The organism is Pseudokordiimonas caeni, from assembly GCF_026719705.1.
Taxonomy (GTDB): Bacteria; Pseudomonadota; Alphaproteobacteria; order Sphingomonadales; family Kordiimonadaceae; genus Gimibacter; species Gimibacter caeni.
Genome location: NZ_JAPPRR010000001.1, coordinates 659,255 through 714,222 on the forward strand (window position 1 = coordinate 659,255; position 54,968 = coordinate 714,222).

The window sequence follows — 54,968 nt, forward strand, 5'->3', positions numbered from 1 at the left end:
TTCTGCGCGGTGTCCTTGATACGCAAGGCGTGTCGGCCCGTCGTCAGGGCCGTTCGAAATACGGCGCGAAGCGTCCGAAATAAGGTCGAGAGAGGAATACCGCAATGTCTCGTCGTCATAGTGCAGAAAAGCGCCAGGTTCTTCCCGATCCCAAGTTCGGTGATATCGTCCTGGTGAAATTCATGAACAGCCTCATGCTGGATGGTAAGAAATCCACCGCTGAACGCATCGTCTATGGTGCCCTCGAGAAAGTCGAGAGCCGTGCCAAGAGCGATCCGCTGGTGCTGTTCCACGAAGCTCTCGATAACGTAAAGCCGGCCATCGAGGTCCGTTCCCGCCGTGTTGGTGGTGCGACGTACCAGGTTCCGGTCGAAGTGCGTTCGGACCGCAGCCAGGCGCTGGCCATTCGCTGGCTCATCGCTGCTGCTCGCAAGCGCAACGAAACCACGATGGTTGACCGCCTGTCGGGCGAGCTTCTGGATGCCGCCAACAACCGTGGCGCTGCCGTGAAGAAGCGTGAAGACACGCACCGCATGGCAGAGGCCAACAAGGCCTTCTCGCATTATCGCTGGTAATCAGTAAGATCGTTCAAGGAAATCCAATCCATGGCACGCAAATCCCCCCTGGATCGTTACCGTAACATCGGTATCATGGCGCACATCGACGCCGGCAAAACCACCACGACCGAGCGTATTCTCTATTACACCGGCCGTAGCCACAAAATCGGCGAAGTGCACGATGGTGCTGCTACCATGGACTGGATGGAGCAGGAGCAAGAGCGCGGTATCACCATTACCTCGGCTGCTACCACCTGCTTCTGGAAAGATCACCGCATCAACATCATCGACACCCCCGGCCACGTTGACTTCACGATTGAAGTAGAGCGTAGCCTGCGGGTGCTCGATGGTGCTGTTGCCGTATTTGACTCGGTTGCCGGCGTTGAGCCGCAGTCCGAGACCGTATGGCGTCAGGCTGACAAATACCACGTTCCGCGCATGTGCTTCGTCAACAAGATGGACCGTATGGGCGCGAACTTCGAGCGTTGCGTCGACATGATCGTCAAGCGCCTCGGCGCCAAGCCGCTCGTCATCCAGCTGCCGATCGGCGCTGAAAGCGAGTATGAAGGCCTGATCGACCTCATCAAGATGAAAGAGGTTATCTGGAAGGGCGAAGACCTCGGTGCGTCGTTCGAATATATCGATATTCGCGACAGCCTGAAGGACAAAGCTGCCCAGGCGCGTCAGGACATGATCGAGCTTGCAGTCGAAGCCGACGAAGCCCTGATGGAAAAATACCTCGAAGGCGAGGAAATCTCGGAAGAAGAACTGCTTGCTGTTATCCGCAAGGGTACCTGCGACCTGCTGTTCGTTCCGGTCCTCAACGGTACCGCGTTCAAGAACAAGGGCGTTCAGCCGCTCCTCGACGCCGTTATCGCCTTCATGCCGAGCCCGGTTGACGTTCCTGCCATCCGCGGTATCGACCCCAAAGACGACAGCGAGATCAAGCGCAAGTCGTCGGACGACGAGCCCTTCTCGGCTCTCGCCTTCAAGATCATGAACGACCCCTTCGTGGGCTCGCTCACCTTCGCCCGCATCTATTCCGGCGTTCTCGAAGCTGGCACCCAGGTGACCAACTCGGTGAAAGGCCACAAGGAAAAGATCGGCCGTATGCTTGAAATGCATGCGAACAACCGTGAAGACGTGAAAGAAGCCCGCGCAGGTGACATCGTTGCTCTCGCCGGCCTCAAGAACACCACCACCGGTGACACCCTCTGTGCCAACAACTCGATCGTTGTTCTCGAGCGCATGGAATTCCCGGATCCGGTTATCGAAGTGGCCGTTGAGCCGAAGTCGAAAGCCGATCAGGAAAAGATGGGCCTCGCCCTCAACCGTCTGGCTCAGGAAGATCCGTCGTTCCGCGTGAAGTCGGACGAAGAATCGGGCCAGACCGTGATCGCCGGCATGGGCGAACTGCACCTCGAGATCATCGTTGACCGCATGCGTCGCGAATTCAAGGTCGAGTGCAACGTGGGCGCCCCGCAGGTTGCCTACCGCGAAACCTTCGCCAAGGAAGTCGAGCTCGACTACACCCACAAGAAACAGTCGGGTGGTTCGGGTCAGTTCGGCCGCGTGAAGATCGTTGTTGCACCGGGCGAGCGTGGTTCGGGCTTCATCTTCAAGGACGAAATCAAGGGCGGTTCGATCCCTCGCGAATATATCCCGGCTGTTGAATCGGGCATCAAGGACGTTGCCGAAAGCGGCGCGCTCATTGGCTTCCCGATCATCGACTTCTCGGTCCGCCTGATCGACGGTGCCTACCACGACGTTGACTCGAGCGCTCTCGCGTTCGAAATCGCCGGTCGCGGTGCAGCCCGTGAAGCGGCCCAGAAAGCCGGCATCAAGCTTCTCGAGCCGATGATGAAAGTTGAAGTCGTGACCCCCGACGAATATGTCGGCGACGTCATCGGCGACCTCAACCGCCGTCGCGGCCAGATCCAGGGCTCGGAAACCCGTGGTCCTGCAACGGTTGTCAACGCGATGGTTCCCCTCGCGAACATGTTCGGTTATGTGAACGACCTGCGTTCGTTCAGCCAGGGCCGCGCTCAGTTCTCGATGGTGTTCGATCACTATGCTGACGTACCGGCTCACGTTGCTGACGAACTGAAAACGAAGCTCGCGGGCTAAGAACAACAATAACCGGAACTAATTATGGATCCCCGACAAGGGGCCGATAGAAAGGGTTTAAAATGGCTAAGGCTAAATTTGAGCGGACCAAACCGCACTGCAACATTGGTACGATTGGTCACGTTGACCATGGCAAGACGACGCTGACGGCTGCGATCACGAAAGTGCTTGCAGAGACCGGCGGCGCGGCGTTCATGGACTATGCGAACATCGACAAGGCTCCGGAAGAGCGCGAGCGTGGCATCACGATCTCGACGGCTCACGTTGAGTATGAGACGCCTGCGCGTCACTATGCGCACGTAGATTGCCCGGGCCACGCTGACTATGTGAAGAACATGATCACCGGTGCGGCGCAGATGGACGGCGCGATCCTCGTTGTGAACGCTGCTGACGGCCCGATGCCGCAGACCCGCGAGCACATCCTGCTTGCCCGTCAGGTTGGTGTACCGGCGCTTGTTGTTTACATGAACAAGGTCGACCAGGTTGACGACGAAGAGCTCCTGGAGCTCGTCGAGATGGAAATCCGTGAGCTTCTGTCGGCTTACGACTTCCCGGGCGACGACATTCCGGTTGTCAAGGGTTCGGCGCTTGCCGCTCTCGAAGGCCGTGACGACAATATCGGTAAAGACTCGATCAAGGCTCTGATGGACGCTGTTGACAGCTACATCCCGCAGCCCGAGCGCGCCATCGACGGTGCCTTCCTGATGCCGGTTGAGGACGTGTTCTCGATCTCGGGTCGTGGTACGGTTGTGACCGGCCGCGTCGAGCGTGGCATCGTGAAGGTCGGCGAAGAGATCGAAATCGTCGGTATCCGCGACACCCAGAAGTCGGTTGTGACCGGCGTCGAAATGTTCCGCAAGCTGCTCGACCAGGGCCAGGCTGGCGACAACATCGGTGCACTGCTGCGTGGTATCGGCCGTGAAGACGTCGAGCGTGGCCAGGTTCTGGCACACCCCGGCACGATCAAGCCGCACACCCAGTTCACGGCAGAGACCTATATCCTGTCGAAAGAAGAAGGTGGCCGTCACACGCCGTTCTTCGCCAACTATCGTCCGCAGTTCTACTTCCGTACGACGGACGTGACCGGCACCATCGCCCTGCCTGAAGGCACCGAGATGGTGATGCCGGGTGACAACATCACCCTGACGGTCGAACTGATCGCGCCGATCGCCATGGACGAAGGCCTCCGCTTCGCTATCCGCGAAGGCGGCCGTACCGTCGGTGCAGGCGTTGTCGCGAAGATCCTGAAGTAAGTAAGGGTCGTCCCTAAACAAAAAAGCCAATGGTGGCATGTAATGGCGCCGGCCTGAAAACCGGCGCCCTCTTATAGGAAAGAAAAATGGACGCGCAAAACATTCGCATCCGCCTTAAAGCTTTCGATCACCGTGTCCTGGACCAGGCCACGGGTGAGATCGCTGCAACGGCGAAGCGCACCGGCGCCCTGGTACGTGGGCCGATCCCGCTGCCGACCAAGATCGAGAAGTTCACGGTTCTCCGTGGGCCGCACATCGATAAGAAGTCGCGCGAGCAGTTCGAAATGCGTACGCACAAGCGCCTTCTGGATATTGTTGACCCGACTCCGCAGACCGTGGACGCGCTGATGAAGCTCGACCTCGCGGCTGGCGTTGACGTCGAGATCAAGCTTCAGGGGTAAGCCACATGCGTACTGGTCTGATTGCCAAAAAACTGGGCATGACCCGTATCTTCGACGAAGCGGGCATGCATGTGCCGGTCACCGTCCTCCAGATCGAGAATCTGCAGGTCGTTGCCCAGCGCACCAATGAAAAAGACGGCTACACGGCACTGCAACTCGGTGTCGGTACCCGTAAAGTGAAAAACGTCTCGAAAGCCATGCGCGGTCACTTCGCGAAGGCCGAAGTTGACGCCAAGATGAAAGTTGCAGAATTCCGCGTGAGCGAAGACTGCCTCGTGGACGTCGGTGCCGAAATCACCGCCGAACACTTCATCAAGGGCCAACTCGTCGATGTTGTCGGTACCTCGAAAGGTAAAGGCTTCGCCGGCGTTATGAAGCGTCACAACTTCGGTGGTCTGCGTGCGTCGCACGGCGTGTCGGTCTCGCACCGCTCGCATGGTTCGACTGGTCAGTGCCAGGACCCGGGTCGGGTCTTCAAAGGCAAGAAAATGGCCGGTCACCTCGGTGACGTCCGTACCACTGTGCAGAACCTGACGGTTGTTGAAGCCCGCGCTGAGGAAGGTCTCCTCCTCGTGAAGGGCGGCGTGCCGGGTGCGAAGGGTAACTGGGTGTTCATTTCGGACGCCGTTAAAGTTGCTCTGCCCGAGGGCGTGCCGACGCCGGCAGCAGTTCGTGTCGCTGCAGTGGCTGAAGCTGAAGTTCCGGCAAGCGAAGCTGTTGAAGCTCCTGCTGCCGAAAGCAATGAGGAATAAGGGTCATGAAGACGAATGTTCTGACTCTTGACGCCAAAAAAGCTGGCGACGTCGATCTGAACGACGCCATCTTCGGCGTAGACCCGCGTGCAGACATCCTGCACCGTGTCGTCACCTGGCAGCTCGCGAAGCGCCGTGCGGGGACCCATGCGGTTCTCTTCCGCTCGGAAATCTCGCGCACGACCAAGAAATTCGGCAAGCAAAAAGGCGGTGGCGGTGCTCGTCACGGCTCGCGCAAGTCGAACATCTGGGTGGGCGGTGCCCGCGCGTTTGGCCCGATCCCCCGCGATCATGGCTTCGACCTGCCGAAAAAGATCCGCAAGCTTGGCCTGAAGTGCGCTCTGAGCGCGAAACAGGCTGCTGGCAAACTCATCGTTGTCGACAGCGTTGAGATGACCGAAGGCAAAACCAAGGCTCTCGTCGAGAAACTCGGCAAACTGAACCTTGCAAACGCCCTCTTCATCGACGGTGCCGAGGTGAATGCCAACTTCAAGCTCGCTGCTTCGAACATCCCCAACATCGACGTGCTGCCGAGCCAGGGCGCGAACGTATACGACATCCTTCGTCGTGACACGCTCGTCCTCACGAAAGCAGCTGTTGCTAACCTCGAGGAGCGTCTGAAATGAGCGATATCAATCATTACGACGTAATCGTCAGCCCGGTTATCACCGAGAAGGCGACCTTGGGCGCAGAGAACAACCAGGTGACCTTCAAGGTTGCCATCGACGCCACCAAGCCGCAAATCAAGGCGGCCGTAGAGGCGCTCTTTGGCAAGAAGGTCGAAAAGGTCAACACGCTTCGCCAGGAAGGCAAAGTGAAACGTTTCCGCGGTGTAACCGGCAAACGCGCCGAGTACAAAAAAGCGATCGTTACACTTGCTGCCGGCGAAAGCCTTGATGTGACGGCGGGGATCTAACGATGGCACTTAAATCATATCGTCCAGTGACCCCGTCCCAGCGTGGGCTTGTCCTCGTCAGCCGTGAAGGCCTGCACAAGGGCAAGCCGGTCAAGGCGCTGACCGAGGGTCTCACCAAGTCGGGTGGTCGCAACAACACCGGCCGCATCACCGCGTTCACCCGCGGCGGTGGCCACAAGCGTACCTACCGCATGATCGACTTCAAACGCACGAAGTGGGACATGACCGCTACCGTGGAACGGCTCGAATACGATCCGAACCGCACTGCGTTCATCGCACTCGTGAAGTATGAAGACGGTGAACTGTCCTACATCCTGGCGCCGCAGCGCCTGGCTCCGGGCGACGTTATTGTCGCCGGCGAGAAAGTGGACGTGAAGCCGGGCAACTGCATGCCGCTCATGAACATGCCCGTTGGCACCATCATCCACAATGTGGAGATGAAGCCGGGCAAGGGTGGCCAGATCGCTCGTTCCGCTGGCACTTATGCCCAGCTGATCGGTCGTGACCGCGGTTATGCCCAGATTCGCCTGTCGTCGGGTGAGGTTCGCCTCGTTCGCGGTGAGTGCGTCGCCACCATCGGCGCCGTATCGAACCCGGACAACCAGAACCAGACCCTGGCAAAAGCCGGTCGCAGCCGTTGGCTGGGCCGTCGTCCGAGCGTCCGTGGCGTTGCCATGAACCCGATCGATCACCCGCATGGTGGTGGTGAGGGTCGTACCTCGGGTGGTCGTCACCCTGTCACTCCGTGGGGCAAACCCACGAAGGGCAAGAAGACCCGCTCGAACAAGGCTTCGGACAAGTACATTCTCCGCTCGCGCCACGAGCGCAAAGCCAAGCGCTAAGGAGTCATCGATATGGCACGTTCTGTTTGGAAAGGTCCGTTCGTTGATCTTCACCTGATGAAAAAGGTGGAAGGCGCTCAGGCCGGCGGCAAAGGCGGGGTGATCAACACCTGGTCGCGTCGTTCTACCATTCTGCCGAACTTCGTCGGTCTGACGTTCAACGTCTACAACGGCCAGAAGTTCATTCCGGTCTATGTCACTGAAGACATGGTCGGTCACAAGCTGGGTGAATTCGCTCCGACGCGGACCTACTATGGTCACGCTGCGGACAAGAAAGCCAAGAGGAAGTAACCGTGGGTAAAGAAGCAGCAAAACGCCGTCTGGCGGATAACGAAGCTGTAGCTACCGCTACCATGCTTCGCGGCTCGCCCCAGAAACTGAATCTGGTGGCTGCCAGCATTCGCGGCATGAAAGTGGAAAAGGCTCTGGCGACGCTTACGTTCAGCCCGCGCCGTTCCGCGATCGACGTGAAGAAATGTCTGCAATCGGCAATCGCCAATGCAGAGAACAACCATAACCTGGATGTGGATAGCCTCGTGGTGGCGGAAGCCACTGTCGGTAAAGCCCTGGTCATGAAGCGCTTCCGCGCCCGTGCCCGTGGTCGCGTCGGCAAGATCATGAAGCCGTTCAGCCGTCTGCGCATTGTTGTGCGTGAAGTTGAGGAGCAAGCATAATGGGTCAGAAGGTAAGCCCCGTAGGTCTGCGCCTCGGCGTTAACCGCACCTGGGATTCGCGCTGGTTTGCAGATCGCGGCGAATATGCCGGTCTGCTGCACGAAGACCTGAAAATTCGCGCGTTCGTCTTCAAGGAACTGTCGCAAGCTGGCATTTCCAAAGTTGTCATCGAACGTCCGGCCAAGAAGTGCCGCGTGACCATCTACTCGGCTCGTCCGGGTGTGATCATCGGCAAGAAGGGCGCCGACATCGAGAAGCTGCGTCAGAAGATCGCCAAGTTCACGGCATCTGACGTCAGCCTCAACATTGTCGAAGTCCGCAAGCCGGAAATCGATGCGAAGCTGATCGCCGACAACATCGCCCAGCAGCTGGAACGCCGTGTGGCTTTCCGTCGCGCCATGAAACGTTCGGTCCAGAGCGCGATGCGCCTTGGCGCCGGCGGGATCCGGATCAATTGCGGTGGTCGCCTTGGCGGCGCCGAGATTGCCCGGACCGAATGGTACCGCGAAGGCCGCGTGCCGTTGCACACCCTGCGTGCCGATATCGACTATGGCACTGCCGAAGCCAAGACTGCCTATGGCATCTCGGGCATCAAGGTTTGGGTGTTCAAAGGCGAGATCATGGAACACGACCCGATGGCGCATGAGCGCCGGGCTAACGAAGCCCAACAGTCGGGCGGTCCGTCGCGCCGCTAAGGCCGACGGGATCAGGAATAGGAAGCACACACCATGTTGCAACCGAAACGTACAAAGTTCCGGAAAGCCCACAAGGGCCGCATCCACGGCAATGCCAAGGGCGGAACTGCACTCAACTTCGGTGAATTCGGCCTCAAGGCAACTGCCCCCGGCCGCGTCACCGCCCGTCAAATCGAAGCCGCCCGCCGTGCTCTGACCCGTCACATGAAGCGTCAGGGCAAGGTCTGGATCCGTATCTTCCCGGATGTGCCCGTGTCGTCGAAACCGACCGAGGTCCGGATGGGTAAAGGTAAGGGTTCGCCCGAATACTGGGCCTGCCGTGTGAAACCCGGCCGGGTCATGTTCGAGGTGGACGGTGTATCTGAAGAGATCGCGCGTGGCGGTTTCGAACGTGCAGCTGCCAAGCTGCCGATCGGTACCCGCATCGTGACTCGCATGCTGTAATCCGAACGGAGTGAATCGAAATGAAGGCAACTGATCTTCGGTCCAAGTCGCAAAGCGAGCTCCGTGAGGAGCTTGCAGGCCTGAAAAAAGAGCAGCTCAACCTGCGCTTCCAGGCTGCGGCCGGCCAACTTGAAAACACGGCCCGTGTCCGTGAAGTCCGTCGCGATATCGCGCGGATTCGCACGGTTCTCGGCCAGACTGAGGCGTAAGGAGAAACCCATGCCTAAGCGTATCCTGCAAGGGACCGTGGTCTCCAACAAAGGCGACAAAACTGTCGTCGTGAGCGTTGAACGTCGTTTCCGTCATCCTTTGCTTGACAAAATTGTTCGCCGCTCTAAGAAGTACCACGCTCATGATGAGGGCAACCTGGTTCAGGTTGGTGACGTCGTTCGCATCGAAGAATGCCGTCCGATCTCAAAATTGAAGTGCTGGAAAGTGATCGGCGGTGAGGCGTAAGCCTCACCGTCCACTTATTTTGCTGTAACGAAGAAGGGTTAACCCCATGATTCAAATGCAAACGAACCTCGACGTGGCCGATAACTCCGGGGCCAAGAGGGTGCAGTGCATTAAGGTCCTTGGTGGATCTAAACGCAAGACGGCCGGGGTAGGCGACATCATCGTCGTCTCCGTTAAGGAAGCGATCCCGCGGGGTCGTGTGAAGAAGGGTGACGTGCACCGCGCCGTCATCGTTCGCACTGCGAAAGAAGTGCGTCGCCCGGATGGCACCACCATCCGTTTCGACCGCAATGCCGCAGTGATCGTAGACAAGAAACACGAGCCGGTCGGCACCCGTATCTTCGGGCCGGTGGTTCGTGAGCTGCGTGCGAAGCAGCACATGAAGATCATCTCGCTTGCTCCGGAGGTGTTGTAATGGCCGCGAAACTTAAAACTGGCGACAAAGTCGTCGTCATGGCCGGCAAGGACAAGGGCAAGCGCGGCGAAATCACCAGCGTGAACCCGAAAGAGGGCCGTGCTGTTGTTCAGGGTGTCAACCTTGTGAAGCGTCACCAGCGCCCGACCCAGGTCGCAGCTGGCGGCATCATCACCAAGGAAGCGCCGATCGCTCTGTCGAACCTCATGATCGAGGATCCGAAGGACGGCGCCCCGACCCGTGTTGGTTTCAAAGTTCTCGAGGACGGCCGCAAGGTCCGCTTTGCGAAAAAGTCCGGGGAGATGATCGATGGCTAAGGCTATGCCGCGTCTTCGCAAACAGTATGAAGACACCGTCCGTGCTTCGCTCGTAGAGCAGTTCGGCTACAAAAACCCGATGCAGGTTCCGAAACTGGACAAGATCGTCATCAACGTTGGTGTTGGTGAAGCTGTCCAGGACAAGAAGAAGGTCGAGAAGGTCGCCGAGGAAATCGGTCTGATCGCCGGTCAGAAGCCTGTCATCACCAAAGCTCGCAAATCGATCGCAGGCTTCAAGCTTCGCGAAGAGATGCCGATTGGTGTGAAGGTCACTCTGCGTGCCGAGCGCATGTATGAGTTCCTCGATCGTCTCATCACCATCGCACTGCCCCGCGTTCGTGACTTCCAGGGCGTAAACCCGAAGTCGTTCGACGGCCGTGGCAACTATGCGATGGGCCTGAAGGAACAACTGGTGTTCCCCGAGATCTCGTACGACAAGGTCGACGACGTTCGCGGTATGGACATCATCATCTGCACCACGGCCGAGACCGATGACGAAGCGCGTGCGCTTCTCAAAGGTTTCCAGATGCCGTTCAAGGCATAACGGCCGTCAGGAGGTTTTTGATATGGCTAAGAAAAGCGCCATCAACAAGAACGCCCACCGGGCGAAACTTGTGGCGAAATACGCTGCCAAGCGCGCTGCGCTGAAGGCCCAGGTCTATGACAAGACCACGGGTGAAGACGAACGCTGGATGGCCGCGCTGAAACTCGCTGCCCTGCCGCGTAACGGCGCTCGTACCCGCCTTCGCAACCGTTGCGAAGTGACCGGTCGTCCGCGTGGTGTCTATCGTAAATTCAAGATGTCCCGTATCTCGCTGCGTGAGCTTGGCTCCGCAGGCAAGATCCCGGGCATCGTGAAGTCCAGCTGGTAAGGAGGGCTCAACATGTCGATGACTGATCCTATCGGCGATATGCTGACCCGTATCCGTAACGGTCTGCAAGCTCGCAAGAACGTCGTCAAGACGCCGGCTTCGAAAACTCGTGAGCGCATCCTCGATGTGCTGACGCGCGAAGGTTATATCCGTGGCTACAGCCGCACCGATCTCGACAATAACAAGGCCGAGATCGTGATCGAGCTGAAGTATTTCGAAGGCGAACCGGTGATCCGTACGATCAACCGCGTCTCGAAGCCCGGCCGCCGCGTGTACAGCTCGGTGGGTGATCTGCCGCGCGTTCACAATGGTCTCGGTATTTCGATCGTTTCCACGCCGAAAGGCGTGCTCTCCGACGCAGAAGCGCGTGAGCACAATGTGGGCGGCGAAGTACTCTGCACCGTGTTCTAAGTCGACAAGGAAGGGAAAGAACGATGTCCCGTATCGGTAAAAAGCCTGTGGAGATCCCGTCGGGCGTGACCGTTTCCTTGAACGGCACGGACCTGACGGTGAAGGGCCCGAAGGGCGAGCTCGCGATGAGCTTCGTTCCTGAAGTCTCCGTTACCAAAGAAGACAACTCGATCACCGTACTGCCGGTGAACGACACGAAACGTGCTCGCTCCATGTGGGGTATGCAGCGCACGATGGTTTCGAACCTGATGACCGGTGTGACCCAGGGTTACAGCCGCAAGCTCGAAATCACCGGCGTTGGTTACCGCGCGGCGATGAAAGGCGCGAACCTCAATCTGCAACTCGGCTTCAGCCATGACGTCGAGTTCCCGGTGCCCCAGGGCATCAAGATCGAGACGCCCGATCAGACCACGATCATTGTGTCGGGGATCGACAAGCAGCTGGTTGGTGAGACCGCTGCGAAGATCCGTGAATACCGGAAACCCGAGCCCTACAAAGGCAAGGGGATCAAGTATGAAGGTGAATATATCTTCCGCAAGGAAGGTAAGAAGAAATAATAGGTGGCATGAATGGCTTCTAAAGATAAACTCTTTGAAAAGCGCCGTCAGCGTAACCGGACTCAACTTCGCAAGAAGAGTGCCGGGCGGCCGCGCCTTTCTGTCCACCGTACCAACCAGCATATCTATGCTCAGGTCATCGACGATGTGAAGGGTGCAACGCTTGCCGCTGCCTCGACCATCGAAGCGGATCTGCGCGCAGGTAGCACCTCGAACAAAGAGGCTGCCACCAAGGTTGGTCAACTGATTGCCGAGCGTGCCAAAGCTGCTGGCGTCTCCTCCGTCGTGTTCGACCGCGGCGCTTTCCTGTACCACGGCCGTATTCAGGCCTTGGCGGAAGCGGCGCGCGAAGGCGGCCTGGATTTCTAAGGCTCGATGAAGGAAAGGATGTCCAATGGCACGCCCTGAACGCAATCGCGAAGAAAGCGAACTCGTTGAAAAGCTGGTCCACATCAACCGTGTGGCCAAAGTGGTTAAAGGTGGCCGTCGTTTCGGCTTCGCAGCCCTCGTTGTCGTCGGTGACGGCCGTGGCCGCGTAGGCTTCGGCAACGGCAAGGCTCGCGAGGTTCCCGAAGCGATCCGCAAAGCTACCGAAGCTGCTAAAAAGAACATGATCCGTGTTCCGCTCCGGGATGCACGCACGCTCCATCACGACATTCATGGTCGTCATGGCGCAGGCAAAGTGCTCCTTCGTACCGCCGCAGCTGGTACCGGCATCATCGCCGGTGGCCCGATGCGCGCCGTGTTCGAAGCCCTCGGGGTGCAGGACGTTGTGACCAAGTCGCAAGGTTCGACGAACCCCTACAACATGGTGCGGGCTACGATCGATGCTCTCGGTCGTCAGAACTCCCCCCGTCAGATCGCTGCGAAGCGTGGCAAGAAAGTTGCCGAGATCGTAGCGCGTCGCGAGGGTGTTAAAGCCGGTGCCGACGAAGCTGCGCTCGCTGACGGCGACGCTAACGCGGAGTAATGTTCGATGGCTGCTAAGAAAAAGACCGTCAAGGTAACGCAGATCGCCAGCGCGATCCGCCGCACCGACGACCAGCTGGCCACCCTCAAGGGGCTCGGCCTCAACAAGATGCATCGTACGCGTGAGCTGGAAGATACCCCGGCTGTTCGCGGGATGATCAACAAGGTGCACCACCTGGTGCGCGTTGAAGACTAACCCGAAACGCGTGGAGAGACAGAGATGAAACTCAATGAACTGCGCGATAACGACGGCGCCCGCACCTCGCGGTTCCGTGTCGGTCGCGGTATCGGTTCCGGCAAGGGCAAGACCTCCGGTTCCGGTGTGAAGGGTCAGAAATCACGTTCCGGCGTGGCGATCAACGGTTTCGAGGGCGGTCAGATGCCCATCTACCGTCGTCTGCCGAAGCGTGGCTTCACCTCGCTGAACAAAGTGGTCTACGAAGTTGTCAACATCGGCCGTCTGCAAAAGGCGATCGATGCAGGCAAAGTCGATGCCAAGGCCCCGATTACTGCTGACGTACTGGCCCAGGCCGGCGTCATCAGCCGCATCGGCAATGGCGTTCGTCTGCTCGCCAAGGGCGAACTGAAAGCCAAAGTCGACATCACGGTCACCGGTGCTTCCAAAGCAGCCGTTGAAGCCGTGGAAAAAGCCGGCGGCAAGGTTACCGTTGCCTGATCTCAGGCAACGGTTTTTCTTCCCCTTTCTCCTGGCCTGGAGTTCGTGATTTATGGCATCCGCTGCTGAACAACTGGCGGCCAATCTTAGCTTGTCCTCGTTCGGCAAGGCCGAAGAGCTGAAAAAGCGGATCTGGTTCGCTCTCGGTGCACTCATTGTGTACCGTCTCTGCACCTATGTACCCCTCCCGGGGATCGACGGCGAGGCGCTTGCGCGCATGTTCGCCAGTCTGTCGGGTGGGTTCCTCGACATGGTCAACACCTTCTCGGGCGGTGCAGTGCAGCGGATGTCGATCATCACGCTCGGGATCATGCCGTATATTTCGGCATCGATCATCGTGCAGCTCCTGACCACGATGAGCCCGTCGCTTGCTGCCCTCAAAAAGGAAGGCGAGCAGGGCCGGAAGAAGATCAACCAGTATACCCGTATGGGCACGGTGGCGCTGACGCTCGTTCAGGGTTACGCCGTGGCCACGGGTCTTGAAGGTCAGGCCGGTGTCGTTGTCGATCCGGGCTGGTTCTTCCGTATCACGACCGTGATCACGCTCCTTGGCGGCACCATGTTCCTCATGTGGCTTGGCGAGCAGATCACCCAGCGCGGTATCGGCAACGGTATCTCGCTCATCATCTTCGCCGGTATCATTGCCGAACTGCCGGGCACGCTTGCCCAGGCCTTCGAGCTGAACCGTGCGGGCTCGATGTCCCTTGCCGTGCTGCTGGCGCTCCTTGTCGGTGCTGCCGCGCTCATCTGGTTCATCGTGCTTTGCGAACGCGCCCAGCGCCGTGTCATCATCCAGTATCCCAAGCGCCAGCACGGCAACCGCGTGATCCAGGGCGACAAGTCGCACCTGCCGATCAAGCTGAACGTGTCGGGCGTCATTCCGCCGATCTTTGCAAGCTCGCTTCTGATCATGCCGCTGACTGTTGCCGGCTTCTATCAGTCGAGCGGTGCCGAGTGGCTGACCACGATGACCTCGCTCCTGGGTGTCGGTCGTCCGCTGCACGTCGCGCTTTATGTGCTGCTGATCGTCTTCTTCTGCTTCTTCTACACGACCGTCCAGTTCAACCCTGAAGATACGGCCGAGAATCTGAAGAAGCACGGCGGCTTCATTCCGGGCATCCGTCCGGGCAAGCGCACCGCCGAATATCTCGATTATGTACTGACCCGCCTCACCGTGATCGGCTCGGCCTATCTGTCGCTCGTCTGCGTTATTCCTGAAATCCTGATGAGCCAGGCCGCTGTTCCCTTCTATCTCGGCGGTACGAGCCTTCTGATTGTTGTCAACGTGACCATGGATACTGTAAGCCAGATCCACAGCCATCTGATGGCACAACAGTATGAGGGCCTTCTGAAGAAAGCCCGGCTCAAGGGAGGCCGTCGTTGATTATCATTCTTTTCGGTCCGCCGGGCGCGGGCAAGGGGACCCAGGCGCAGCGCATCGAAAAGGAACGCGGCCTCGTGCAGCTCTCCACCGGTGACATGCTGCGCGCCGCTGTGGGCGCCGGCACCGAGATGGGCAAGCGCGCCAAGGAAAAGATGGACGCCGGCCAGCTCGTCTCTGACGATATCGTGATCGGCATCATCCGCGACCGTATCCGCGAAGACGATTGCAAGAATGGTTTCATCCTCGATGGCTTCCCGCGCACCGTGGCGCAGGCCGAAGCGCTGGATGTGATGCTGAAAGAGCAGGGGCTGAAGCTCGATCATGTGGTCGAGATGCGCGTGGACGACAAGGTCCTCGCCGACCGGATCGCCGGCCGCTATTCCTGCGCGAAATGCAATGAAGGTTACCACGACACCGCCAAGAAGCCGAAGGTGGAAGGCGTGTGTGATGTGTGTGGCGGTACCGAGTTTACCCGCCGCAAGGACGACAATCGTGAGACGGTGGCCAAGCGCCTGGAGGCATATTATGCCGACACCGCACCGGTCCTGCCTTACTACGAAAAATCGGGCATCCTTTCGGTGGTGGACGGCATGGCCGCCATCAGCGAAGTGGCCGCTCAGATCGACGCGGTTTTGGCCGCGTAAAAAACTGTCGGCAGGCGGTTGACGTTTGGGGGTTTCTACCTATAATCCCCGGCTTCAACACGTCTGGCGATTCGTAGCTAGAACGTGAACTGAATTAATGGAGAAAAGGTCGTGGCGCGTATTGCAGGCGTTAACATTCCGACCAACAAACGGGTCGAGATCGCACTGACCTACATTCACGGTATTGGTGATAACTTCGCCAAGGAAATCTGCGCGAAGCTGAATTTCCCCCGTGAGCGTCGGGTTGCTGAACTGACGGATGCTGAAGTCATTCAGATCCGTGAACTGATCGACGAAAACTACACCGTGGAAGGTGACCTTCGTCGTGAAGTTGCGATGAACATCAAGCGGCTGATGGACCTGAAGACCTACCGTGGTCTCCGTCACCGTAACAAACTGCCGGTACGTGGTCAGCGTACCCATACGAACGCTCGCACCCGCAAGGGCAAGGCGGTCGCTATTGCCGGCAAGAAGAAATAATCACTGAAGTTTTAGGGTATCGCCGTTTAGGGCTCCCCGAATATAGGGCTTGATTGAGATGGCTAAAGAACCGAACCGCATTAAACGCCGCGAACGTAAGAATATTACGAACGGCGTTGCGCACGTGAACGCATCGTTCAACAACACCATGATCACCATCAGCGACGTACAGGGTAATGCGATCTCCTGGTCGTCCGCTGGGATGATGGGTTTCAAAGGCTCCCGTAAGTCTACTCCGTACGCTGCCCAGATGGCTGCGGAAGACGCCGGCCGCAAGGCGCAGGAACACGGTGTGAAGTCGCTTGAAGTAGAAGTCAAAGGCCCCGGCGCTGGCCGCGAGTCCGCTCTGCGCGCGCTGCAGACCATTGGCTTCGTTATCACTTCGATCCGCGACGTTACGCCGATCCCGCACAACGGCTGCCGCCCGCCGAAGCGTCGCCGCGTCTGACGACTGGCGTACGTTCTAGAGAGTATTGGCACGAATCCTTTGGCGCCATCCGGCGCCAATCACTCGCGAGGTCATATCGTGATCCAGAAAAACTGGCAGGAACTGATTAAACCCAACGGCTTGTCCATCGAATCGGGTGCAGACCCGCTTCGCAAGGCGAAGCTCGTTGTCGAACCGCTCGAGCGTGGCTACGGCATGACGCTCGGCAACGCACTGCGTCGTGTGCTGCTGTCGTCGCTGCAAGGCGGTGCGGTCACCAGCGTCCAGATCGAAGGCGTGCTCCATGAGTTCTCGTCGGTTCCGGGTGTGCGTGAAGACGTCACGGACATTGTGCTCAACATCAAGCAGATGCCGGTGCGTGTCCTTTCGGACGGCGTGAAGCGCCTGCACCTCACCGCGTCGGGCCCGGGCGAAGTTCGCGCCGGCCAGATCAGCGAAGTTGCCGATGTCGAGATCCTCGACAAGGACCTCGTGATCTGCCACCTCGACGACGGCGCGACCCTCAACATGGAACTGGCAGTTTCGAGCGGCAAGGGCTATGTCCCGGCCGACCGCAACCGTCCGGAAGACGCTCCGATCGGTCTTATCCCGGTTGACGCGCTCTACAGCCCTGTGAAGAAGGTCAGCTACAAGGTCGAGAATACCCGGGAGGGCCAGATTCTCGATTATGACAAGCTTTCGATGGAAATCGAAACGGACGGCACGATCACTCCTGAAGATGCACTGGCTTTCGCCGCTCGCATCCTGCAGGACCAGCTGCATGTCTTCATCAATTTCGACGAGCCGGAAGAAAGCGTTGCAACGGACGAGGATTCGGAACCCGAAATCAATCGTCAGCTGCTGCGCAAGGTCGACGAACTGGAACTCAGCGTCCGTTCGGCAAACTGCCTGAAGAACGACAATATCGTCTATATCGGCGATCTCGTTCAGAAGACCGAAGCCGAAATGCTGCGTACCCCGAACTTCGGCCGCAAGTCGCTCAACGAAATCAAGGAAGTTCTCGCCTCGATGGGCCTCCGTCTCGGCATGGAACTCCCGGCCTGGCCGCCTGAGAATATCGAAGAGCTGGCCAAGAAACTCGAACAAGAGTACTGAAACCCTCCCCTCGTGTAGGGGACGCCTCCCGGTACTATGCCCTGGCTTGACCTGCCAGGGCGCAAGGCCGGAAAGGTTAATCAAGGAGACGCACCATGCGCCACAATATGTCCGGTCGTAAACTCAATCGTACCTCGAGCCACCGTAAAGCCCTGTTCATGAACCTGGCCCAGGCGCTCGTGAAGCACGAACAGATCATCACCACGCTGCCGAAAGCCAAGGATCTCGCTCCCATCGTCGAGAAACTCATCAGCCTCGGCAAAAAAGGTGGTCTTGCCAACCGTCGTCTGGCGATCGCTCGCCTGCAGGACGAAGTGCTTGTTTCGAAGCTGTTCGGTGAAATCGCCGACCGCTACAAAGAGCGCAACGGCGGCTACACCCGTGTTCTGAAAGCCGGTTTCCGTCATGGCGACAACGCCCCGATGGCTGTGATCGAGCTCGTTGACCGCAACGTGGAAGCCAAGGGTGCCGAAGACCGCGCCCGCGCTGAAGCGGCTGCAGTGGAAGAAGCTGCAGAATAAGCTGCACTGCGGCATTGATCTGAAGTTCAAAACGGCGCACCTTGCAGGCTGCGCCGTTTTCCTTTTGTGGGGCGGCGTTCCGTGTCCCTTGTAAAGTCAGTATTGGTCTCGAAGAATGATAGGTGCCTGGGTAATCGTTGTAACGGCGGGTGTGACATGCCTGATCATGGCGGCTGTCTTCGCCATCTTCCACCAGTCGGACCCGCACAAGAGCGACGCCTCCGCCTTCTGGGGCTGGGGCTATCTGGTAGGCGCAATCGCCTGGTCGCTTAATGTGATGCGCGATGGCACTCATGGCTCTGTCTTCATCTGGCTCAATAACGCTACCTTCCTCGGCTGTGCCATTCTGCTCAGTTGCGGCATCCATGCCTTCTTCGGGAAGCGGTTGCCGCAAAGGCTTTATATCGCCGCCGCCTTGTTGTGGATGCCGCTTTATACATACGGCCTGATCGACACTGACGCCTATCAAAGCTTTCTCCTGCGGTCGGTGGCCACCGGTGTGTTTGCCGGCATTGTGTTGGCGCAGGCCACCTTCATGGCATTCCGGATGGCGCAGGCACATGGTGACAAGGTTGAATTCGTCACCGCCTGTTTCTATGGCACGCTGGCGCTCATGTGTTTTGCCCTCATCCCGCCCGCCGTGATCGGCATCGGGGGCGGGGACTATTTCAGTTCCGCCAATTTCATCATCCTTTATGTGATCGAACCACCGCTCGTGGTCGGTATCGGCATGTGCTGCGCGCTCATGCTGATGCGCCGGGTGGTGGAGGAACTGAGAAGCCTCGCCGACTGCGACCCGCTGACCGGCCTTCTCAATCGCCGCGGCTTCATGAGCCGCTTCGATACCATTTTCGAAAATGCAGTGGCGCGTGGCGGCGATCTGGCGCTTGTCATCCTTGATATCGACCGTTTCAAGGAAGTGAACAACCGGTTCGGCCACACGGGGGGCGACCGCGTGCTTGTCGAGTTTGCGGATATCCTGCGCGAGCATCTGAAGCCCGGCCAGATTTGCGGCCGTCAGGGCGGGGAAGAGTTCGCGATCCTGTTGCCCGATTGCGGCAACGAGGACGTGCGCGAATTTGTGGAAGCCCTGCGCGCCGATCTGGCAAGCGGGCGTATCGTGATGGATGGCCGTACGGTCAACCTGACCTTCACGACCGGTCACACCACCTATCTTGGCGAGACCACGGCGTTTGAAATGCTGCGGCGAGCTGACGGGCACCTCAACCGTACCCGGCTGGTGGATGAAGCGCGGCGCAGCACCGCCCAGTCGCGTTCCGCCAAGCTGATGGCCTGACTTTCACGCAGTCATCCCTTGAAGCGGCGCCGTCCAGTTGCCATAACATCCTTTGACTTCTTCAGGAACACGCACAAGGACGGATACATGATCGGAAAGATTGGCGCAGGCTTTCTGGCCGCAGGCCTCATGCTGACGGGCACCCCGCTTGCCGCGCAAATGACGGACGAGGCGGAGGCCCCTGCGCCGGCGGCATCTGCTGCGGATGCCGTGCGCGCGGTTCCCCAGTCCCAGATGGAAGTGCAGCTTTCCTACGCCCCGCTTGTGAAAACGGCGGCGCCGGCTGTTGTGAATATCTACACCAAAACAATCGTGAAGGCGCAGCGCCCGGCACTGCTCGATGATCCGCTGTTCCAGCGCTTCTTTGGCGACAAGTTCTCGTTCGGCATGCCGCGCGACAGGGTGCGCGGGTCGCTCGGTTCCGGCGTCATCGTGCGCGCGACCGGCGTGATCGTGACGAACAACCATGTGATCGAAGGCGCCGATGAAATCCAGGTCGTGCTCGCTGACCGCCGCGAATATCCGGCAAAAGTAGTGCTCGCCGACCCCAAGACCGACCTTGCCATCCTGCAGATCGACACGAAGGGCGAAAACCTTCCGGTGCTGCCCATCGCGGATTCGGATGACGTGCAGGTCGGCGATATCGTGCTCGCCATCGGTAACCCCTTCGGGATCGGCCAGACGGTGACAAGCGGCATCGTATCGGCCAACGCGCGCACCCAGCAGGGCATCAGCGATTTCGGCTTCTTCATCCAGACGGACGCCGCCATCAACCCCGGCAACTCGGGCGGTGCGCTCATCGGCATGCACGGCGAACTTCTGGGGATCAACTCGGCGATCTACAGCCGCACCGGCGCCTCGAACGGCATCGGCTTCGCCGTTCCCGCCAATATGGTGAAATCGGTGATCAATGCGGCCCTCAATGAAGGCCAGCTTGCCCGGCCGTGGCTTGGCATCAAGGGCCAGCCGGTGACGGCGGCACTCGCTGAAACGCTGGGGCTGGAGCGCCCGGGCGGCGTGCTTGTCGATTCTGTCTTCCCCGGCGGCCCCGCTGCAAACGGCGGCCTTGTGCCCGGTGACGTGATCCTGGATGTGAACGGCCGTGAAGTGCTGGATGAAGCCGCACTCAATTTCCGCATCGCCACGCTCGAGGACGGTGATACTGCCACGCTCACCGTGCGTCGGGGTGAGGTGGACGAGGCACTGGATGTGAGCCTTTCCCTGCCGCCCGAGGAACCGGCCCGGAATGTGACGCGGCTGACGGGCGGACATCCCTTCCTTGGTGTTACGGTCGGCAACCTGTCGCCACGCTTCAACGAGGAGCTTGGCGTTGATCCGATGGCCAAGGGCGTGATCGTGCTGCAACTGGAGCCGCGCACGGCGGCAGCCCGCTTCCAGTTCCTGGCACCTGGCGACCTGATCCTGTCGATCAATGGCCGTGAGGTCGGCACCGTTTCGGATATCGAACCCGCGCTCGAGGCCGTGGACGAGGCTTACCGGTATCAGGTGCAGCGGCAGGGCCGCGTGCAGGAATGCGAGATTGTGCCCAACCGCAGCTTCCGCTGCGCCATCGTCGGCTGACAGGAGCATTTGATGGGCGACCTGTTCGGTACTGCGGAAGGTGCGGACGCTGCGGCTTCCGCCCATCGCCCGCTTGCCGACAGGCTGCGTCCGACGAAGCTTGAAGACGTTGTGGGGCAGGGGCACCTTGTGGGCCCCGACGGCCCCTTGGGGCGGATGGTGGCCACCGGCCGCATCGGGTCGGTCCTCCTCTGGGGGCCGCCAGGCACCGGCAAAACGACCATCGCGCGGCTCCTTGCCGGCCACGGCGACATGGCGTTCGAGCAGATATCGGCGATCTTTTCGGGCGTTGCCGACCTCAAGAAAGCGTTCGAGGCTGCCCGCATCCGCCGTGCCAACGGGCGCAGCACACTGCTGTTTGTGGACGAGATCCACCGCTTCAACCGGTCGCAGCAGGATGGTTTTCTGCCCTATGTGGAAGACGGCACCGTCACCCTGATCGGCGCGACGACCGAGAACCCGTCGTTCGAGATCAACGGCGCGCTCCTGTCGCGGATGCAGGTGCTGGTGCTGAACCGGCTGGATGATGCGTCCCTCGAAGCGCTTCTGGAGCGCGCTGAAGCCGATCTTGGCAAGCCGCTGCCGGTGGACGCTGACGCGCGAGCCTCCCTGAAGGCGATGGCGGACGGCGACGGGCGGTATCTCCTGAACTGCGTTGAGCGGCTTTATGATCTGGCGGGCGATGCGCCTATCGATACCGCCGGCCTCGCGCGACTCCTCCAGAAGCGGGCGCCAGCCTACGACAAGGACCGCGAAGGCCATTACAATCTGATCTCGGCGCTTCACAAGTCGCTTCGCGGGTCGGACCCCGACGCGGCACTTTACTGGCTAGCCCGGATGTTAACGGGCGGGGAAGACCCCCTTTATATCACCCGCCGCCTGGTGCGTTTCGCGAGCGAGGATGTGGGATTGGCCGATCCCGAGGCGATCCATCAGGCGCTTGCCGCGAAAGACGCCTACGAATTTCTGGGGAGCCCCGAGGGCGAGCTTGCCATCGCGCAGGCGACCCTCTATCTCGCGACCGCCCCGAAGTCTAACGCCGCCTACAAGGCCACCAAAGCCGCCATGCGCTCGGCGCGGGAAACCGGCAGCCTGATGCCGCCCGCCCATATCCTGAATGCGCCGACGAAGCTGATGAAGGATCTGGGCTACGGCAAGGATTACGCCTACGACCACGACACGGCGGCAGGTGTTTCCGGGCAGGATTATTTCCCCGATGACATGGACCGCGAAAGCTTCTACCAGCCCGTGGAACGCGGCTTCGAGCGCGATATACAGAAGCGCCTCGAATATTTCGCCAAGGTCCGCGCCGACTATGCAGCGAAGACAAAGGGATGAGCGGTTTTGCGCGCTTCGTCGGGATCGACTGGTCCGGTGCGAAGGGCGCGCGGTTGAAGGGGCTGGCGGTCGCGGAAGCCGCCTCCGGTTTCGCCGCTCCCGCCCTTGTGAGGGCAGCAGGCGGCAACAACTGGAGCCGCGAGGCGATTGCCGACTTTATCAGCGAGGATCTGACGGCCCGCGAAGGCCGCAGCATCGTCGGTATCGATTCCGCCTTCTCGCTGCCGTTTGTTGATAAGGGACTGTATCTGCCGGGCACCGATCTGCCTGAAATTGCCCTCGACCTTTGGGCAGCGATTGAGGAAGCGTCGCCAGACCCACACTTTTACGGCGGCGGCTTCGTGGATGCGCGCCGGGATCACTATCACCGCGCGTCGGGCAAAGGGGCTGCTTATGAGCGTCGTTTGCGCGTGCCCGAGGTACTTTCGATCAAGGCGGGCCATGGCCCCTGCGAGAGCGTGTTTCACCTGATCGGGCCAAGCCAGGTAGGGATGTCGGGCCTGTCGACCATTCGCATGCTGCACCGGCTGCGCGGTGTGCCGGGGATCGCCATCTGGCCGTTTGACGGGCCTGCCACCATCGCCGAAGCCAAGGTCGTGATTGTCGAGATTTACTGTGGTGCTTTCGCGCGCATGGGCGGGCACAAGGGCAAGTTCCGCACCCGCGAGCAAATCGATTCCGCGCTTCTCACGCTGAACAGTTATCCGCTTGTGGGCGACCAGCCGCCCATGGATGACAATGCGGCGGACGCCCTTGTTACAGCGGCTGGCCTCCGTCATATCGCCCATCAGCCGAAATACTGGAATCCGCCGGGGCTTTCGGATAGGGTGCGCGCCACCGAAGGCTGGATATTCGGCGTAGTTTGAAGGAATGGGTATGCAATCGGTTCTGGCAATTGCAGCAGGGGGAGCGCTTGGCGCCGTTGCTCGGCATTATGTCGGCGGCTATGTGATGCGCCTGACCGGCATGGGCTTTCCCTTCGGCACGATGACTGTGAATATCCTTGGCTCCTTCCTCATGGGCGTGCTCATCGAACTGTTGGCTGTCAAACTGAATGCGAGCCCCGTATTTCGTGCCTTCTTTGCCGTCGGGGTGCTTGGCGGCTTCACCACCTTTTCAACCTTTTCGCTGGAGACGGCGCTCCTGATCGAGCGCGGCGCCATGATGCAGGCCGCCCTTTATGTGGGTGGCTCGGTCATTCTGGGCGTCGGTGCGCTGTTTGCCGGTCTCGCGCTTGTACGGGGGCTTGCTTGAACGCTGTCCAGAATATTTCCGTCGCCCAAGAGGACGACGGCATCCGCATTGACCGCTGGTTCCAGCGGCATTTCCCCGATATCGGCTTCGGCGCGCTGAACAAGATGATGCGCAAGGGCGAAGTGCGCCTCGATGGCAAGCGGGTGAAGGGCAACGAGCGCGTGGCCGCGGGCCAGACCGTCCGTGTGCCGCCTTATCAGGCTGCCGTGGCCGACGACAAACCCGCCAAACCGCAAGGCCTGCGCCTGAGCGACGACGAGATCCGCGAGATCCAGTCGTGGGTCATTTACAAGGATTCCGACGTTATCGTGATCAACAAGCCAGCCGGCTTGCCGACGCAGGGCGGCACCGGTGTGACGCGACATCTGGATGGCATGCTGGATGCCCTGATGTTCGAGAAGGAATCCCGGCCGAAACTCGTTCACCGGCTGGACAAGGATACGTCCGGCGCACTGCTCCTCGCCCGTTCCACGTCCGTTGCCGCGTCGCTCGCCGAAGCCTTCGCAAGCCGGGTGACGGACAAGCGCTACTGGGCGCTGGTGGTGGGTACGCCAAGGCAGTATCAGGGCCGCATCAAGCTGATGATGGACAAGGGGCCGGGTAGGGCCGGGGCTGGCGAACGCATGATTGTCACGCCGGATGGCAAAAGGTCGGTCACCGATTATCAGGTGGTGGACAAGGCCGCCGGTCGGGCCTCATGGCTGACGCTGAAGCCGTTGACCGGCCGCACCCACCAGCTGCGCCTGCATTGCTCTGAAATGGGCCATCCTATTGTGGGAGACGGCAAATATGGCGGCACCGAAGCCTATCTTTCGGGCGCCATTTCCCGGAAGCTGCATCTGCACAGCTATATGATCCGCTTCCCGCACCCGAGGGGCGGGATGGTGGAAGTGACAGCCCCGCTGCCGCCCCATATGGACGAAAGCTTCCGCATGCTGGGCTTCGACCCCGCGACCTACGAAGACCCCGAATTTGAGGATTGATCCTGTGAGCGGCGCGAACCGGCTGGTGATTTTTGATTGCGACGGCACGCTCGCTGACGGCGAGCATCTGATTGCCGAAGCAATGACCCTGATGTTCGACCGCGAAGGCCTCGTGGCCCCAACGCGCGCCGCCGTGCAGCGGGTCATCGGCCTGTCGCTGGCTGACGCTATGGCGGTGCTGGTGCCGGAAGCGGAAGCACGCGAGCATGAGCGGCTGGCGCAGTCCTACAAGGAGGCATTCCTTGCCATGCGGAAGGCGCGTGGCAATCCGGTGGAGCCCTTGTATCCGGGCGTGATTGAAGCGCTCGAAGCTCTGAGTGACGCCAACTTCCTGCTGGCGGTTGCCACTGGCAAATCCTTGCGCGGGCTGCAGCGCGTGCTGGCGGCCCACGATATCGGGCACCATTTCATCAGCCTGCAGACAGCAGATCATCATCCCTCCAAACCGCATCCTTCGATGATCCAGACAGCGATGGTGGATGCGGGTGCGGTGCCCGAGACCACGCTGATGATCGGCGACACCAGCTATGACATGGCGATGGCGCGGTCTGCCGGGGCTTTTGGCATTGGCGTTACCTGGGGCTATCATGGAGCGGATGAGCTGACCGCCGCCGGGGCGCAGCACCTGATCGACGATTTTTCGGCGCTTGTGCCGCTGGCGCACCGCCTGACGGAGATGACCCATGACCAACCCGCAGCATGACGACATGAAGAACGATGCCCTGCGCCCGCGCGCGGGCTTCCTCGTTTGCGCTGCTGTTGCCGCAGGCGGGGCCGTTGCCACCTATCTGAACGAAGACGCGATCATCGAGAAAAGCGGTGACATGGCGTTTGTCGTACTGCTGGCGATCCTTGTGATGATCAGCCTGGTGTTCGTCCTTTTCTACCGCGTGCCGTCGCTTGGAAACCGGCTGCTGGGCCAGTCGGCGGTACTGGATGCGGGGCAGAAGGAAAAGAAGGGGGCGATGTCCACCTTCACCAGTCCCTTCAATGTGGAAACCGGCGTGCATGAAAAGCGGCAGGCCACGGCCCGCAAGTCGGCGCGCGCCACCCGCAAGTCGGTGGCTGCCACTACCCGCGCCATGCAGGCCGAGCGCAAGGCGAAAGATCAGGATAAAGAGGGCGGCGCATGAAGCGTTTCTACAAGGCAGTCGCGGTTGAGGCAGGCGAAGGCGGTTTCACGATTGCGCTTGATGGCCACATCGTGAAGACCCCGGCGAAGGCAACGCTCGTGATGCCCACGGAGACCCTCGCCGAGGCCGTTGCGGCCGAATGGGCCGCGCAGGAAGAAACGGTGAAGCCGGATGCGATGCCGCTGACCCGCCTTGCCAACACCGCGCTCGACCGTGTGGCGCTGCGGATGGAGGAAGTGGCGGCAGAGGTGGTCGCCTTCGGGGGATCCGACCTTCTGTGCTACCGCGCTGACGAGCCCGAAGAGCTGGTGGCGCGGCAGGCCGCCGTTTGGACACCCTATCTGGATTGGGCACGGGATGCGCTCGGCGCCCCTCTGATTGTGACAAGCGGCATCATGCCGGTGCTGCAGCCCGAGGCGAGCCTTGTGGCCCTGCGGGCTGAGGTCGCGGCCCTTGACGCCCACCGGTTGACCGCGCTTCACGGCCTGACGAACGGTTTCGGCTCGCTTGTCCTCGCCCTTGCCCGTATCAAGGGCTTCGCGGGCGTTGATGCGCTGTGGGAAGCCGCCCGGCTTGATGAGACCTATCAGGAAGAACAATGGGGCGTTGACGAAGAGGCCGCCAGGTTCGTGGCCCTTAAAAAAGCCGATGTTGATGCAGCTGACCGGCTGCTTGCATGCCTTTGAGGTGAAGAATACCATTGCCACGCTTTGGGCTGGCGCCACTGGCGATAAGCCGATATGAATTTCATCGCTTGTTGAAGATACTGTTCAGCAGATTGGCGGGAAACCGCACGAGGGGAGTGAAGGGTCCATGAAGCATATTCTGGAGAAACTGGAAGCCAAGCGTCAGGAGGCCCGGCTCGGCGGCGGCGCTGTGCGGATCGAAGCGCAGCATGCGCGCGGCAAGCTGACGGCGCGCGAGCGGATCGACGTGCTTCTCGATCAGGGCAGCTTCGAAGAATATGACATGTTCGTCGAGCACCGCTCCACGGACTTCGGCATGGCCGAACAGAAATTCGCGGGCGACGGCGTGGTCACGGGCTCCGGCACCATCAATGGCCGCCTTGTGTTCGTGTTCAGCCAGGATTTCACCGTTTTCGGCGGCTCTCTTTCCGAAACCCATGCCCAGAAGATCTGCAAGGTCATGGACATGGCCATGAAGGTGGGGGCACCTGTCATTGGCCTCAACGATTCCGGCGGTGCGCGCATTCAGGAAGGCGTGGCTGCCCTTGGCGGCTATGCCGACGTGTTCCAGAAAAATGTTCTGGCCTCGGGTGTGGTGCCGCAAATCTCGATGATCATGGGGCCGTGCGCAGGCGGGGCGGTTTATAGCCCGGCAATGACCGACTTCATCTTCATGGTACGGGATACGAGCTATATGTTCGTCACCGGCCCCGATGTGGTGAAAACCGTGACGAACGAGATCGTCACACAGGAAGAACTGGGTGGGGCTTCAACCCACACGACGAAATCGTCGGTCGCCGACAAGGCGTTCGACAATGATGTCGAGGCGCTTGTCCAGCTCCGTCGCTTCTTCGATTTCCTGCCGCTCAACAACCGCGAAAAGCCGCCGGTGCGTCCGTCGTTTGATAACGCGCTTCGGATTGAAAAGTCGCTTGATAACATCATCCCGTCGAACCCGAACAAGCCTTATGACATGCATGAGGTGATCGAGAAGATCGTCGACGAGGGCGACTTTTTTGAACTGCAGCCGAAGCATGCGGGCAATATCCTGATTGGTCTCGCGCGGATCGATGGCGAAACCGTGGGTATCGTTGCGAACCAGCCGATGGTGCTGGCGGGCTGTCTTGATATCGACAGTTCCAAGAAAGCCGCGCGCTTTGTGCGCTTCTGCGACTGTTTCAATATCCCGATCATCACGCTTGTTGATGTGCCCGGCTTCCTGCCCGGCACGGCGCAGGAATATGGCGGCATCATCAAGCACGGCGCCAAGCTGCTGTTCGCTTACGGCGAAGCGACCGTGCCGAAAATCACCGTCATCACACGCAAGGCCTATGGCGGTGCCTATGACGTGATGGCGTCAAAGCACCTGCGCGGCGACCTCAACTACGCCTGGCCGACCGCCGAGATTGCCGTGATGGGCGCCAAGGGCGCTGTGGAAATCCTGTACCGTAAGGACAAGGACGACCCGGCCAAGATCGCCGAGCATACCAAGAATTACGAGGATCTGTTCGCCAACCCGTTCGTGGCGGCCCAGCGCGGCTTCATTGACGAGGTGATCATGCCGCATTCGACCCGCAAGCGGATCGCGATGGGGCTGAAGAAGCTGGCGAACAAGCAGCTCGAAAACCCGTGGAAGAAGCACGATAACATCCCGCTTTGAGGAGGGGCCGATGGCTTCGCCGCTGCCGAAGGACGTTGAACAGTCGATTGCGGGCAATGCCCTGCGCGCCGAGGTGCGCTCGGTGGCCTTCATGGCTTTTGTCCTTGGCATTGCGGTCGGTTTCGGCATCGGGGCAGCTGTCTTTGCAGATAGTGGCGCCCGTTATTATTTCGTGGCCGGGGCTTTGGTCATCGGCCTCCTGTGGTTTCTCGCCGCCCGCGCCCGGCGCGGCAAACCGAATTGATTGAGGGTTAGGGGTTTCACGCATGTTCAAGAAGATACTGATCGCCAACCGTGGGGAAATCGCCTGCCGGGTCATCAAGACGGCCCGCCGCATGGGCATCAAGACGGTGGCTGTTTATTCGGAAGCCGACCGTGACGCGCTGCATGTGGAAATGGCGGATGAGGCCGTGTTCATCGGCGCGCCTGCTGCCGCTGAAAGTTATCTCGTGGCCGAGAAAATCCTGAAGGCCGCCAAGGATACGGGTGCTGAGGCGATCCATCCGGGCTACGGCTTCCTTTCCGAGCGTGCGGGCTTCGTGAAAGCGGTGCAGGAGGCGGGTCTCGCCTTCATCGGGCCGGACCCCAAGGCCATTGATGCCATGGGCGACAAGATCACGTCCAAAAAGCTCGCCGCTGAGGCTGGTGTCTCCACCGTGCCCGGTCACATGGGAATCATCAAGGACGCCGACGAAGCCGCGAAGATTTCGGCCGGGATCGGCTTCCCCGTCATGCTGAAGGCCTCGGCTGGCGGCGGCGGCAAGGGCATGCGGATCGCCTATAGCGAGACCGAGGCCCGCGAAGGCTTTATCTCGGCGCAGAACGAGGCGCGCTCGTCCTTCGGCGACGACCGCGTTTTCATCGAGAAATTCGTTGAAGAGCCGCGCCATATTGAAATCCAGGTGCTGGGCGACAAGCATGGCAATGTGATTTATCTGGGCGAGCGGGAATGTTCGATCCAGCGCCGCCACCAGAAAGTGGTGGAGGAAGCCCCTTCGCCCTTCCTTGACGAAGCAACCCGCAAGGCGATGGGCGAGCAGGCCGTGGCACTGTCGAAAGCCGTGGACTATTGCAGCGCCGGCACGGTCGAATTCATCGTCGACAAGAACCGCAATTTCTATTTCCTGGAAATGAACACCCGCCTGCAGGTGGAGCATCCGGTGACCGAAGAAATCACCGGGATCGACCTTGTGGAGCAAATGATACGCGTGGCGAACGGCGAAAAGCTGAAGCTCACTCAGGCCGATGTGAAACTCAAGGGCTGGGCCATCGAGACGCGCGTTTACGCCGAAGATCCGCTCCGGGGCTTCCTGCCCTCGATCGGGCGCCTGACCCGTTATCTGCCGCCGAAGGAAGGCGACCATGTGCGGGTCGACACGGGCGTTTATGAAGGTGCCGAGATTTCGATGTTCTACGATCCGATGATCGCCAAGCTCGTCACCATGGCGCCGACGCGGGATCAGGCAATTGCCCACCAGCGGCGTGCGCTCGACGAATATTACATCCGGGGTATCGCCCACAACATCCCGTTCCTCGCGTCCCTGATGGCGCATCCGCGCTTCCAATCCGGCAATATGACGACCGGCTTCATCGCTGAGGAATATCCCGATGGCTTCACGGGCGGCGCGATCACCGATGAGGTGCGCGAGGCGATGGTGGTGACGGCCCTTTTCATGAACGCGGTTGAAAAATCCCGCGATACACAGGTTGGTGGCCAGATCGCCATGCCCATGGGGCCGCAGGAGATCAATTGGGTTGTCAGCATTGACGGCGACGATGTGGCAGCCAACATCCTGCCGATGGCCGACCATGCCGAGGTGCTCCTGGGTGCCAAGCGTATCCCGGTCCGCAGCGACTGGGTGCCGGGGGAGCCGATCTTCCGCGGCACCATCGGCGAGGTGGATTACGCGATGGAAATCGACCGACTGCCGCTTGGTTACCGGCTGACGACCGACGGCGTAAGCCGCGACTTGCGCGTGCTCACTGAACGCGCCGCCGCCCTTCACGCCCTGATGCCTGAAAAGCCGGAGCCCGATACCTCAAAATTCCTCCTCTGCCCCATGCCGGGCCTTGTGGTGGCGGTGAATGTGGAGGCAGGTGATGAGGTGAAGGCGGGACAGGCGCTTGCCACCGTTGAAGCCATGAAAATGGAGAACATCCTGCGTGCGGCCAAGGATGCGACGGTCAAATCGGTGAAAGCGAAGGCGGGCGACAGCCTCGCCGTCGACGCCGTGATCATCGAGTTTGAATAAGGGGATGGGCGCTCTTGGTGGTTTGCCTCTGTTCCAAAATCCCTTTGGCAGCACACGTTGGGGGCGGGGCACATCAGCGACTGCTTATTGTAAAGATCTGGGTCCCGGACTAAAAGCGGTAGTTCAACGGACCTGCGCCATGAAGCGCCGCTTTTAAGTACGCCGAACAATCTATGGATATCCTTGGACAAAATCTGGCTTTGCTCGCAGAGATTGGTTTCCCTGGCGGTCTTAAAGGATATAGCGATGTCCTTGGGAACGAGCCATTGGAGCGGATCCCCTTCGCAGACTTACCTGATGGCTGCGTGACAGGGAGTTTTGACGACAGCAATTTCGTTTATACGTTCGGATCCTTAAAAAATCAGCAGAAGTTCAAGATCGGCCGCCATGGTCCCGCGTCGCCAGCGGTAAACTGCCACCTTGTGTTGCTTTCAGATGCAGGCAGCATGAAGATGCTGGTGGCAGGTGGTCATGCCCGGCTCTTCATCGGTGCCCGTACGAAAGCAAGCCTGGACCTGCGCATGTGGCGCTATCCGACGGTGGTAATTGGCGATGATACCACCATCAATGCCGCCCGGATCGTTGCAGATAAATCGGCTGTACTGATCGGAAAGGATTGTCTTTTTTCGGACAGCATTCTGATCCAGTCGAACGATCAGCACGGGATAATCGATATGAAGACGGGGGAGCTGCGTAATAAGCACCGACGCAGGACTGTGATTGGGGATCATGTGTGGGTCGGGCGACGCAGCATTGTCATGCCGGATGTGACTATCGGGCATGGTGCGATTGTGGCAACGGCAGCGGTTGTCACCGCCGATGTGCCGCCATTCGGCGTGGCGGGAGGTGTGCCGGCACGGCTGATTGGAGAGGACACCAGCTGGACGCGCGAGCCTTCTCGTCGCAATGATCGGGAACAGGCTTTCTTCAATGCCCATTACCCGACAAAGGAATAAGCGACATTCAAGTGCAGGCCGTAAGAGTAAAACATGACGGACAAGGTTGAAAACTCTCTGACAAGTGGGCAGCGGAAGCAATACTCGTTATCGATCGAGGAAATGCGAGGCATGCGACTGGAGAAACTCTTCAGTCCACGCGACTACAATGCCCATATTTCAATCTCTATGAAGCACCGGTATGTCTATTTTCCAGTGGCTAAGGTGGCGACTACTTCGTTGATGAAGGCGCTGCAAATTTATGAAGTCGGCAATCTGCCACAGGGGCTGGTGACGCAGCATCCGCGCGCCGAATATTCAAGCTGGATCAAACCCTACCAGCTGACCCCTGATATGCTGGACGATATTTTCTCGGCACCCGACTATTTCAAGTTCACTTTTGTGCGCAACCCATATGTCCGGCTTGTGTCGGCATGGAAAGACAAGATCAATGGTAATAGCAAGGAAAAGTCACTGATCCTGAAGCTGATGGGGATGCCCCCCCAGGAAATCGAAGTGCCGATTTCCTTCGGGCAATTCGTGAAGGCTATCGCGGATCAACCCTTGCACAAGATGGACCGGCACTGGCGACCACAGGCTCTTTGCTGCATGGCGCTTTGGGTGCAGCACGATTTCATCGGCAAGATGGAAAATTTCGATGCGGATATCGCTCATGTTTCCGAGCGGATCGGTTTCGATATCAGCGCCACGTTCAACAACGGAACACAGGTTCACAGAACTGGTGCCAGCGAAACTTGGCGGAAAGAATATACGCCGGAGCTGAAAGGCATTGTTGCCAGGCTCTATGCCGAAGACTTTGCCCGCTTCGGCTACGATACGGAACTCTGATAGGTAAAGGGGTTCATTATGCAGGGCAGGATCGCCATCAAGGTCCGTATCCATGGCAAGGTCCAGGGTGTCTGGTATCGTGGCTGGACTGAGGGGGAAGCAAACCGGCTTGGTCTGCACGGCTGGGTCAGGAACCGCATCGATGGCACGGTGGAGGCATTGTTTGTGGGGAACGATACCCAGATCGAAACCATGCTGGCGCTGTGCCACGAAGGTCCGCCGGCCGCGCGGGTTGAAAAGGTCGTCACCGAGCCGGCGCAGGGGATTGCACCGGCACGCTTCGATGTGAAGCCGACTGTGTGAGGAGGCGGTGATGGTTCTTCATGGCGGCTGCCGGTGCGGGAATATTCATCTCGCCCTGAGCACAGATAGAGAAGTTGCGGCCTTCACCCCGCGTGCCTGCGACTGCGACTTCTGCATGGAACGTGGTGCAGCCTGGATGTCGGACCCTGCGGGATCCCTGCATCTGCAGGTGAAAGACCAGTCAGCGCTCGATCTGCAGCGGCAAGGCTCCGAAAGCGCAGATTTCTGGGTATGCAGGGCATGCGGCACGCTCGTATGCGTGACGACCGAACTGGGTGGCAAGCGATATGCCGCCCTCAACGCGCAGATAATGGCGGACCGGGATGCCTTTCAGGCAGCCGTACCTGCTTCACCGAAGCGTCTGGCGGCAGAGGAAAAGCAGGCACGCTGGACCAAGCTCTGGATCGGCCGGGTAAGTGTCCGATTTGGCTGATCAGTCGGGCAGACAATAGAGGACGGTTTCGAGCCACGGGCTGTTGGAATGATGTCCGACTTCAAAGCGGTAGTCCGGCAACAGTTCGATCAGTCTCTCTGGCAGCGTCACGATCTGCTCCGGGCCATGATAGATGCTGATGGCGAGGCGTGGCATGTCGGCGAGCAGCGTATTCCTGGCACCCTCGATCACCATCGGTTCCGCACCTTCGACATCCAGCTTAATAAAGTCAACTTTGCCGGGCGCATGGGTAGTGCAGTAGCTGTCGATTGACGTCGCCTCTATGATCTTGCCGCCAGTGCCGCCTTCGACCACACGGCTGCTGGCCAGATTGGCCGGATTCACAAGGAAATTAAGGTTGGTATCGGTGCGCCACAGGGCTTTGGGAACTTGTGTATACCGGCCCCTTTCGATCTCGGCGGCGAGGTCCGTATGGACCTGCAGGTGGGCGGACTGTGCAGCAATGGCGTCCGATGCGGGTTCGAAAGTGACGATCCTGCCGTGGGCAGGCATGGCTCGCAGCATGGCGCGGGTGACAAGCCCCAAATTGCCTCCGCCTTCAAGCACGAGCGATGTCTGGGCGAAATCTCCATATTCAAAATAATGCTGGCGAACATAGGCATCGTCTTTGCCGTATGTCTTGTCCATGAAAGCATAAAAGTCGGCATGGCGCTGATGCAAGTCCGCCCCCGCTGCGAAACGCAGCCGGGTTAGGAAGCTGTAAATCCTCCGGGATCGCTCACTTGCAAGGCGTGGCAGGATTGCGTTGGCGCGCGCGATGAGGTCATCAGCATTTTCGGGGACTGTCTCAACAGGGCGAAAGACCAGCATGATGCCATCGAGGACACGAGCGCACACACCGAGACCTTGCAAATGGTGGCCGATTTCCCGCGCATATTGGTTTGCGATGACGATGGTGTCTGTCTCGATTAGATGCTGTGCATGGTCGGCGATGTTATAAAGCTGCGCGCCGGCCATCAGGCCGCCCGCAAAGCTTGTCAGATAGCCCTTGAAATGCTCGACCGGGCGACCTTCTGCTTCAAGGCTGTTCTTCAGCGACGCGGCTGCTGCGCCCGCCCCATAGATATAATATGGTCCCTCGGGTATGTCGGCAGTGGTGCGGATGAAGCTGGAGAGGGGCATACGGGGACGGCTACCTGATCAGAGCTTGAACACGGGATGGGTGTCTTCGATGGCGGCGACGGGAGCGGTCTTTTCCGGCGCATCGCCCATCGGCGGCAAGCGGGTGCCGTCCATCCCGAAAAGCGCTTCGAACTGTTCGCGCAGCGCCACGTCCACATCATCCATGGTAACGGGCAGGCCAAGGTCGGTCAGGCTTGTCACACCGTGTTCGGCGATGCCGCAGGGGATGATCCCACCGAAGTGGGAAAGATCGGGCTCCACATTGATGGCGATGCCATGGAAGGTGACCCACTGGCGCACGCGCACACCGATGGCGGCGATCTTGTCCTCGCGGCCTTGGCCGCGCTCCACCCACACGCCGACGCGCCCTTCGCGCCGTTCGCCCTTCACATTGAAGCTGGCGAGCGTGCCGATGATCAGTTCCTCGAGGCCGTGCACGAAGCGGCGCACATCCTTGCCGCGCTTCGTGAGGTCCAGCATGAAGTAAACCACCCGTTGGCCGGGGCCGTGGTAGGTATATTGCCCGCCGCGGCCGGCGTCATAAACGGGGAAACGGTCAGGGTCGATCAGGTCGGACGGGTCAGCACTGGTGCCGGCGGTGTAAAGTGGTGGATGCTCGACAAGCCAGACAAGCTCGCCTGCGGTGCCTTGCCTGATGGCCCTGACGCGGGCTTCCATGAAGGCGAGGGCATCCGGATAGTCCACAAGGCCGTCGGCGATGAGCCATTCGGTTTCGGGCAGCGGCATCGCTTCATAGGGGAGGGCGGCGTTCTGGGGCATCTTTATCTGTCCTTCTCTCGTGCGCTTCTTTTAGCCGCCTCGCGGGTTTGCGCAAAGGCCGTTGGCAAATATCTTGCATTTTCTGTGGCGCGTGAGTGTCTTATGATATTTATTGCCGTATGGCCCGCTTTCAATAGGGCCCCGGTTCCGGGAGAAAACGCGTGAGCGCCGTCAATCGAGTCGCCGTAGAGATCAGTGTCGTGCTTGGCCGCACCTATATGCCGGTTCGCCAGCTTCTGAAGATGGGGCGGGGTGCGGTGATCGACCTTGACGCCAAGCACGAGGACGAATGCTGGGTCTATGCGAACGGTGAACTGGTGGCCCGCGGCGAGATCATCATCATCGGCGACAAGATCGGTATCACGATCACCCGGATGATGAGCGAACTGCAGGTCTGATCGCCGCAGCTTTCCGCCGTTTTTGTCTCTATCTCAAAAAAATGCAAAATAGGGCTTGCTGACCCTGAAACAAATTGGTAGCTAAGCCCCCGTTCCGGTCGCGGTCGTGGCGGAATTGGTAGACGCGCAGCGTTGAGGTCGCTGTGGGGTAACACCCGTGGAAGTTCGAGTCTTCTCGACCGCACCAATCTCCCGAAAGGGAGAACGGAAAAAAGGGTCCCGATCATCGGGGCCCTTTTTCGTTTTTGGGTGCGCAGCGGGTGGACAAGGCGATTGGCCTCCTGTTCAATGCCGCCAGTATTGTTGCCTTTCGGGAGGGGAAAATCATGCAGGATAAAGTGATCGCTGTAACCGGTGCTGCGGGTGCGCTCGGGCGTGCCGTGTGCGACAAGCTCGCGGGGCTTGGCGCCAGCGTCGTCGGGATCGATCTTGCGCGCCTTACATCCGGCGGCGCCATCGTCACGGCTTGCGGCGGGGTGGACCTGACGAATACCGAAGCCGTGAACTCGGCCTTCGCCAAGATCGCAGCCGTACACCCGACCCTCGATGGCCTTGTAAATGTGGCGGGCGGCTTTGCGTGGGAGACGGTGGCGGACGGCTCCGACGAGACATGGGACCGGCTTTACCGCATGAATGTGCGCACGGCCCTTCTGGCATCGAAGGCAGCCTTGCCAACCCTGCGCCGTCCCGGTGGCAGCGTGGTCAATATCGGCGCTGCGGCCTCGCAGAAGGCAGATATGGGAATGGGGGGCTATGCAGCATCCAAGGCTGGCGTGTCGCGCCTCACCGAAAGCCTCGCAGCGGAATTGAAAGACGCCGGCGTGCGGGTGAATGCGGTGCTGCCATCGATCATCGATACACCGGCCAACCGCAAGGACATGCCGGACGCCGATTTCAGCCGCTGGGTTACACCCGATGCGCTGGCGGATGCGATTGCGTTCCTCTTGTCCGATGCCGCGCGTGCGGTGACCGGCGCGTTGCTGCCAGTCACCGGCCGGGTCTGACCAGTCATATCAAGCCCGCGAGGCGCCTGAGCGGCGCGTCACACATCTAATGCCCGCCGGTCGGCCGTTGCAGCGGCCCTTTGGGCTTGGGCATCAACCAGATCGCGGCGGCTGTGACCACGATGATGAGGCCGATGACGAAGAAAAGCTCGTTGGTTGCCACCATCACGCTCTGGCTTTGAACCATACTGTCGAGCGTTGCACGGGCCTGTTCGTAGCTCATGCCGGTTGAGGTGAGCTGCTCAATGGCGGCGGCCGGATCATTCAGCGTTTCGACCATATCCACCTTGTTGCGCGTGCCGCCATTCTGCCACGCCGTCGTGACGATGGCGGTGGCAAAGGCAACCGCAGAGGTTCGCACGAAGCCAAGCATGCCGGCGGCGGCAGGCACTTCGTGCGGCTTCACCGTCTGCATGGAAACCGACGTCAGCGGCACGAAGAAGAAGGGCATGCCAAGGCCCACGAGCATCTGCACGAAGGCGATCTGCTCGAACGTCATATTCTGCGCGAATCCGGCGCGCAGGAGCGTGCAGACGGCGAGGACACTGAGCCCGTAGCTCATCATCAGCCGGGGGTCGAGCCTTGACATCAGCATCGCAGCAATGGGTGCCATGAAGAGCGCAAGCGCCCCGTTGAAGGCCATGATCTCGCCCGCGAGCGTTGCCGTGTAGCCCATATTGAGCTGCAGCCACAGGGGCACCAGCACGATGGAGGCAAAATAGCAGCCGAAGGTTATGCCCATGGCTGCGCAGGCGATGGAGAAGGCTGGATATCGGAAGATGCGCAGATCCACGATCGGATGTTCTTCCCCAAGCTCCCAAATCACGAACAGCACGAAGCCGATGACCGCGATGACGGCGAAGCTGACAATGAGCGGCGAGGCGAACCAGTCATGCGTTTCGCCGTTATCCAGCATCATCTGCATGGCGCCGACCCAAACGATGAGAAGAGCAAGCCCGATGAAATCCACACGCATCTTTCTGATCGGCGTTTCGCGGACGGAAAGGAGGTTCCAGGCGAAAATGGCGCAAACGATGCCGATGGGCACGTTGATATAGAAGGCCCAGGGCCAGCCCACGCTGTCGGCGATATGGCCACCCACGAGCGGTCCGCAGATGGGCGCTAGGATCGTCGTCATGGTCCAGAGCCCGATTGTGAGGTTCTGCCGCTTGGGCGGGCTGATCCGCATCAGCAGGATCTGCGACATGGGCATCAGGGGCCCGCCTGTCAGGCCCTGCAGGATGCGGAAGGCGACAAGCATCTGGATCGACTGGGAAAAGCCGCATAGGGCGGAAGCAAGCGCGAACAGGACGGCAGATGTGCAGAAAACCCGCACGGCGCCGAACCGGTTGGCGAGCCAGCCGGAAAGCGGCACCATGATCGCCTCGGCGACGGCATAGGAGGTGATGACCCATGTGCCTTCATGCGAGGAAACCGCAAGGCCGCTCGCGATGTGCGGCACCGCCACGTTGACGATGGTCATGTCCAGCACCGCCATGAAGTTGGCAAGTGCGAGGACGAAGACGGCACCGGCAAGGGCCGCACCCCGCATCACCACGCTGGGCGGTTCGACGACGGCCTTTGTTTCAGGCGTGGTGGCGTTGGCGGCGCTCATGCTGGTGCGCCTTAATCATCAAGCTGGATTTTGGCGGTCATCGACAGGCCGACACGCAATGGATGGCTCGCTACTTCCTCAGCGTCGAGCGCGATGCGGACGGGCAGGCGCTGCACCACCTTGATCCAGTTGCCGGTGGCATTCTGGGCCGGGATCAGTGAGAAGGCGGCACCTGTGCCGGCGCCAAGGCCTTCGACGGTGCCGTGATACACGACTTCGTCGCCATAGATATCGGCCCACAGCGTGACCTTCTGGCCGGCATGGACGCGTTCCAACTGGGCTTCCTTGAAATTGGCATTCACATAAACGTCCGAGAGCGGCACGATCTGCATCAGCGGCGCCCCCACGGCCACATGCTGGCCGGGCTGGGCGGTGAGGCGCGCGATAACGCCGGTTTCAGCGGCGCGGATGATCGTGCGGTCAAGGTCCAGAAGCGCCTGATCGCGCGCCGCACGGGCGGCAGCAACCTCGGGGTGATGCTCCACGTCGGTGCCGTCCACATACACAAGCTCGGCCTCAAGCTGGCGTTTGGTGGCGTCAAGGGCGGCTGCAGCGTTCGCAAAGGCGTTGCTGGCTGCGGTCAGTTCGTCGCCCGATACGGCCCCGGTTTTGGCGAGCTTCTGGCGGCGCTCAAGATCGACCCGGGTCCGGGTCACGTCCGCTTCGCGGGCCTTGATCTGGGCGCGCACGGTTTCAACGGCCGCAAAGGCCTGACGTACCTTGCGTTCGGCCGAGGCCAGCCGTGCTTCAGCGTTGGCAAGCGCCAGTTCGGCGTCGGCCTTGTCGAGCGTGACGAGAACCTCACCCTTGCGGACTAGCTGGGTGTCATTCACGGGTACATCCATCACCGTGCCTTCAACGAGCGGGGTGACATGCACAAGTGACGCCTCGACATAGGCGTTATCGGTTTCCACATAATGGGAGCCGATGAGATACCACCAGCTGGTCCAGCCGGCGCCGACACCGGCGACGATCAGGAGAAAACCGATCATCAGGCGTTTGCGTGTACGGCGGCGGCGCAGGGTGGCCTCGGCGTCGGTTTCCGGGAGGGGGGTGGCGGCGCTGTCGTTCGCCTTGTTGTCTGCGTCAGTCATTTGCAGTCTCGTTTTTCTGGGAGAGGTCGGGGGTCACATAGCCACCGCCGAGCGCGCGGACGAGCGCGACATGCTGGGCGAAGACGCGGGCATCGAGGTTGGCAACCTGCCGGCGGGCCGAAAGCAATCTGTCCTCGGCCAGCAGCACATCCGAAAAGCGGGAAAGTCCACCTTCATACCGGGCACGGGCAATCTGCCATGCCTTCGTGGCTTGGCCGCTTGCCTCACGGGCGTGGACGGCTTCGGCCTCAAGTGCGCGTTCAGTGGCCAGAACGTCGGCCACTTCCTTGAAGGCGCCGGTCACAGCCTTGTCATACATGGAGATGGCATAGAGATAGTCGCTCTGGGCCTCATTCAGCTTGGCCATAAGTCGCTGGCGGGCGAAAAGCGGCAGCGAGATCGACGGGCCAACCTGTCCAATGATCGAATCGCCGTGGATCAGGTTGTCGATCCCGAGGGCCTCAAGCCCCACAAGCGCACCCAGATTGACGTTGGGGTAAAAGTCCGCCGTTGCCACACGGATCTCGGCCGCTGCTGCAACGGCCTGCTGCTTGGTGACAGCGATATCGGGTCGGCGCGCCACGAGGTTGGCAGGCAGATCCGCCGGGATCGTCATGGCGGGCAGGGAGGGCTTTTCCGGCAGTGCGATTTCAAGCCCGCGATCCGGTCCTTTGCCGAGAAGCGCCGCGATCTGGTTGCGCACTAGGCTGATCTGGCCGTCGATGGCGGCGACAGTTGCCTTGGTGCTGGCAAGGGTCGAGCGGGCGTCGGCCACCGCACCTTCGTTTTCAAGGCCGGCTTCCACGCGGCGGGCGGTCAGGTCCACGCTGTCCTGCCGGATGCGCACGGCATCGAGCGCCATGGCGCGGTCTGCGCTGAGGCGCACCAGATCGGCATAGGCCATGGCAACGGCGGTGGAGAGGGTGAGGCGGGTGGCTTCGCCCTCGGCGCGGATGGCTTCGGCGGTGGCGCCTGCGGCGTCTATCCTTGCCTTGTTGCGGCCGAAGAGATCGAGATCATAGCCCGCCTGAATGTAAACACGGCCGCGGTCGTGCCAGCCATCGGGCAGGAAGGCCTTGAACTCGTCAGGGTAACCCATGTTCAGGCTTTGCCGCACGCCCTGCAATTCGCCGCCAACCGTCACATCCGGCAGGCGCAGGGCACCGGCGGATTGAAGCGCGGCGAGCGCGGACTGCAGGCGGGCGTCCGCCATGCGAATGTCGGGGGCGCCTGCCAATGCTTCCTCAATCAGGCTATCGAGCGTCGGGTCGCCATAAGCTTTCCACCAGTTGCCCGCAGGCCATGCGCCGCGCTCGGCTTTCAGGCTTTCAGCGACCTGATAGTCGCTTGCGGGTGTTGGTGTCGGGAGGGTGGCAAGCTCGGGCGCGCAGGCGGCCAAAAGAAGAGGTGCGGCCACCAGAAGCGGCCGCACCTTGGCGGGGAGGCCATGTCGTGCAGGGGGGAGTAACGACATCATTTTAGTCTCGACAGTTTGCAACAAAAACCGTACAGTACGGTACACATTTGCGGACCATAGGCCAGCAACGCCAAAAACACAAGGCCTAACTGCGCGTCCGGGGCGGAGGGAACTTGACCAAAAAACAATTGCGGGGCGACGCGAAGCGCGAATCCATTCTGGAAATCGCGTTTCAAGCCTTCCTTGATAATGGCTATGCCGGTACGTCGATGGCGACGATTGCGGCGCGTGTCGGTGGCTCGAAAGGCACGCTCTACAGCTTCTTTGCTAGCAAGGAGGAACTGTTTTTCTCGGTGCTTGATGCCCGGATCGAGGTTCACGGCGCCCCCATTCGTGCTGCCATCAAGGCCGAAGGGCCGCCCCGGCAGGTCCTTTTCGGTTATGGCACCAAACTGATGCAGGCGATCCTCTCGGATGCCGGGCTTGCCTTCCAGCGCCTGATCATTGCCGAGTCCGAGCGCTTCCCCGAACTGGCCCGTGTCTTTTACGAGCGTGGCCCCAAGCGGGGCCTTGAGGAACTGGCGCAATATTTCAGCCGTATCATGCAGGAAGGCCTGCTCAGGGAAGCTGATCCCCTGATGGTGGCACGGCAGTTCAATGCGCTGTGCCGGATGGATTTCAAGGAAAAGCGACTGTGGGGCGTGCTTGACACAGTCAGCGCCGAGCAGATCGACGAAACGGTGAGGGCGGCCGTTGAAACGATCCTCGCGGCATATACGCCCGTACAATAATAGCGAATTGTATTTTCATACTCATCAGTGTGATGGTACGTCTTGACGATGGGAAGGAGCAGCGCGCCGGGGGGCGCCTGCACGCAATGGGAGGAAGCGGCATGTCCGTACTGGGAATACCTGATCCTGAATTCATGCAGGATGAAGAAATCAGCATGTACCGCGACGCTGTCGGCAAGTTTCTTGACCGGCATGCACCCGAAAAGCGGGTCGAGAAATGGCGCGAGGACGGCCAGGTGGAGCGCGAATTCTGGCGCGAAGCCGGGGAGGCCGGGCTTCTGGGGGTCAGTGTTCCCGCTGAATATGGCGGGCACGGCGGAGATTTCCGCCACGATATCGTGGTCGTCGATCAGGTGGCGCGGCGCGGCATCGAAGGCTTCGCAGCGAGCCTCCACAATGTGATCATCACCCCCTATATCCAGACTCATGGCACCGAGGAGCAAAAGAAGCGCTGGTTGCCGAAGCTCGTGTCCGGCGAACTGGTTTCCGCCATTGCCATGAGCGAACCGGGTGCGGGCTCGGACCTGCAGTCGATCCGCACAACGGCGATCAAGGAAGGCAACGGTTACCGGCTGAACGGCTCCAAAACCTTTATCTCGAACGGCCAGATTGCAGATCTGATCGTGGTGGTTGCCAAAACGGACCCCAGCCAGGGCGCCAAGGGCACGTCGCTTCTGGTGATCGAAACCGAAGGGCTTGAGGGCTTCTCGCGCGGCAAGAAGCTCGACAAGATCGGCCTTGATGCGCAGGACACGTCGGAGCTTTTCTTCGACAATGTGTTTGTGCCGGCTGACAACCTGCTTGGCGGGGTCGAGGGGCGCGGGTTTTATCAGCTGATGGCCGAACTGCCGCGCGAACGTCTGATCATTGCCATCGGCAGCGTGATCGTGATGGAAAAGGCGATCGAGACGACGCTCGATTATGTGAAGAACCGCAAGGCTTTCGGCCAGACCGTGTTCGATTTCCAGAATACCCAGTTCAAGCTGGCGGAATGCAAGGCCAAGGCGACGGTCGCCAAGGTCTTCATCAATGACTGCGTGAACAAGGTGCTGAAGGGTGAGCTGGACGTGACGACCGCCTCAATTGCCAAGATGTGGTCCACCGAAACCGAATGGGAGATCGTCGATACCTGCCTGCAGCTGCATGGCGGCTATGGCTATATCAACGAATATCCCATCGCGAAGATGTTCCGTAATTCGCGCGTCCAGCGTATCTATGGCGGATCGACGGAGATCATGAAGCTTCTGATCGCCCGCTCGCTGTAGAAAAAGAAACGAAAGGAACAGTCCATGCAGATTTCAGGAACGGCCGCCGTTGTCACCGGCGGGGCCTCGGGGCTTGGCGAGGCAACTGCCCGCGCGCTGGCGGCCGCCGGCGCAAAAGTCGCCATTTTCGATATGAATACCGAAAAGGGCGAGGCGGTGGCTGCCGAGATCGGCGGGGTTTTCTGCAAGGTTGATGTGCGGTCGGACGAGGCGGTGGACGCAGGCTTTGCCAAGGCGCGTGCCGCCCACGGGCAGGAACGTATCCTCGTCAACTGCGCCGGCACCGGCAATGCCGTGAAAACCGCCAGCCGCGATAAGAAGACGGGCGAGATCCGCCATTTCCCGCTCGATGCTTTCGAGGCGATCATCCAGATCAACCTGATCGGCACTTTCCGCTGCATCGCCAAATCGGCGGCGGGCATGCTCACACTTGATCCGCTGGAGGACGGCGCCCGCGGCGCCATCGTCAATACAGCATCGGTGGCAGCCGAGGACGGCCAGATGGGGCAGGCTGCCTATTCGGCCTCAAAAGGCGGCGTTGTGGGCATGACCCTGCCGGTGGCGCGCGACCTGTGCGGCGAAGGCATCCGGGTGAACACCATCCTGCCCGGCATCTTCAGCACGCCGCTGATGAATGGCATGCCCGAGAATGTGAAGGATGCGCTTGCCGCGTCCGTTCCCTTCCCGAAACGGCTGGGTGATCCCGCCGAATATGCGAGCCTCGCGCTTGAGATGATTCGCAACAATTATTTCAATGGCGAGGATGTACGGCTGGACGGCGCGATCCGCATGGGCATGCGCTGACCTCTGAAATCATCACCGGGTTGCCTGCTCGCCTCAAAAAGGCGATGGGGCAGCCCGGTGTTTCCTGCTGAATGAAGTGTCTTCCAACTCTCCGGTGGACAGGGCGATTTCCCTTGGCCTATCAAGGGGGCTGGCTGCCGGGGTGAGCCTCCGGTAGTATGGCAGGCGAAACAACAATTTCCGGGGAGGCGGGCATGGCAGGGACGGACCTTGATCCGAATCGCGATCCGGAAGATGTCGAAGGCGAAACCGCCATCCATCCCGATGATGTGGATGCCACCATCCCGGATACCGATCCCCACCTTTCCAAGGAATTCACAGCGCGCGTCATCGATGCGATCCGCGACGAGGATCAGGACCGTGCCCGGTCGCTGGTGGCTGAACTGCACGCCGCCGACCTTGCCGACCTTCTCGAGGGCCTGTCGTCAGCCAACCGGATCAGCCTTGTCCAGCTTCTGGGCGAGGAACTGGACCCGGAGGTGCTTTACGAGGTGGACGCCAGCGTCAAGGCGGACATCGTCGAGCATATCCCGAACGAGCAGATCGCCGAGGCACTGACCGAACTTGATACCGACGACGCCGTTTACGTTCTTGAAGAACTGGACGACGAAGACCGGGAAGAGGTGCTGCAGGCGCTTGACGCCGACGACCGGGTGGCGATCGAGGAAAGCCTGAGCTATCCGGCCGAGTCCGCCGGCCGCCTGATGCAGCGTGATCTGGTGGCGCTGCCGGAATTCTGGACGGTCGGCCAGACAATCGATTATCTGCGGTCGGAAACGACGGAAATCCCTGAAGATTTCTACGATATTTTTGTGGTCGATCCCGCCCATCATCCGGTTGGTACGGTGCCGCTGTCGCGCGTCATGCGCACGCACCGTCCTGTCACCCTTGGCGAGGTGATGGACAAGGATCCCTATGTGATCGACGCCGAGGCCGATCAGGAAGAGGTCGCCTACCAGTTCACCAAATATCACCTGATTTCGGCCGCCGTTGTTGACAAGAGCAAGCGGCTTGTCGGTGTGGTCACGGTGGACGACATCGTGGAGGTTATCGAGGAAGAAGCCGAGGAAGACATCATGGCGCTTGCCGGTGTCTCGGAGTCCAGCCTCAACGAAAGCATCCTGACCGTGACGCGCCAGCGCTTCATCTGGCTTCTGATCAATATGATCACGGCGGTCGCCTCCGCCTATGTGATTTCGGCCTTCGGGGCGACGATCCAGCAGATGGTGGCGCTTGCCGCGCTCATGCCCATCGTGGCGTCGCTTGGCGGCAATGCGGGCAACCAGACGATGACGATTGCCGTGCGGGCGCTTGCCACCAAGGAGCTGAGCACGCTGAACGTCTGGCGCGTGATGAGCCGCGAGCTGACCACGGCGGCGATGAACGGCGCCGGCCTTGCCACAATCGCAGGCCTTGTTGTGTGGCTGGTGTTCCAGAACCCGATGCTCGGCGGCGTGATGGCGGCGGCCCTGCTGATCAACACCATCGTTGCGGGCTTGTCCGGCCTCCTGGTACCGATGGGCCTGTCGCGCGCGGGGATCGACCCGGCGGTGGCGTCCACCGTGCTGGTGACCACCATAACCGACGTGATCGGATTCCTTGCTTTCCTCGGGCTCGCTGCCCTTCTGTTGCTCTGAGGAGGGTTTATGGAGCGCGGACCCGTCCTTCTAGTCGACGATGAACCGGTGGTGCTGCGGATGCAGGCCGCAGCGGTGCGCCAGTTCGGCTTTGAGACGATTATCGCGGAATCGGCGGACGAGGGCATCTCGATGGTGCGCCGCTTCAACCCGTCACTGATCGTATCGGACGTGCAGATGCCGGGGCGCGACGGGTTCGATATGCTCGATGAGCTGGGCACGCGCGGCCTGAAGACCATGCCGGTGATCTATATGACCGGCTATGACACGCTCGAGACCGTGCGTCGGGGCTTGAAGGCCGGGGGCGACGACTTCATCATCAAGGGCGAAACGGTGGATCGCCTGCGCCAGCGCATCGCCTTCTGGGCAACGAGCGGCTTTGCCGGCCTGCCGCTCGAACTGCGCCGCCGCACGCTCGAGGCATCCTACAAGGTTGAGGACGACAAGGTGCGGCAGGTGGAAGCCTATATCGGCGCCGACCGCGACCTGATCCGCGATGTGGCGGCCGAAATCGGGCGCGAGTTGGTGCCGGTGCATCCGGGCTATGGCCAGCGGCTTATCGAGCGCATCTGCCTGATCAGCCGGATTTCGAAGCTTGTGATGGAGCGCAGCCGCACCTTCGGCGATTACCTGCGCTTCCCCGATTATGTTTTCAATGTAACCCGCAATGTAGGCCCGGAATGGGCCGATGAAAGCTGGACGATCCTGAAGCATTTCGATGACTGGACATTGGACCCGCGCTTTGGGCGCGCCGGTGCGAGCCCGCTGAAATGCTACCGGGATTACAGCTGGTTCGACAGCGAATAGGGAGGGGATAATGCGTCAGGTGATGAAGGCCGGGCTTGCGCTCGTGCTGATGGGGGCAGGCGTGGTGAGCGCCAACGATCAGGTCGATCTCGACATGGTCACCAAGATCCGGGAGGAAGGTTTCCGCCGCTCCCATGTGATGGAAACCCTGCAGCATCTGACCGACGAGATTGGCCCGCGCCTGACCGGCTCGCCCGCCATGCGACTGGCGAACGACTGGACGCGCGACAAGTTTACCGAGTGGGGCCTGAAGGATGCGCGCCTTGAGGGCTTCGAGTTTGGCCCCGGATGGACCCCGGTGCGGTCCGAAATCCATCTTACGAGCCCACGCGCCGAGCAGCTTTACGGCCTGCCTGTCGCCTGGCATCCGGGCACCGAAGGCCGGACGAAAGGCGAGATCGTGGTCGCCCCGATGAAATCGGCCAAGGATTTCGACCAGTATAAAGGCAAGCTCAAGGGCAAGATCGTGCTCGTGGACGCGGTGCCGGAGAAGAAAGAGCCTTCGAACAAGGTCTTCACGCGTCTCAGCGACGCTGACCTTAAGGACGAGACGACCTATAACCTGCCGACGTCGCCACAGGCTGACCTTGATAGCTGGATCGATCACGTGGCCTTCGGGTACGAGCGCGATGCCTTCCTGCAGGCGGAAGGCGCGGTGGCCATGGTCAGTCGCAGCCGGCGCCCGGGCAACCTGATCGACGCTTCGGGTTACCAGTACAAGCAGGGCATGCTGCCGAAACTGCCTGCGGTTTCCTTGGCGGCCGAAGATTACGGCATGCTGGTGCGCCTTTCGGAGGCCGACGACAAGCGCCCGGTGACGATAAGCCTTGATGTGGCGGTCACCTACCATAACGAGGATATGAAATCCTATTCGACGCTCGCCGATATTCCGGGCAAGGCCAAGAATGCGGAAATCGTGATGGCCGGCGCGCATCTGGATAGCTGGCGGGTTGGTGACGGGGCCGTTGATAACGGTGCCGGTACGGCTGTTGTGATGGAAGCCGCGCGCATCCTGAAGGCACTCGGGGTGCAGCCCAAACGCACGATCCGCTTCGCGCTCTGGGGTGGTGAAGAGCAAGGCTATTACGGCTCGCAGCGCTATGTGATCGACCATCTGGCCGACCGCCCGACGAGTGTGGAAGGCAAGCTGAAATACCTGACCCCCTACGAGCAGCAGTTCGGCCGCTTCCCGATCAGCTTCAAGCCGGGTTACGAAAAATTCTCGGTTTATTTCAACCTAGACAACGGTTCGGGCAAGATCCGCGGCATCTATACCGAGGGGAACGCACGGGCGGCGGCCATTTTCGGCAAATGGTTCGAGCCTTTCCATGATCTGGGTGCGGCAACGATCAGCATGAATGAAACCGGCGGCACCGACCATGAGCCGTTTGACGATATCGGCCTGCCGGGCTTCCAGTTCATCCAGGAACCGCTCGATTACGGCACCCGCACCCACCATACCCAGATCGATACGCTTGAAAACGCCTACGAGGACGACCTGAAGCAGGCTTCAGTGATCATGGCGACCTTCCTTTATGAAGCTGCCATGCGCGACGAACGCTTCCCACGCAAGCCGATGCCGGTGCAGGAAGGCGACAAGAAGGACGAAAAGGTCGAGTAAGCCTAAGCCTCAGCCGATCGCCATATTATCCAGAAGCCGCACGGCGCCGAGGCGCGCGACGGCCAGCACACGCGCCGGGGCATGCCCCGGCGTCAGTGTTTCAAGGGGTGTGAGGCTCGCGGCATCGACGATGGACACATAGTCGACCGACTGGAAACCTACGGCGAGGAGTTTGCTCACAGCCGCTTTCTCCAGCGCGCGGAGATCGGCGCCCGGTTTGGCGTCCGCGACCAGCGCCTTGAGGATCAGGTTGAACTGCCCGGCGACTGCGCGTTCGGATTCGCTGAGATACGCATTGCGGGACGAGGCAGCGAGGCCGTCTTCCTCGCGGATCAAGGTGCCGCCCAGGATATCGACCGGGATATCAAGATCCGCCACAAAGCGGCGGATAACGGCAAGTTGCTGGAAATCCTTCTCGCCGAAGATTGCCACATCGGGCAGGGCCTGCAGCAGCAGTTTGGTGACGATGGTGGCGACGCCGTCGAAATGGCCGGGTCGAATGGCGCCTTCGAAGCCATCGGTGACGCCAGCCACCTGTACGCGGGTCGTGGCGCCCTCTGGGTACATCTCGGCGACACTCGGGCAATAAACGAGGCTCGCGGGCGTGGTGGCAAGCTTTTCGCGGTCGGCGTCTTCGGTGCGGGGATAGCGGTCGAAATCCTCGTTGGGGCCGAACTGGGTCGGGTTCACGAAAATCGACACGATCACGCGGTCCGTATGCTTGGCGATAGCATCAACGAGCGACAGGTGACCATGATGCAGCGCGCCCATTGTTGGCACGAGGCCGACCCTGAGCCCTTCGCGCTTCCACGCGGCAACGGTGGCGCGCAGGTCCGCAATCGTGTGCACGACGGGGGGAAGGGCGGGGCTGGTCATGATAGAAATCCTCGAGTAGTCGCGGTGAGTTAGCCGCGGGCAAGCCGCACGCTATCCAGATCTTCGAGCCCGTTATAGGTGATGATGCCCATGATGTCGTTCACATAATCCTGGCCGCGTTCTGAATAGTCGGCCAGTGCCGGGGCAAGGGCAGGGCCCGTCAGTGGCTCGGCCTGTTCGCGCAGCGCCGCCCGGCGCAGGCGCAGCGACCGGTAGCTGGCGTGACGGTTCAGGTTGATCATGTAGCTTTTGACGCTGTCCAGAAGCTCGTTGAAGCTTTTGACCTTGTGGTTGCGGCCTTCGGCGCGGGCGCGGGGAATTATCCCGTTCGCATCATCGCCCCAAACCCATTCGCCGAAGAGGGCATTGCCTTGCAGTGCGAAATGGCTGGTGCCCCAGCCCGATTCCATCGCGGCCTGCGCCAGCGCCAGCGACGGGGGAATCACATCGACACGCAGCAGCAGGTCCTTGAAAACGCGCGGCTCCAGCTTTTCACCGATGGGCACGCGGAAGGTGCGGGCCACCGTGCGCAGCCATTTTTCATCGTAGCTGCGGACATCGCCCCGCGAATCAAAGCGCGCCTTGATGGCGAGGATGCGGTTGCGGTCCGATTCGATGATCTCGTTGGCGCGCAGCACCAGAGGCAGGATAGCCGCCGTGAACATGCGCTTGCGTTCCTCAACCAGTTCTATTTCCGCAATATTTTCAGGTAGGCGGCTGGCGAAGGCCCGGGGAATATCGCCCTCGGCGGTCAGGTCGGTGCTGAGAACGGCATAGACATGCTCGATCACTTCTTCGGGGTCGCCGGTCGTCATGGCGCTTGGCGGCTCGCCGATCAGATAGTCGGGCACCGCGATCTCGAGATCAGCCGGCGGGGCGCTGACAAGCAGAAGGCGCGCGAACCCAACCGGCACAACAGCCAGGATGAACGCGATCACCAATACTGCAAGGCCGTTCCGGGACGTCCCCGTCATGCGCGCCGCTACTCCCAATCTTTCACCGATAGCTATTTGTGTACACGAAGGCTGCTTAATAAAAACTAACAGGTAGCGCGGGCCTTCGTCCTGCTATTGACAGGGGGGCGCCGGGCCCTAATAACTCGTGCGACTTTGTGGCTCTTTTTTGGCCGTTTAGAGGAGATACCGCGTTGACGACGGGTCAGGCAAGCACCAACACGCATATGCCCCGCCGCCCCTATGTGATCGTTCTCGGCAACGAAAAGGGTGGTTCCGGCAAATCCACGACGGCCATGCATATCGTGGTTTCCCTTTTGCGCGAAGGCTTTAGGGTCGGCACGATCGACCTTGACGGCCGTCAGAAAAGCCTCACGCGCTATATTGAAAACCGCCGGGCCTATTGCAAGGCCAATGATGTTGAACTCCCCATGCCGCTTGAACGCGTCATCGTCCGTTCCACCGCCCGCACCAGCGATGAGGCCGAGGCGGATGAAAAAATGCGGTTCGAGGATACCTATGTCGAACTGATGGACCAGGTTGACGTGATCGTGATCGATTGTCCGGGGTCCGACACCTTCCTGTCGCGACTGGCACACACGGCAGCCGATACGCTTGTCACCCCGATCAACGACAGTTTCGTCGATCTGGACCTGATCGCCCGTATCGATCCGAAGACCTACAGGGTGGCCGGCCCGAGTCTTTACGCCGAAATGGTTTGGAAGGCGCGCCAGCGCCGCCAGATGGCGGACGGCGGCACCATTGACTGGGTGCTTCTGCGGAACCGCGTCGGCGCCGTGCATGCCAAGAACAAGGAACGTGTGGAAAGCGTGGTCGAGGAGCTGACGAAGCGCATCGGCGTGCGCTATATCCCCGGCCTTGGCGAACGGGTGATTTACCGCGAGCTTTTCCCGAACGGCCTGACGCTCATGGACCTGCGCGACGAAGGCGTTTCCGAACGTAACGATTTCAGCATGTCGCATGTAGCGGCCCGGCAGGAACTGCGGGCTCTGATGGACGGGCTCAATCTCGCGTTCCGGCGCGAGAAGGTCGCCTGAGCTTATGGGCTGGCTCCTGATCGGTCTCCTGATCGCAGCGGCATTCCTCATTCTTCTGGAATGGTGGGCACGCACAGATGTGGATTCGGCCAAGCGTGTGCTTTTCTGGGCGGCTATCGGCGCCTGCATCCTCCTTTGCATCTTTCTGGTGGCCACAGGCCGCGGGTTTGCCGCGCTTGTCCCTGTCGGCATTTCCCTCTGGCGCTTCCGCAACATGGGCAAGGCGGCCCGCGAGGCGGGGGAGCGCGTGATGCGCCCCCGCAAGGGCAACATGAGCCGCAAGGAAGCGCTTGAGGTGCTGGGGCTGAAGGAAGGGGCAAGTGTCGCCGAGGTCAACACGGCCTACCGTCGGCTGATGGCCGTCAACCACCCCGACAAGGGCGGCAGCGACTGGATGGCGGCCAAGCTCAATGAAGCGCGCAAGGTGCTTCTGGACGATTAACCATACCATTGACGCCGTGCGGTGGCGCTGCCACTGTGTCGGCACTTTCGATCCATTTCTTCCGAGGCAGATATGAGCGCACACGCTTTCCACCCCACGGTTCTCCGCGAGTATGACGTTCGCGGCATCATCGATGAAACGCTCGGGGCGGATGACGCACGCGCGCTCGGCAAGGCCTTCGGCACCAAGGCGGTAGCGACCGGCGGCAAGAAAATTGTGGTCGGCTACGACGGACGGGTATCTTCGCCCGCGCTGCGTGATGCGCTTGTCGATGGGCTGCGCTCCACCGGGGTCGATGTCACCGATATCGGGCTTGGCGCCACGCCGATGACCTATTATGCGATGTTTGAGCTCGATGCCGACGGCTGCATCATGATCACCGGGTCGCACAATCCGCCCAATTACAACGGCTTCAAGATGATGATGCACAAGAAGCCGGTGTTCGGGGAAGCCATTCAGGAGCTTGGCCGGATCGCCACGGCAGGTGACTATGCCACCGGCAATGGCGGGTACGAGCAGGTTGATGTGTTTGACCGCTATATTGACCGCCTGATGAAGGATTTCGAAGGCGCCAGCTTCACGGTGGCGTGGGACCCGTCGAACGGGTCGGCCGGGCCGGCTGTGGCCGCCCTCGCCAAGCGCTTGCCGGGCAAGCATTATGTGATCAACGAGGAAGTCGACGGCACTTTCCCCAATCACCATGCCGACCCGACCGTCGAGAAAAACCTTGAGCAGCTGAAGGCGCTGGTGCGCGAGAAGGGCTGCGACATGGGCATTGCCTTCGATGGCGACGGTGACCGCATTGGCGCAGTGGACGGTGAAGGCCGCGTTGTATGGGGCGACCAGTTGCTGGCGATCCTTGCGGGCCAGCTGCTGAAAGAGCTGCCGGGTGCGCCGATTATCGCCGATGTGAAGGCAAGCCAGGCGCTGTATGACCGGATCGCCGAGCTCGGCGGCAAACCGGTGATGTGGAAAACCGGCCACTCGCTGATCAAATCGAAGATGGTGGAGCTTTCCTCGCCGCTCGCGGGGGAAATGTCGGGCCATATCTTCTTCAAGCACAAATTCTACGGCCATGACGACGCGCTTTATGCGGCCGTCCGTCTCCTGAATGCCGTGGCCGACCAGGGCGGCAGCCTGAAAGCCCTTAAGGACAGCCTGCCGGCAGCCATCAACACACCCGAACTGCGCTTCGACTGCGACGATTTCCGCAAATTCGAGGTGATTAAGGAAGTGCAAAAGCGGCTTGAAGCTGCCGGTGCCGACATGTCCACCGTGGATGGTGTCCGTGTGAAGACGGCTGACGGCTGGTGGCTGCTGCGCGCCTCCAACACGCAGGCCGTTCTGGTGGCACGCTGCGAGGCATCGTCCGAGGCGGGCCTTGATCGCCTGAAGGCGGAGCTTGTGGCGGCGCTGACCGCCTCCGGTGTGGAGCCGCCTGCCGACCTTTAAGGCCCTGCCAACCTCATCACGGCCGATCACATCCGTTTTTACCCCTTTAATGGCGCGCCATATGCGTTACATTATGGAGGTAACGACGGATGGAGAGACCATGCCCGACAAGCGGCAAGACATCGGCAAGACGGGAGGCACGGGCACCGGGGTTCTCACCCGGCCCGAGGCCAAGACCAAAAAGCCGTCCATGTACAAGGTTCTGCTGCTGAACGACGACTACACGCCGATGGAGTTTGTCGTTCATGTGCTGCAGCGCTTCTTCCGCATGACCGTGGAGGACGCGACGCAGGTGATGCTGCACGTCCACCAGAAGGGGGTCGGGGTGTGCGGTGTTTTTACCTATGAGGTGGCCGAAACCAAGGTCAACCAGGTGCTTTCGCTGGCCCGCCAGCACGAGCATCCCCTCCAGTGCACCATGGAAAAAGAGTAACCCCCAGTCACAAGGAACAGACCGTGCCCCGTTTTTCTCCGAACCTTGAAAACACACTCCACAGGGCACTGCATGAGGCGAACGAGCGTGCCCATGAATATGCAACGCTCGAACATCTCCTGCTCGCGCTGATCGACGATGGCGACGCGCTTGCCGTGCTGCGCGCCTGCGATGTGGACATTGATGTGCTGCGCGACCAGATCGTGACCTATCTGGACGAGGAGCTTGATAGCCTGCGCGTGGAAGGCAGCTCGATTGAAGCCACCCCCACCGCCGGGTTCCAGCGCGTGGTGCAGCGCGCCCTCCTGCATGTGCAGTCGTCGGGGCGCGAGGAAATCACCGGCGCCAATCTGCTGGTAGCCCTTTTCTCGGAACGTGAAAGCCATGCGGTTTACTTCCTGCAAAGCCAGGATATGACCCGTCTTGATGCTGTCAGCTACATCAGCCATGGCATCGCCAAGGTGCCGGGCTATAGCGAGCCGCGCCCGGTGCGCGGTGCTGATGATGAAGACGGCGAGGATGAGGGCTCGGCGAAGGAAGCCGAACAGCCCGCCGCCAGCGAGAAGAAGGCAGACACGGCGCTTAATGCCTATTGTGTCAACCTGAATGCCAAGGCGAAGGCCGGCAAGGTTGATCCGCTGATCGGCCGCGACGCCGAGCTGGAGCGAGCCATCCAGATCCTGTGCCGCCGTTCGAAAAACAACCCGCTCTTTGTGGGCGATCCGGGTGTAGGCAAAACGGCGATTGCCGAGGGCCTCGCCCGCAATATCGTCTCGGGCGATGTGCCGGACGTGCTGAAGAATGCCACTATTTTCGCGCTTGATATGGGGGCGCTGCTCGCAGGCACCCGTTATCGCGGCGACTTCGAGGAACGCCTGAAATCGGTCGTCAAGGAACTGGAAAATTACGAAGGTGCTGTGCTTTTCATTGATGAAATCCATACGGTGATCGGCGCGGGGGCAACCTCGGGCGGGGCGATGGATGCCTCGAACCTGTTGAAGCCCGCGCTCGCCTCCGGTTCGATCCGCTGCATGGGATCGACGACCTACAAGGAATTCCGCAGCCATTTCGAGAAAGATCGTGCGTTGCTGCGCCGTTTCCAGAAAATCGATGTGAACGAGCCGACAGTGGCGGATTCGGTGAAGATCCTGACGGGGCTGAAGCCTTATTTTGAGGAACATCACCATGTTCGCTATACGGCGGATGCGATCAAGACGGCGGTGGAACTTGCCGACCGGTACATCACCGACCGCAAGCTGCCGGACAAGGCCATCGATGTGATTGATGAAAGCGGCGCGGCGCAAATGCTGCTCGCCCCTTCAAAGCGCAAGAAGACGATCGGTGTGAAGGAGATCGAAGCCGTGGTCGCCAAGATCGCCCGCATCCCGCCGAAAAGCGTCTCGCGCGATGAAACGCGTGTCATGTCGACGCTGGAAGCCGATCTCAAGCGGGTCGTGTTCGGGCAGGATACGGCGATCAGCGCGCTCACCACGGCGATCAAGCTGTCGCGGGCGGGCCTGCGCGCGCCAAACAAGCCGATTGGTTCGTACCTTTTCTCCGGCCCGACGGGTGTTGGGAAAACCGAAGTGGCACGCCAGCTCGCCAACCTTCTGGGGGTTGAACTGCACCGGTTTGACATGTCGGAATATATGGAGCGCCACTCGATTTCGCGTCTCATCGGTGCCCCGCCGGGCTATGTGGGCTTCGATCAGGGTGGTCTTCTGACCGATGCCGTGGACCAGCATCCGCACTGCGTGCTCTTGCTTGACGAGATCGAGAAGGCACACCCCGATCTTTTCAACGTGCTCTTGCAGGTGATGGATAACGGGACGCTGACCGACCATAACGGCAAGAAGGTCGATTTCCGCAACGTGGTGCTCATCATGACCACCAACGCGGGCGCGGCTGACATGGCGAAAAGCGCCATCGGTTTCGGCCGCGAAACGAATGAGAGCGCGGCAGAAGATGCTGTGAAGCAGATGTTCAGCCCCGAATTCCGCAACCGGCTGGATGCCATCGTGCCGTTCGATTATCTGCCGCCCGCCGTGGTCGCCCGCGTGGTCGAAAAATTCGTGCTGGAGCTTGAACTGCAGCTTGCCGAGCGTAACGTGGAAATCTCGCTCAATGACGAGGCCAAGGAATGGCTCGCCGACAAGGGCTATGACCGCCTGTATGGTGCTCGACCGCTCGCGCGCCTCATTCAGGAAGAGATCAAGAAGCCGCTGGCGGACGAACTGCTCTTCGGCAAGCTCGCCAAGGGCGGCGAAGTGGTGGTGAAGATGGCAGGCGGCAAGCCTGTCTTCGAAGTCACCCCGCATGCGCCTAAAGCGCCGAGCCCGGCGAAGGCCAAAAAGGGGCGTTCGATCGCCAAGCGCAAGGCACCGAAGCCACCTGTTCCGGTGAAATAGGTGCTGGTTACTGACCGGCTGGTCCTGCGCCGCTGGCGAGACAGTGACCGTGCGCCTTTCGCGGCGATCAATGCTGATCCAGAAGTGATGCGTTTCTTCCCGGCGACACTCAGCCGGGAAGAAAGCGACGCGGGCATGGATCGGCTTGAAGCGGGTTTTGAGCAGAAGGGTATTTCCTTCTGGGCCGCCGAAATGCGAGCGGATGGCCGGCTCGTGGGCTTCATTGGCCTCAAACATGTAGCGGACAATCTACCTTTTGCACCCACCATCGAGATTGGCTGGCGTCTCGCGCGGCATGTATGGGGGCAGGGTTTGGCGCCTGAAGGTGCGCGTGCTGCGCTAGCTTATGCCTTCTCCGCC

General features: G+C 60.4%; 67 protein-coding genes, 1 tRNA gene and 1 pseudogene (1 of these 69 cut by a window edge). 62 read left to right on the plus strand and 7 right to left on the minus strand.

Annotation, left to right across the window (positions count from 1 at the left end; all coding sequences use genetic code 11):
* From rpsL to OU694_RS03050, 47 genes and pseudogenes are all read left to right on the plus strand, one after another.
* Positions 1-83 (plus strand): annotated as a pseudogene (gene rpsL / locus OU694_RS02820) (30S ribosomal protein S12); the annotation flags it as partial.
* A 21-nt stretch (positions 84-104) separates the two neighbouring features.
* Positions 105-575 (plus strand): 30S ribosomal protein S7, encoded by a 471-nt coding sequence (gene rpsG / locus OU694_RS02825; protein WP_308909486.1) that lies wholly within the window; start codon positions 105-107, stop codon positions 573-575.
* A gap of 30 nt (positions 576-605) precedes the next feature.
* A complete protein-coding gene (gene fusA, locus OU694_RS02830) occupies positions 606-2,684 on the plus strand; it encodes an elongation factor G (protein WP_308909487.1) in 2,079 nt (692 codons plus the stop codon).
* Positions 2,685-2,746: 62 nt separating this feature from the next.
* Positions 2,747-3,937, plus strand: coding sequence for an elongation factor Tu (gene tuf / locus OU694_RS02835; RefSeq protein ID WP_308909480.1), 1,191 nt, complete (start codon positions 2,747-2,749; stop codon positions 3,935-3,937).
* 86 nt (positions 3,938-4,023) lie between these two features.
* Positions 4,024-4,338, plus strand: a complete 315-nt coding sequence (gene rpsJ, locus OU694_RS02840) for a 30S ribosomal protein S10 (RefSeq protein ID WP_289505486.1) — start codon at positions 4,024-4,026, stop codon at positions 4,336-4,338.
* A gap of 5 nt (positions 4,339-4,343) precedes the next feature.
* Positions 4,344-5,090 carry a 50S ribosomal protein L3 gene (gene rplC, locus OU694_RS02845; RefSeq protein WP_353507375.1) on the plus strand — a complete coding sequence of 249 codons (747 nt, stop codon included), beginning with the start codon at positions 4,344-4,346 and terminating at the stop codon, positions 5,088-5,090.
* Between the two features lie 5 nt (positions 5,091-5,095).
* Positions 5,096-5,716: a 50S ribosomal protein L4 gene (gene rplD / locus OU694_RS02850; protein WP_308909488.1), complete on the plus strand. Its 621-nt coding sequence runs from the start codon at positions 5,096-5,098 to the stop codon at positions 5,714-5,716.
* Positions 5,713-6,006, plus strand: a complete 294-nt coding sequence (locus OU694_RS02855) for a 50S ribosomal protein L23 (RefSeq protein ID WP_289505489.1) — start codon at positions 5,713-5,715, stop codon at positions 6,004-6,006. The genes rplD and OU694_RS02855 overlap by 4 nt, the downstream gene beginning before the upstream one ends.
* Positions 6,007-6,008: 2 nt before the next feature.
* Positions 6,009-6,848: a 50S ribosomal protein L2 gene (gene rplB / locus OU694_RS02860; protein WP_289505492.1), complete on the plus strand. Its 840-nt coding sequence runs from the start codon at positions 6,009-6,011 to the stop codon at positions 6,846-6,848.
* 12 nt (positions 6,849-6,860) lie between these two features.
* Entirely contained in the window at positions 6,861-7,139 is a 279-nt protein-coding gene (gene rpsS, locus OU694_RS02865) for a 30S ribosomal protein S19 (RefSeq protein WP_289505494.1), read from the plus strand.
* A gap of 62 nt (positions 7,140-7,201) precedes the next feature.
* Entirely contained in the window at positions 7,202-7,522 is a 321-nt protein-coding gene (gene rplV, locus OU694_RS02870; RefSeq protein ID WP_373460242.1) for a 50S ribosomal protein L22, read from the plus strand.
* Complete coding sequence (gene rpsC / locus OU694_RS02875) at positions 7,522-8,217, plus strand: 30S ribosomal protein S3 (RefSeq protein WP_308909489.1); 696 nt, start codon at positions 7,522-7,524, stop codon at positions 8,215-8,217. The genes rplV and rpsC overlap by 1 nt, the downstream gene beginning before the upstream one ends.
* Before the next feature lie 33 nt (positions 8,218-8,250).
* Positions 8,251-8,661 carry a 50S ribosomal protein L16 gene (gene rplP / locus OU694_RS02880; RefSeq protein ID WP_308909490.1) on the plus strand — a complete coding sequence of 137 codons (411 nt, stop codon included), beginning with the start codon at positions 8,251-8,253 and terminating at the stop codon, positions 8,659-8,661.
* Positions 8,662-8,681: 20 nt separating this feature from the next.
* On the plus strand, positions 8,682-8,870 hold the full coding sequence (gene rpmC / locus OU694_RS02885) for a 50S ribosomal protein L29 (protein WP_289505498.1): 189 nt from the start codon (positions 8,682-8,684) through the stop codon (positions 8,868-8,870).
* Between the two features lie 10 nt (positions 8,871-8,880).
* Positions 8,881-9,117, plus strand: a complete 237-nt coding sequence (rpsQ, locus tag OU694_RS02890; protein ID WP_289505499.1) for a 30S ribosomal protein S17 — start codon at positions 8,881-8,883, stop codon at positions 9,115-9,117.
* A 46-nt stretch (positions 9,118-9,163) separates the two neighbouring features.
* Entirely contained in the window at positions 9,164-9,532 is a 369-nt protein-coding gene (gene rplN, locus OU694_RS02895) for a 50S ribosomal protein L14 (RefSeq protein WP_289505500.1), read from the plus strand.
* The gene (rplX, locus tag OU694_RS02900) at positions 9,532-9,849 is read left to right on the plus strand and encodes a 50S ribosomal protein L24 (RefSeq protein ID WP_289505501.1); all 318 of its coding nucleotides are present in this window, start codon (positions 9,532-9,534) and stop codon (positions 9,847-9,849) included. The genes rplN and rplX overlap by 1 nt, the downstream gene beginning before the upstream one ends.
* Positions 9,842-10,393 (plus strand): 50S ribosomal protein L5, encoded by a 552-nt coding sequence (gene rplE, locus OU694_RS02905; protein WP_353507376.1) that lies wholly within the window; start codon positions 9,842-9,844, stop codon positions 10,391-10,393. Before rplX ends, rplE begins: the two co-directional genes overlap by 8 nt.
* Before the next feature lie 22 nt (positions 10,394-10,415).
* On the plus strand, positions 10,416-10,721 hold the full coding sequence (gene rpsN / locus OU694_RS02910; RefSeq protein WP_308909491.1) for a 30S ribosomal protein S14: 306 nt from the start codon (positions 10,416-10,418) through the stop codon (positions 10,719-10,721).
* A gap of 12 nt (positions 10,722-10,733) precedes the next feature.
* Entirely contained in the window at positions 10,734-11,132 is a 399-nt protein-coding gene (rpsH, locus tag OU694_RS02915) for a 30S ribosomal protein S8 (RefSeq protein ID WP_289505503.1), read from the plus strand.
* Positions 11,133-11,155: 23 nt separating this feature from the next.
* The gene (gene rplF / locus OU694_RS02920) at positions 11,156-11,689 is read left to right on the plus strand and encodes a 50S ribosomal protein L6 (RefSeq protein ID WP_308909492.1); all 534 of its coding nucleotides are present in this window, start codon (positions 11,156-11,158) and stop codon (positions 11,687-11,689) included.
* Positions 11,690-11,701: 12 nt separating this feature from the next.
* Positions 11,702-12,058: a 50S ribosomal protein L18 gene (gene rplR, locus OU694_RS02925; protein ID WP_289505505.1), complete on the plus strand. Its 357-nt coding sequence runs from the start codon at positions 11,702-11,704 to the stop codon at positions 12,056-12,058.
* 25 nt (positions 12,059-12,083) lie between these two features.
* Positions 12,084-12,659, plus strand: a complete 576-nt coding sequence (rpsE, locus tag OU694_RS02930; RefSeq protein WP_308909493.1) for a 30S ribosomal protein S5 — start codon at positions 12,084-12,086, stop codon at positions 12,657-12,659.
* A gap of 6 nt (positions 12,660-12,665) precedes the next feature.
* Positions 12,666-12,854 (plus strand): 50S ribosomal protein L30, encoded by a 189-nt coding sequence (gene rpmD, locus OU694_RS02935; protein ID WP_308909494.1) that lies wholly within the window; start codon positions 12,666-12,668, stop codon positions 12,852-12,854.
* A gap of 24 nt (positions 12,855-12,878) precedes the next feature.
* Positions 12,879-13,334, plus strand: coding sequence for a 50S ribosomal protein L15 (gene rplO, locus OU694_RS02940; RefSeq protein WP_308909495.1), 456 nt, complete (start codon positions 12,879-12,881; stop codon positions 13,332-13,334).
* Positions 13,335-13,386: 52 nt separating this feature from the next.
* Positions 13,387-14,718, plus strand: a complete 1,332-nt coding sequence (gene secY, locus OU694_RS02945; RefSeq protein WP_308909496.1) for a preprotein translocase subunit SecY — start codon at positions 13,387-13,389, stop codon at positions 14,716-14,718.
* Positions 14,715-15,362: an adenylate kinase gene (locus OU694_RS02950; RefSeq protein WP_308909497.1), complete on the plus strand. Its 648-nt coding sequence runs from the start codon at positions 14,715-14,717 to the stop codon at positions 15,360-15,362. Before secY ends, OU694_RS02950 begins: the two co-directional genes overlap by 4 nt.
* Positions 15,363-15,473: 111 nt before the next feature.
* Positions 15,474-15,842 carry a 30S ribosomal protein S13 gene (rpsM, locus tag OU694_RS02955; RefSeq protein ID WP_308909498.1) on the plus strand — a complete coding sequence of 123 codons (369 nt, stop codon included), beginning with the start codon at positions 15,474-15,476 and terminating at the stop codon, positions 15,840-15,842.
* A 58-nt stretch (positions 15,843-15,900) separates the two neighbouring features.
* The gene (rpsK, locus tag OU694_RS02960) at positions 15,901-16,290 is read left to right on the plus strand and encodes a 30S ribosomal protein S11 (protein ID WP_289505511.1); all 390 of its coding nucleotides are present in this window, start codon (positions 15,901-15,903) and stop codon (positions 16,288-16,290) included.
* A gap of 78 nt (positions 16,291-16,368) precedes the next feature.
* Positions 16,369-17,385, plus strand: a complete 1,017-nt coding sequence (locus OU694_RS02965) for a DNA-directed RNA polymerase subunit alpha (protein WP_373460190.1) — start codon at positions 16,369-16,371, stop codon at positions 17,383-17,385.
* Positions 17,386-17,480: 95 nt separating this feature from the next.
* Positions 17,481-17,906 (plus strand): 50S ribosomal protein L17, encoded by a 426-nt coding sequence (rplQ, locus tag OU694_RS02970; RefSeq protein ID WP_308909499.1) that lies wholly within the window; start codon positions 17,481-17,483, stop codon positions 17,904-17,906.
* 166 nt (positions 17,907-18,072) lie between these two features.
* Positions 18,073-19,203 (plus strand): GGDEF domain-containing protein, encoded by a 1,131-nt coding sequence (locus tag OU694_RS02975; protein ID WP_308909500.1) that lies wholly within the window; start codon positions 18,073-18,075, stop codon positions 19,201-19,203.
* A gap of 87 nt (positions 19,204-19,290) precedes the next feature.
* Positions 19,291-20,784 carry a DegQ family serine endoprotease gene (locus tag OU694_RS02980; protein ID WP_308909501.1) on the plus strand — a complete coding sequence of 498 codons (1,494 nt, stop codon included), beginning with the start codon at positions 19,291-19,293 and terminating at the stop codon, positions 20,782-20,784.
* 12 nt (positions 20,785-20,796) lie between these two features.
* Positions 20,797-22,122 carry a replication-associated recombination protein A gene (locus tag OU694_RS02985; RefSeq protein WP_308909502.1) on the plus strand — a complete coding sequence of 442 codons (1,326 nt, stop codon included), beginning with the start codon at positions 20,797-20,799 and terminating at the stop codon, positions 22,120-22,122.
* Positions 22,119-22,988: a hypothetical protein gene (locus tag OU694_RS02990; protein ID WP_308909503.1), complete on the plus strand. Its 870-nt coding sequence runs from the start codon at positions 22,119-22,121 to the stop codon at positions 22,986-22,988. Before OU694_RS02985 ends, OU694_RS02990 begins: the two co-directional genes overlap by 4 nt.
* A 10-nt stretch (positions 22,989-22,998) precedes the next feature.
* A complete protein-coding gene (gene crcB, locus OU694_RS02995) occupies positions 22,999-23,376 on the plus strand; it encodes a fluoride efflux transporter CrcB (RefSeq protein ID WP_308909504.1) in 378 nt (125 codons plus the stop codon).
* A complete protein-coding gene (locus tag OU694_RS03000) occupies positions 23,373-24,359 on the plus strand; it encodes an RluA family pseudouridine synthase (protein ID WP_308909505.1) in 987 nt (328 codons plus the stop codon). The genes crcB and OU694_RS03000 overlap by 4 nt, the downstream gene beginning before the upstream one ends.
* A gap of 4 nt (positions 24,360-24,363) precedes the next feature.
* Positions 24,364-25,062 (plus strand): HAD-IA family hydrolase, encoded by a 699-nt coding sequence (locus OU694_RS03005; RefSeq protein WP_308909506.1) that lies wholly within the window; start codon positions 24,364-24,366, stop codon positions 25,060-25,062.
* Entirely contained in the window at positions 25,043-25,492 is a 450-nt protein-coding gene (locus tag OU694_RS03010) for a hypothetical protein (protein ID WP_308909507.1), read from the plus strand. Before OU694_RS03005 ends, OU694_RS03010 begins: the two co-directional genes overlap by 20 nt.
* On the plus strand, positions 25,489-26,178 hold the full coding sequence (locus OU694_RS03015) for an ATP12 family chaperone protein (RefSeq protein ID WP_308909508.1): 690 nt from the start codon (positions 25,489-25,491) through the stop codon (positions 26,176-26,178). The genes OU694_RS03010 and OU694_RS03015 overlap by 4 nt, the downstream gene beginning before the upstream one ends.
* A 127-nt stretch (positions 26,179-26,305) precedes the next feature.
* Positions 26,306-27,838, plus strand: coding sequence for an acyl-CoA carboxylase subunit beta (locus tag OU694_RS03020; protein ID WP_308909509.1), 1,533 nt, complete (start codon positions 26,306-26,308; stop codon positions 27,836-27,838).
* A gap of 10 nt (positions 27,839-27,848) precedes the next feature.
* Positions 27,849-28,082, plus strand: coding sequence for a hypothetical protein (locus OU694_RS03025; RefSeq protein WP_308909510.1), 234 nt, complete (start codon positions 27,849-27,851; stop codon positions 28,080-28,082).
* Between the two features lie 22 nt (positions 28,083-28,104).
* Positions 28,105-30,090, plus strand: coding sequence for an acetyl-CoA carboxylase biotin carboxylase subunit (locus OU694_RS03030; RefSeq protein ID WP_308909511.1), 1,986 nt, complete (start codon positions 28,105-28,107; stop codon positions 30,088-30,090).
* A 173-nt stretch (positions 30,091-30,263) separates the two neighbouring features.
* Complete coding sequence (locus OU694_RS03035; protein WP_308909512.1) at positions 30,264-31,046, plus strand: acyltransferase; 783 nt, start codon at positions 30,264-30,266, stop codon at positions 31,044-31,046.
* Positions 31,047-31,079: 33 nt separating this feature from the next.
* Complete coding sequence (locus OU694_RS03040) at positions 31,080-31,874, plus strand: sulfotransferase family protein (RefSeq protein WP_308909513.1); 795 nt, start codon at positions 31,080-31,082, stop codon at positions 31,872-31,874.
* 18 nt (positions 31,875-31,892) lie between these two features.
* Complete coding sequence (locus OU694_RS03045; RefSeq protein ID WP_308909514.1) at positions 31,893-32,177, plus strand: acylphosphatase; 285 nt, start codon at positions 31,893-31,895, stop codon at positions 32,175-32,177.
* Between the two features lie 10 nt (positions 32,178-32,187).
* On the plus strand, positions 32,188-32,610 hold the full coding sequence (locus tag OU694_RS03050; protein ID WP_308909515.1) for a GFA family protein: 423 nt from the start codon (positions 32,188-32,190) through the stop codon (positions 32,608-32,610).
* On the opposite strand, the gene OU694_RS03055 is transcribed toward OU694_RS03050, so the two are convergent.
* Positions 32,611-33,753, minus strand: a complete 1,143-nt coding sequence (locus tag OU694_RS03055) for an FkbM family methyltransferase (protein ID WP_308909516.1) — start codon at positions 33,751-33,753, stop codon at positions 32,611-32,613.
* 18 nt (positions 33,754-33,771) lie between these two features.
* Positions 33,772-34,533 carry a lipoyl(octanoyl) transferase LipB gene (gene lipB, locus OU694_RS03060; protein ID WP_308909517.1) on the minus strand — a complete coding sequence of 254 codons (762 nt, stop codon included), beginning with the start codon at positions 34,531-34,533 and terminating at the stop codon, positions 33,772-33,774.
* Between the two features lie 161 nt (positions 34,534-34,694).
* Between lipB and OU694_RS03065 the strand changes: the two genes are divergently transcribed.
* The 3 genes from OU694_RS03065 to OU694_RS03075 all read left to right on the plus strand — a co-directional run bounded on the left by OU694_RS03065 (position 34,695) and on the right by OU694_RS03075 (position 35,935).
* The gene (locus OU694_RS03065; RefSeq protein ID WP_289505530.1) at positions 34,695-34,931 is read left to right on the plus strand and encodes a FliM/FliN family flagellar motor switch protein; all 237 of its coding nucleotides are present in this window, start codon (positions 34,695-34,697) and stop codon (positions 34,929-34,931) included.
* 100 nt (positions 34,932-35,031) lie between these two features.
* Positions 35,032-35,118 (plus strand) — tRNA-Leu (locus OU694_RS03070).
* A gap of 139 nt (positions 35,119-35,257) precedes the next feature.
* A complete protein-coding gene (locus tag OU694_RS03075; protein ID WP_308909518.1) occupies positions 35,258-35,935 on the plus strand; it encodes an SDR family oxidoreductase in 678 nt (225 codons plus the stop codon).
* Between the two features lie 46 nt (positions 35,936-35,981).
* Here the strand turns inward: OU694_RS03075 and OU694_RS03080 are convergent, their stop codons facing one another.
* From OU694_RS03080 to OU694_RS03090, 3 genes are read right to left on the minus strand one after another with little or no spacing between them, the layout of a single operon-like run.
* A complete protein-coding gene (locus tag OU694_RS03080; protein WP_308909519.1) occupies positions 35,982-37,550 on the minus strand; it encodes a DHA2 family efflux MFS transporter permease subunit in 1,569 nt (522 codons plus the stop codon).
* 11 nt (positions 37,551-37,561) lie between these two features.
* The gene (locus OU694_RS03085) at positions 37,562-38,644 is read right to left on the minus strand and encodes an HlyD family secretion protein (protein ID WP_308909520.1); all 1,083 of its coding nucleotides are present in this window, start codon (positions 38,642-38,644) and stop codon (positions 37,562-37,564) included.
* Positions 38,637-40,121 (minus strand): efflux transporter outer membrane subunit, encoded by a 1,485-nt coding sequence (locus OU694_RS03090; protein ID WP_308909521.1) that lies wholly within the window; start codon positions 40,119-40,121, stop codon positions 38,637-38,639. Before OU694_RS03090 ends, OU694_RS03085 begins: the two co-directional genes overlap by 8 nt.
* Before the next feature lie 113 nt (positions 40,122-40,234).
* Here OU694_RS03090 and OU694_RS03095 point away from each other — a divergent pair, with 113 nt between their 5' ends.
* The 6 genes from OU694_RS03095 (at position 40,235) to OU694_RS03120 (ending at position 46,986) form a co-directional block, all read left to right on the plus strand.
* Positions 40,235-40,852 carry a TetR/AcrR family transcriptional regulator C-terminal domain-containing protein gene (locus tag OU694_RS03095; protein ID WP_308909522.1) on the plus strand — a complete coding sequence of 206 codons (618 nt, stop codon included), beginning with the start codon at positions 40,235-40,237 and terminating at the stop codon, positions 40,850-40,852.
* Between the two features lie 101 nt (positions 40,853-40,953).
* Positions 40,954-42,117, plus strand: a complete 1,164-nt coding sequence (locus OU694_RS03100) for an acyl-CoA dehydrogenase family protein (RefSeq protein ID WP_308909523.1) — start codon at positions 40,954-40,956, stop codon at positions 42,115-42,117.
* 24 nt (positions 42,118-42,141) lie between these two features.
* Positions 42,142-42,921, plus strand: coding sequence for an SDR family NAD(P)-dependent oxidoreductase (locus OU694_RS03105; protein WP_308909524.1), 780 nt, complete (start codon positions 42,142-42,144; stop codon positions 42,919-42,921).
* A gap of 194 nt (positions 42,922-43,115) precedes the next feature.
* Positions 43,116-44,558, plus strand: a complete 1,443-nt coding sequence (gene mgtE / locus OU694_RS03110) for a magnesium transporter (RefSeq protein ID WP_308909525.1) — start codon at positions 43,116-43,118, stop codon at positions 44,556-44,558.
* Between the two features lie 9 nt (positions 44,559-44,567).
* Positions 44,568-45,365: a response regulator gene (locus tag OU694_RS03115; RefSeq protein ID WP_308909526.1), complete on the plus strand. Its 798-nt coding sequence runs from the start codon at positions 44,568-44,570 to the stop codon at positions 45,363-45,365.
* A 10-nt stretch (positions 45,366-45,375) separates the two neighbouring features.
* Positions 45,376-46,986: a M20/M25/M40 family metallo-hydrolase gene (locus OU694_RS03120; protein WP_308909527.1), complete on the plus strand. Its 1,611-nt coding sequence runs from the start codon at positions 45,376-45,378 to the stop codon at positions 46,984-46,986.
* Between the two features lie 9 nt (positions 46,987-46,995).
* Here OU694_RS03120 and panC read toward each other — a convergent pair whose 3' ends face one another.
* Together panC and OU694_RS03130 are read right to left on the minus strand one after the other, a co-directional pair.
* On the minus strand, positions 46,996-47,862 hold the full coding sequence (gene panC, locus OU694_RS03125) for a pantoate--beta-alanine ligase (protein WP_308909528.1): 867 nt from the start codon (positions 47,860-47,862) through the stop codon (positions 46,996-46,998).
* Positions 47,863-47,891: 29 nt separating this feature from the next.
* Positions 47,892-48,836 carry a glucosaminidase domain-containing protein gene (locus OU694_RS03130; RefSeq protein ID WP_308909529.1) on the minus strand — a complete coding sequence of 315 codons (945 nt, stop codon included), beginning with the start codon at positions 48,834-48,836 and terminating at the stop codon, positions 47,892-47,894.
* 173 nt (positions 48,837-49,009) lie between these two features.
* Between OU694_RS03130 and OU694_RS03135 the strand changes: the two genes are divergently transcribed.
* The 6 genes from OU694_RS03135 to OU694_RS03160 all read left to right on the plus strand — a co-directional run.
* Complete coding sequence (locus tag OU694_RS03135; protein ID WP_308909530.1) at positions 49,010-49,873, plus strand: division plane positioning ATPase MipZ; 864 nt, start codon at positions 49,010-49,012, stop codon at positions 49,871-49,873.
* Positions 49,874-49,877: 4 nt separating this feature from the next.
* Positions 49,878-50,315: a DnaJ domain-containing protein gene (locus tag OU694_RS03140; RefSeq protein WP_308909531.1), complete on the plus strand. Its 438-nt coding sequence runs from the start codon at positions 49,878-49,880 to the stop codon at positions 50,313-50,315.
* A 72-nt stretch (positions 50,316-50,387) separates the two neighbouring features.
* Positions 50,388-51,767, plus strand: a complete 1,380-nt coding sequence (pgmG, locus tag OU694_RS03145) for a phosphoglucomutase/phosphomannomutase PgmG (RefSeq protein ID WP_308909532.1) — start codon at positions 50,388-50,390, stop codon at positions 51,765-51,767.
* A 100-nt stretch (positions 51,768-51,867) separates the two neighbouring features.
* Complete coding sequence (gene clpS, locus OU694_RS03150) at positions 51,868-52,200, plus strand: ATP-dependent Clp protease adapter ClpS (RefSeq protein WP_308909533.1); 333 nt, start codon at positions 51,868-51,870, stop codon at positions 52,198-52,200.
* 23 nt (positions 52,201-52,223) lie between these two features.
* A complete protein-coding gene (gene clpA / locus OU694_RS03155) occupies positions 52,224-54,608 on the plus strand; it encodes an ATP-dependent Clp protease ATP-binding subunit ClpA (RefSeq protein WP_308909534.1) in 2,385 nt (794 codons plus the stop codon).
* On the plus strand, positions 54,609-54,968 hold the 5' portion of the coding sequence (locus OU694_RS03160) for a GNAT family N-acetyltransferase (RefSeq protein WP_308909535.1). 171 nt of this gene lie beyond the right edge of the window; only the first 360 of its 531 coding nucleotides appear in the window; it begins with the start codon at positions 54,609-54,611; the stop codon falls past the right edge of the window.

Coding starts and splice junctions, on each gene's coding strand:
- rpsG (WP_308909486.1), top strand. CDS start 105: ATGTCTCGTCGTCATAGTGCAGAAAAGCGCCAGGTTCTTCCCGATCCC.
- fusA (WP_308909487.1), top strand. CDS start 606: ATGGCACGCAAATCCCCCCTGGATCGTTACCGTAACATCGGTATCATG.
- tuf (WP_308909480.1), top strand. CDS start 2,747: ATGGCTAAGGCTAAATTTGAGCGGACCAAACCGCACTGCAACATTGGT.
- rpsJ (WP_289505486.1), top strand. CDS start 4,024: ATGGACGCGCAAAACATTCGCATCCGCCTTAAAGCTTTCGATCACCGT.
- rplC (WP_353507375.1), top strand. CDS start 4,344: ATGCGTACTGGTCTGATTGCCAAAAAACTGGGCATGACCCGTATCTTC.
- rplD (WP_308909488.1), top strand. CDS start 5,096: ATGAAGACGAATGTTCTGACTCTTGACGCCAAAAAAGCTGGCGACGTC.
- OU694_RS02855 (WP_289505489.1), top strand. CDS start 5,713: ATGAGCGATATCAATCATTACGACGTAATCGTCAGCCCGGTTATCACC.
- rplB (WP_289505492.1), top strand. CDS start 6,009: ATGGCACTTAAATCATATCGTCCAGTGACCCCGTCCCAGCGTGGGCTT.
- rpsS (WP_289505494.1), top strand. CDS start 6,861: ATGGCACGTTCTGTTTGGAAAGGTCCGTTCGTTGATCTTCACCTGATG.
- rplV (WP_373460242.1), top strand. CDS start 7,202: ATGCTTCGCGGCTCGCCCCAGAAACTGAATCTGGTGGCTGCCAGCATT.
- rpsC (WP_308909489.1), top strand. CDS start 7,522: ATGGGTCAGAAGGTAAGCCCCGTAGGTCTGCGCCTCGGCGTTAACCGC.
- rplP (WP_308909490.1), top strand. CDS start 8,251: ATGTTGCAACCGAAACGTACAAAGTTCCGGAAAGCCCACAAGGGCCGC.
- rpmC (WP_289505498.1), top strand. CDS start 8,682: ATGAAGGCAACTGATCTTCGGTCCAAGTCGCAAAGCGAGCTCCGTGAG.
- rpsQ (WP_289505499.1), top strand. CDS start 8,881: ATGCCTAAGCGTATCCTGCAAGGGACCGTGGTCTCCAACAAAGGCGAC.
- rplN (WP_289505500.1), top strand. CDS start 9,164: ATGATTCAAATGCAAACGAACCTCGACGTGGCCGATAACTCCGGGGCC.
- rplX (WP_289505501.1), top strand. CDS start 9,532: ATGGCCGCGAAACTTAAAACTGGCGACAAAGTCGTCGTCATGGCCGGC.
- rplE (WP_353507376.1), top strand. CDS start 9,842: ATGGCTAAGGCTATGCCGCGTCTTCGCAAACAGTATGAAGACACCGTC.
- rpsN (WP_308909491.1), top strand. CDS start 10,416: ATGGCTAAGAAAAGCGCCATCAACAAGAACGCCCACCGGGCGAAACTT.
- rpsH (WP_289505503.1), top strand. CDS start 10,734: ATGTCGATGACTGATCCTATCGGCGATATGCTGACCCGTATCCGTAAC.
- rplF (WP_308909492.1), top strand. CDS start 11,156: ATGTCCCGTATCGGTAAAAAGCCTGTGGAGATCCCGTCGGGCGTGACC.
- rplR (WP_289505505.1), top strand. CDS start 11,702: ATGGCTTCTAAAGATAAACTCTTTGAAAAGCGCCGTCAGCGTAACCGG.
- rpsE (WP_308909493.1), top strand. CDS start 12,084: ATGGCACGCCCTGAACGCAATCGCGAAGAAAGCGAACTCGTTGAAAAG.
- rpmD (WP_308909494.1), top strand. CDS start 12,666: ATGGCTGCTAAGAAAAAGACCGTCAAGGTAACGCAGATCGCCAGCGCG.
- rplO (WP_308909495.1), top strand. CDS start 12,879: ATGAAACTCAATGAACTGCGCGATAACGACGGCGCCCGCACCTCGCGG.
- secY (WP_308909496.1), top strand. CDS start 13,387: ATGGCATCCGCTGCTGAACAACTGGCGGCCAATCTTAGCTTGTCCTCG.
- rpsK (WP_289505511.1), top strand. CDS start 15,901: ATGGCTAAAGAACCGAACCGCATTAAACGCCGCGAACGTAAGAATATT.
- rplQ (WP_308909499.1), top strand. CDS start 17,481: ATGCGCCACAATATGTCCGGTCGTAAACTCAATCGTACCTCGAGCCAC.
- OU694_RS02975 (WP_308909500.1), top strand. CDS start 18,073: ATGGCGGCTGTCTTCGCCATCTTCCACCAGTCGGACCCGCACAAGAGC.
- OU694_RS02980 (WP_308909501.1), top strand. CDS start 19,291: ATGATCGGAAAGATTGGCGCAGGCTTTCTGGCCGCAGGCCTCATGCTG.
- OU694_RS02985 (WP_308909502.1), top strand. CDS start 20,797: ATGGGCGACCTGTTCGGTACTGCGGAAGGTGCGGACGCTGCGGCTTCC.
- OU694_RS02990 (WP_308909503.1), top strand. CDS start 22,119: ATGAGCGGTTTTGCGCGCTTCGTCGGGATCGACTGGTCCGGTGCGAAG.
- crcB (WP_308909504.1), top strand. CDS start 22,999: ATGCAATCGGTTCTGGCAATTGCAGCAGGGGGAGCGCTTGGCGCCGTT.
- OU694_RS03010 (WP_308909507.1), top strand. CDS start 25,043: ATGACCAACCCGCAGCATGACGACATGAAGAACGATGCCCTGCGCCCG.
- OU694_RS03015 (WP_308909508.1), top strand. CDS start 25,489: ATGAAGCGTTTCTACAAGGCAGTCGCGGTTGAGGCAGGCGAAGGCGGT.
- OU694_RS03020 (WP_308909509.1), top strand. CDS start 26,306: ATGAAGCATATTCTGGAGAAACTGGAAGCCAAGCGTCAGGAGGCCCGG.
- OU694_RS03025 (WP_308909510.1), top strand. CDS start 27,849: ATGGCTTCGCCGCTGCCGAAGGACGTTGAACAGTCGATTGCGGGCAAT.
- OU694_RS03030 (WP_308909511.1), top strand. CDS start 28,105: ATGTTCAAGAAGATACTGATCGCCAACCGTGGGGAAATCGCCTGCCGG.
- OU694_RS03035 (WP_308909512.1), top strand. CDS start 30,264: ATGGATATCCTTGGACAAAATCTGGCTTTGCTCGCAGAGATTGGTTTC.
- OU694_RS03040 (WP_308909513.1), top strand. CDS start 31,080: ATGACGGACAAGGTTGAAAACTCTCTGACAAGTGGGCAGCGGAAGCAA.
- OU694_RS03045 (WP_308909514.1), top strand. CDS start 31,893: ATGCAGGGCAGGATCGCCATCAAGGTCCGTATCCATGGCAAGGTCCAG.
- OU694_RS03050 (WP_308909515.1), top strand. CDS start 32,188: ATGGTTCTTCATGGCGGCTGCCGGTGCGGGAATATTCATCTCGCCCTG.
- OU694_RS03055 (WP_308909516.1), bottom strand. CDS start 33,753: ATGCCCCTCTCCAGCTTCATCCGCACCACTGCCGACATACCCGAGGGA.
- lipB (WP_308909517.1), bottom strand. CDS start 34,533: ATGCCCCAGAACGCCGCCCTCCCCTATGAAGCGATGCCGCTGCCCGAA.
- OU694_RS03075 (WP_308909518.1), top strand. CDS start 35,258: ATGCAGGATAAAGTGATCGCTGTAACCGGTGCTGCGGGTGCGCTCGGG.
- OU694_RS03080 (WP_308909519.1), bottom strand. CDS start 37,550: ATGAGCGCCGCCAACGCCACCACGCCTGAAACAAAGGCCGTCGTCGAA.
- OU694_RS03085 (WP_308909520.1), bottom strand. CDS start 38,644: ATGACTGACGCAGACAACAAGGCGAACGACAGCGCCGCCACCCCCCTC.
- OU694_RS03090 (WP_308909521.1), bottom strand. CDS start 40,121: ATGATGTCGTTACTCCCCCCTGCACGACATGGCCTCCCCGCCAAGGTG.
- OU694_RS03100 (WP_308909523.1), top strand. CDS start 40,954: ATGTCCGTACTGGGAATACCTGATCCTGAATTCATGCAGGATGAAGAA.
- OU694_RS03105 (WP_308909524.1), top strand. CDS start 42,142: ATGCAGATTTCAGGAACGGCCGCCGTTGTCACCGGCGGGGCCTCGGGG.
- mgtE (WP_308909525.1), top strand. CDS start 43,116: ATGGCAGGGACGGACCTTGATCCGAATCGCGATCCGGAAGATGTCGAA.
- OU694_RS03115 (WP_308909526.1), top strand. CDS start 44,568: ATGGAGCGCGGACCCGTCCTTCTAGTCGACGATGAACCGGTGGTGCTG.
- OU694_RS03120 (WP_308909527.1), top strand. CDS start 45,376: ATGCGTCAGGTGATGAAGGCCGGGCTTGCGCTCGTGCTGATGGGGGCA.
- panC (WP_308909528.1), bottom strand. CDS start 47,862: ATGACCAGCCCCGCCCTTCCCCCCGTCGTGCACACGATTGCGGACCTG.
- OU694_RS03130 (WP_308909529.1), bottom strand. CDS start 48,836: ATGACGGGGACGTCCCGGAACGGCCTTGCAGTATTGGTGATCGCGTTC.
- OU694_RS03140 (WP_308909531.1), top strand. CDS start 49,878: ATGGGCTGGCTCCTGATCGGTCTCCTGATCGCAGCGGCATTCCTCATT.
- pgmG (WP_308909532.1), top strand. CDS start 50,388: ATGAGCGCACACGCTTTCCACCCCACGGTTCTCCGCGAGTATGACGTT.
- clpS (WP_308909533.1), top strand. CDS start 51,868: ATGCCCGACAAGCGGCAAGACATCGGCAAGACGGGAGGCACGGGCACC.